We start from the raw sequence: 57,671 nt of genomic DNA, 5'->3' as shown, positions 1-57,671 counted from the left end.
CTTTTATCTTCCTGGTATGTACGATTCCACTTTATGGAGAAGCGGAAACGCCATAATTTATTCCTTTATTACATGGATAAAGGAGGAGGACATAGGACCTCCCCCTTTATTATTCATCTCTTATAGTCCTTGTTTTTTAAGATATGCAGCAAGGTCTACACAACGGCTGGAATAGCCATATTCGTTGTCATACCAGGAAACGACTTTCACCATGTTGCCTCCAAGGCTCAATGTGGAAAGACCATCGATGATGGAAGAATGAGCATCACCGTTGTAGTCGGAAGATACAAGCGGCTCGTCACTGTAATCCATGATGCCTTTCAATTCGTTTTCTGCTGCTTCTTTCAGTGCAGCGTTCACTTCGTCTACTGTTACGTCTTTATCAAGCTCCGCAACGAAGTCGACGATGGAAACGTTTTGGGATGGAACACGCATAGCCATACCAGTAAGTTTACCTTCAAGTGTAGGAAGTACTTTTGTAACAGCTTCTGCAGCACCAGTCGTTGTCGGGATGATGTTCTGCGCTGCCGCACGGGCACGACGATAGTCTTTGTGTGGCAGGTCAAGAATCTGCTGATCGTTCGTGTAAGAGTGAACTGTTGTCATCATACCACGATTGATTCCGAACTTGTCGTTAAGAACTTTAGCGTAAGGTGCCAGGCAGTTCGTAGTACAGGAAGCATTAGAAAGTACATCGTGGCTGTCTTTGTCATAGTCGCCTTCATTGACGCCCATAACTACAGAGAAATCTTCTCCTTTGGCAGGTGCAGAAATAATGACTTTCTTCGCTCCCGCTTCGATGTGTTTCCTTGCATCTTCCCCTTGAGTGAAACGGCCTGTGGATTCGATGACCACTTCTACTCCGAGGTCTCCCCATCCTAGCTGAGCAGGGTCTTTTTCGGATTTGACGATGATTTCTTTACCACCTACTACAAGGTTATCACCATTAACTTCGACTTTTTCTTCAAGTGTACCGTGTACTGTATCATATTGAAGAAGGTGAGCGAGCATATTTGCGTCGGTAAGGTCGTTTACTGCAACTACTTCAACTTCGTCGTTGTGCAGAGCAGCACGGAATACGTTACGTCCGATACGTCCAAAACCATTAATTCCTACTTTTACTGTCATGCTAAATTCCTCCTTAGATTATACAATCTTTTTTATTCAAAGGGACGAATCCCTTATGAGCTCTTTGGCTGCTCCTTCGTCCGTAATAAGGACGTTGCTTTTTCCTGGTCGGAAATAAGAAGCTATGGCATCCGCTTTGGAATGACCGCCGGCTACAGCGATCACCTGTTTATCTTTCTCAAGATCTTCAAGCTGTAGCCCTACCGTTCTTACTTTGTGCACCACTTCCCCGTTTTGGTTGAAGTAGTACCCGAACGCTTCCCCTACCGCCTGGTTCTCTTTGATCGTTGCCAGTTGGTCATCGGGTGTCTTTCTACGCTCCGCCATGGTTATCGCATCACCCAGACTGTGGATGACGATATCCGAAGTGCGGATGATACCGAGAATACTTTTGACAGAAGGCTCTTCGATGATGGTCTGATACGATTCCTCGCTGATCGGGTCCGGCACGTAAAGTAATCGATAGTTTCCCCTCACTTTACGGGCCATTTCCACACAAATCGTATTGGCCTGATGTTCTACACGCTCACCGAGGCCTCCGCGTGCCGGAACGAAAAGAGTATTTTCCATTCCGGAAAACGGAGTCATCCGCGCAGCAACGGCGGCCATTGTCGTACCACCGGTCACAGCAATCGTCTGAGCAGTCGTGGAAATGGACTGAAGGTAGCTTACGCAAGCCTTTCCCATTTCCTGCTTCACCCAATCATATTCATCACTGTCTCCCGGAACTACGATGACAGTCTTCAGTTTCAGTTTTTCCTTTAATTGAGCTTCTAAAACCTTTGCTCCGGATACTTCCTTCATATAATCCGCCATCTCATCCAGAACATTGTGACCTTCAGCCGTAAGCAGAAGACCTCTTGTGGTCACATGTACCATTCCCTGTTGCTGCAGAAAATTGATTTCAGAACGGATAGTGCGTTCGGCCAGGTTCATATTATCAGCAAGGGCCCTGCGGCCGATCGGTTCCATGAGCTGTACGTAATGAAGCAATCGGTAGCGGTTCTGTACAACCTCTAAAACATCCGGATATAACTTTTTCTGTAATTCAATCCATTCCCTCATCATCAGTGCTCCTTTTAGTTAAAAAGGGGGTTCGGGGCAATTGTGTCCCTCTATTACATATTGTGTCCCACTAGGAGCAAAAAAATATTTCTTTCACCAATTATATTATCAATAGTCGGTGAAAAGTGCAAGTCTATTTACTCTTGCAAGCGCTCTCTCATCTCATTTTCACTCAACTGCGGGAACACCAATTCCTTTCCATTTATAATGACGACAGGAATCTTCAGTGCATATGCTTCATGCAACCTGTCCTCTTCCTCTATATCCTTTTCCCGAAATTCCATTTCATAATCATCTTTAAGGAAATCGATCCACACTTTCACCTCTTCGCAAAGAGGGCAGTTTTTTCTCGTATATAAAGTCACTTCATTTTTCATTCTATCACCTTTTTCACACGACAATGGGTACCTTCATTATGGATGTCCGTTCTTCTATTCGGACTCTGCGGAACAAAAGACCGTGAAGATCGATCCATACATATAAAAAAAGAGCACCTATGAAGCATGCCCTTTCCCATCGTAATACCCACTGTCTATTTTTTTTTGTTTCGCTTTAAGAAAAGTTCTCAATTCTTTCTCGACGGACCATTGAGGCGCGCGAGCCATCAGTTCATAATTAAAGGAGATTCTGTTTTGGGTCTTCATGTCGAACATATGAATTCTTCGGCTTTCGATAAACTGGTCAGTCCACAATATTTTGAAGCGAATAATATTTGACATAGTACCTCCTTTTGGGGCGAAGCGCTACGTTTCTGTAAAATTCATTATAACAGAAAACTATTCGTTTTCCTAGATTTTTATAATTATTCACCAGGATGAGCCCTGTTCAAAAGGCATTCCCTATAATTTCAAGCTAACCTTCCATGTAAAGAATGGAAGGTTAGCTTGAAAAGGTTAGTGCGCCCGAGAGGACTTGAACCCCCGACCTATAGAACCGGAATCTATCGCTCTATCCAGCTGAGCTACGGGCGCATATCGACACAGAAACTATTATAACGGTTTGAGTATGAGAACGCAAGGATTGCAAAGATGTTTATTTACTCATTGTTAGGGAAAAGTGGTTGAAGGAATTATAGGAAGTTTTTCGTTTGACCTTTATTGACCATAGAGGTATGATGAAAATACAAAATCATTCTTAGTGAATGAAATGGGAGGAATACAGTATGAATCTTATACCAACAGTAATTGAACAAACCAATCGCGGGGAACGCGCGTATGACATTTATTCCCGTCTGCTGAAAGACCGGATCATCATGCTCGGCAGCCCGATCGACGACAACGTATCCAACTCGATCGTTGCACAGCTCCTGTTCCTGGCTGCGGATGACCCGGATAAAGACATTTCCCTATACATCAACTCCCCGGGTGGATCGATCACTGCCGGAATGGCGATTTTCGATACTATCCAGTTCATCAAACCGGATGTTTCCACAATCTGCACCGGAATGGCAGCATCCATGGGAGCATTCCTACTTAACGCTGGAGCGGAGGGCAAACGTTATGCTCTTCCTAACAGTGAAGTGATGATTCACCAGCCACTCGGCGGCACCCAGGGTCAGGCTTCCGATATTGAAATCCATGCGAAACGCATCATCCAGATGAGAGAGAAACTGAACAAAATCCTTGCTGATCGTACCGGGCAACCATATGAAGTGATCGAGCGCGATACAGACCGCGATAACTTCATGACTGCTCACGAAGCTGTCAATTACGGCCTGATCGATAAGGTTATGGAAAATAATAAGTAATCTTCGTAAAAGCGGTCTCTGATTGCGAGAGACTACTGAAAAAATTACGAAAGATAGCATTAAAAAAGCGGGTGATATGGAATTTTTTCCATATCACCCGCTTTTATTCTATTTTCATGAGGCTCGTCTTTTGAATTCATTGACCATGAACAAAGCGCTTGGAATAATACGAATAACATCAATCTATAATCGATGACCCCCGTCATCATTTGAAGAACAACACCGAGTATCCTTTGGAAACAGCACGAGTGGAAACTCCCTTTGATCAAGCGTTATCCTGAGCACGAGGGGATTGAGACCGTCTCTGAGCCCGCTACTTTCTAAGGTTCCATAAGTATAGGTCATCCTCGATTACCGACTATATGTTGTTCATATATTCACAAAAAATGCCCTACGATTCCTTCACGAAAGCCTCAAGTTCATTGATGGCTTCTTCTTCATCATGCCCATCAGTAATGAGAACGACTTCCTCATCACTGGCAATAGCCAGGCTCATCAGTCCCATTATGCTTTTTGCATTCACCCGTTTTTCATTCTTTTCGATGAATACTTCAGAATGAAAACGATTAGCCAGCTGGACAAACTGAGCTGCCGGTCTCGCCTGAAGACCTGTGGATAACTCTACTTCTACTTTTCGTTCTATCAACAGTCATTCTCCTTTCTGCCTTTTCATTTTGAAAGCGCATTCAGCACGATCGAAAAAACGCCCCCGTCTCCGGGGTGACGTTCTACTGTACTACATTATAGCACGAAACTTCCGAAAATACATCAGTTCCCCCCTGAGGATTGTGGCACTTCCCCATTCCTCACCTTCTCTGCGAATTCATCGATTTTCTTCAGTCGATGATTGATTCCGGATTTACTGATCTTTCCGCCCGGAAGCAATTCCCCGAGTTCTTTAAGAGAAACGTCCTGATTTTCAAGTCGCACAGCCGCGAGGTCTCTCAGTTTCTGGGGCATCGCGTCAAGACCGACGGTGCTTTTGATGAAACGGATGTTTTCCACCTGTCTGAAAGCTGCTCCGATCGTTTTATTCAGATTAGCCGTTTCACAATTCACGAGACGGTTCACCGAGTTCCTCATATCCCTGACGATACGCACATCTTCGAATTTGAACAGGGCCTGATGAGCGCCGATGTTACTGATGAACTCCGTTATTTTCTCCGCTTCCTTCAGGTAGGTGATGAATCCATTCCTCCGTTCGAGAGTACGGGCATGCAGATCAAACGAATTCATGAGCTTACAGAGAGCTTCGTTATGGAATTCGTCCGAAGAATAGATCTCCAGGTGATAAGATGAAGTCTCGGGGTTGTTGACGGATCCTCCTGCAAGAAAGGCGCCGCGAAGATAGGCTCTTTTCCCTTTCGTCGTCTGAACGTACTTTTCAGGGATTTTTTTGTTCACTGACAGGGGCCCTTCCAAAATTTCCAGTTCATCCAAAATCACTTCCGCGTTTTCCTTCATCCGTACAATATAGACATTGTTCTTCTTCAGACGCATCTTTTTCCTTACGAGAAGCTCTGCGGGATAAGGGAAAAGCTGTTTCATCAAAGTATAGATGCGCCGGGCGATGGCAGCATTCTCCGTCTGGACGTCCAATAGATACTTCCTGTTTCTAAGGGAAAACGTCCCGTTCATCCGGACTAATGCTGCCAGTTCCGCTTCATTCGCTTCCATGTCCTCTTTCATATTCGTCAGTTCTTTTTTGATTTCTGAGGCGAAAGACACCGCAATCCCTCCTTTCTAAACACTATGCTGCACAAGCATATGATATAACAGTCTTGATAGTTTTTCAGCATCATGTCGGATCACCGGCTGGGATCTATCGATAATGTCCTCTTCAATGATTTTTATATTCATCGACCGGAGACGATCAAGATCATAGGAGACCGGCTCGGCGTTTTCTTTGGCATACAGTTGACGGGTTTCCGACCTGATCGGCTGATTATGGACGATGATCGAATCGATGACATCGTCTCCGATGTGATCATAAATCGCCTGCAAATGATCCGCCGCCGAATAGTGGGAGGTTTCCCCTTCCTGCGTCATGACGTTGCACACATACGTCACCGTCGCTTCTGTATCTCTCAAAGCTTCCCTGACTTCCGGGATGATCAGATTCGGCAGTATACTCGTGTACAGGCTCCCCGGAGATATAACGATCAGCTCCGACTCCCTGATCGCCTCCACCGCTTCCGGTAAAGGCTGTGCAGGCATGGGACTCAGAAACACCCGTTTGATCCTTTTGTTCACTTCCGGAATTCTAGACTCCCCGGAAACCACTGTGCCGTCTTCCATTTCTGCGTGGAGGTACATGGAATATTTGGATAAAGGGTAGATATTCCCCTTTACGTTTAGCACCTGGGAGATCTGCTTGATCCCGTCGTAAAAGTCGCCCGAGAGGTTCGTGACAGCAGCAAGAAGCAGATTCCCCATCGAATGACCGGAGAGACCGTTCCCGTCCGGAAAACGATGCTGGAATAAATCGAGAAGCATCGGCTCCGCTTCCGATAAAGCTGCAATGACATTCCGTATATCGCCCGGAGCAGGCATTTCCATCTCCGAACGCAATTTCCCCGAACTCCCCCCGTCATCTGCAATCGTTACGAGCGCAGAAAGGGTGATCGGCTGTTTTTTCAATCCTCTAAGCAGGACGGGCATTCCGGTACCGCCACCGATGACGAGTACTCTGTTGTCTGTCTGTCTCATTGTGTTAAGCCCTTTCTCTTGTTGATATCTCTATGATTCACTTTCGTTACGTAATCATCTCCGAAGTAGTCGGCCAGAAACTCGGCAATCGCTACGGAGCGGTGTTGCCCACCGGTACAGCCGATTGCGATGATGATCTGGGACTTCCCTTCTTTTCGGTAACGTGGAAGCATGAATTCGAGTAGATCTTTCAATTTATCCAGAAACTGTTTCGTCTCCGCCCATTTGAACACGTAATTGAATACGTCCTGATCAAGGCCTGTCAGTGCACGCATATGCTCCACATAATGAGGATTAGGAAGGAAACGCACGTCAAACATCAGATCCGCATCGATCGGTACGCCGTGTTTGAAGCCGAAGGACACCATCTGTACCGAGAAGACCTGCTGCTCTTTTTCTTTGAACGTCTGCAGGATCTCATCGCGCAGAGCTCTCGGTTTCAGCTCTGTCGTATCGATGATCGTCTGGGCTCTCCCCCTCAGCTCATCCAGCATCTCTCGTTCCTTTTTGATCCCGTCGAGAGGAAGTCCATCCGGTGCTAAAGGATGGAATCGTCTCGTTTCTTTATAGCGGGAGACGAGCACCTGGTCTATGGCATCGAGAAAAAGAATGTGATCCTCAAGCCAGTCCTCCCGGCTCAAATGATCCAGAGCCTCGATTAGGGAATCGAAGAATTCTCTCCCCCTGAGATCCATGACGAGCGCAACGTTGGTGATATTATTATTCGGGTCCTTCATCAGCTCCAGAAACTTCGGTAACAGAGCCGGTGGCAAATTGTCCACACAAAAGTAGCCGAGGTCTTCAAAACTTTGCACGGCTACGGTTTTTCCTGCACCGGACATGCCGGTAATAATAACGAGTTTCGCATTGTTTGCTTGTGGATCCATAATTCTCCCCCTTACGAATACATGCCTTACACTTTCCCTTATTATACAACTTTCCGGGAAGGAAACACAAAAAAAGCACAGGTGAGGAACACCTGTGCCACAAAGGTATATCTTAAAAAAGGGGGTCTATCATTACTTCAATTGTAACGAAAAAGTGTGTCACGCGTGTTACACACGGGTTACTTTTAAATTACTTTTTACGATCCCACTTTTTCAAGTTCTTCCATCAGGTTCTCAATATAATGTTGAGCAGACTGAGCGGCGATGCTTCCATCCCCGGTAGCTGTCACGATCTGACGCAGTTCTTTGTCACGGATATCTCCCGCAGCAAAAACACCACGCACATTCGTTTCCATACGCTCATCCGTCTCGACATACCCTTCTTCATTCGTCACTCCGAGATTACGGAACGCGGAGTTCAGCGGGATAAGACCGATATAGATGAAGGTACCATCCGTTTTGTACTCATACTCTTCTTCTGCTTCTTTATCATAGAGCGTCACACTACCGACTTTGCCGTTCTCGTCATTGATAGAGCTGACGGTAGTATTCCAGATGAAATTGATTTTTTCGTTATCGAAGGCCCGGTCCTGCAGAATCTTCTGCGCCCGTAGTTCATCACGGCGGTGCACGACGGTCACCTTGCTGGCAAACCGTGTAAGGTAGACACCTTCTTCAACGGCTGAATCTCCCCCGCCGACGACGACGAGTTCCTTGTCCCGGAAGAAAGCTCCGTCACATACAGCGCAATAAGAGACGCCCCGGCCACCAAGTTCTTTTTCACCGGGTACACCGAGTTCTTTATACTCCGCTCCGGTTCCAAGAATGATCGAACGTGCTTTATACTCTTTTTTGCCTGCTTTGACGGTTTTATACTCTTTGCCGTCGATGATTTCTTTAATATCTCCATACGCATATTCAGCACCGAACTTCTTCGCATGTGAAAACATTTTATTGGATAAGTCAGGTCCAAGGATACTTTCATACCCCGGGTAGTTCTCCACGTCTTCCGTATTCGCCATCTGGCCACCCGGAATGCCGCGTTCGATCATCAGTGTGCTCAGATTCGCACGTGATGTGTAAACAGCTGCAGTCATACCGGCAGGCCCTGCACCTACAATAATAACGTCATAAATGTTCTCTTCACTCATGGCCATTCACTCCTTAGCTTTCGCAATCTGTCATTATCATAGTAAATCCATCATTGCTCGTCTATATTTCTGCTCATCCCGTAATCCATGGCCCATCAGAATCCGTCAGCTCAGGAAAACGCTGCGTTCCGCGCTTCCACAGCTCCTCCGACTTGAAGGGATCGCCACAATAGAAAGAAGCGATGCTGTACCATTTCAAATACTGATAACGATTTTTCACTGCTTTTTTTCCGAGCATTCTGAACCGATCGACGGCCTCTGTGTATTCTCCTGCTCTTGTAAGAGCCACTGCCACAGCAAGCTGCTGTTCTTCATGCATAGGGTAGACGTTCTTCAATTGGAATATATGATGCTTCATCAGCTCGAATTGATTCATCTCCACATAGAAAGTCACCAGGTTGATGTGACAAAGGATATCTTCAGGCGTCTCTTCCAGCCATTCACGTTCCATATCGACAGCGGCTTCGCGGTTCCCGGAATGGAACAAAGCGTAGGCGTATTGATGATTGGTCAGAGGGAAGGTCGGAAAGAGGTTCATCATTTCTTCGAGAAGCGCGAGTGCTTCTTCCCATTCATGATGTTCAAGATGATAATGTACCGTCTCCTGGTAAACGAGAAGTTCGTCCTCTTCATCGAACTGGAAATCCTCTTTCTCTTCAGGTTCGAGCGAATCGATCATTTCTTTCAACTGCTCAGCGGCTTCCTTGAACTCACCCTCCGGATCGCGCTCCATATAAGTATCGAGATACCTGCTTGCATCCTGAAACAGACCGAGATGAGCGTAATTGTTCGCCATAAGGTAATAACAGTCAGGGTACGTGTCCCCTTTTTCCCTCAACACTTCGTTAAGTAGCTGATTCGCTGCATGATAAGAACCAACTTCCGTATAAACGACGGAAAGCTGGCATTTATATAATGGTTCGTTTTCATTTATCTCTATCGCCTTTTTCAGCCATCGTACGGCGCGGTCAAATGACCTTTTCTGAAAGGCCTGCACACCGTAACTGAAATAAAAGCTGCTATTTGGGACGAAAGGAATGACGTTGCTTTCATCCTTCACCAATGTCGTCATAAATGGCCCCCTACTCCGATTCGTCAATCTAACAATTTCCAAGTATATCATAAAACGGAGCTTTAGATGAGAGGAGGGCCAAAATTTTTTACTTTTTGACTCTGTTATCGTTCCTAATTGATTTTTATCTCTACGGGTGGAAGCTTGCCGCGGGCATGACGTAAACTTCCGGAATCTCTCTACGTTCTATTCCGGTGATTTTTAAGTTCATGCTACTCCCGCAGGCGTCTCCACCCTTCGTTGTGAAATCAAAAACTGGCTTTAACAGAGCCTACTTTTTATGACGTTTTTCCAGAACCTCCAGGACTGCATCGAAAGAAACATTTCTGTCGGTAAGCAGCATGAGAAGGTGGAACAATAGATCCGCCGACTCGAGAGCAAGCTCTTCTTTGTCGTCATTTTTCGCTGCGATAACGACTTCTCCGGCCTCTTCGCCGATCTTTTTAGCGATTCTGTCGACTCCTTCCGCGAAGAGTTGCGACGTATACGAGCCTTCCGGAAGTTCCGCTTTTCTCTTTGCGAGTACTTCCTGGAGCTCGGTAAGCATCCGGTATCTGTCTTCGGGATGAGACGTCAGTGTTTCACCGAAGCAGCTGTAACTACCGGTGTGGCAAGCCGGACCTGAAGGGATGACCTGTACGAGAATCGCATCCTGATCACAGTCATATGCCATATGCTCTACCTGCTGGGTATTTCCGGAGGTCTCCCCTTTATGCCACAGTTCTCCGCGGGAACGGCTGTAAAAGACGGTCTCCCCTTTTTGGAGCGTCTGTTTCAGTGCTTCTTCATTCATATATGCAAGGGTCAGCACCGCTTTTGAACGTGCGTCCTGTACAATCGCCGGAACAAGACCCTTTTCATCGAAAACGACTTCTTCTATGTTCACCTTATCGCCACTCCTTTATTCCTCAAGTAATCTTTCACATTGCTGATGGATGTTTCTTTGTAATGGAAGATGGACGCGGCCAGAGCGGCGTCGGCATCCACTTCTGTGAACACTTCGTGGAAATGTTCTTTGTTTCCGGCACCACCGGAAGCGATGACCGGAATGGATACTACACTCTGAACGGCTTCAAGCATCGGGAGATCGAAGCCCGTTTTTTCCCCGTCCTGATTCATGGAGGTGAGTAGTATCTCTCCGGCTCCGAGCTTTTCAGCTTCTAGAGCCCAGTCCGTAACCCGGCGCTTTGTTTTGTGACGACCTCCGGCTGTATAGACATACCAATCCCCCGTCTCTTCCTCAAAACGGCCGTCGATCGCGACCACGATACACTGGGAACCGAAATAATCCGCTCCTTCCCTGATCAATTCGGGACGCTTGACGGCCGCCGAATTCACCGCCACTTTGTCCGCTCCGTTGCGGAGTGTTTCGCGCATGTCTTCGAGTGTGCGTATGCCTCCTCCGACAGTGAATGGAATCGCCAGTTCCGAGGCGACCTCACGAACAACATCGATCATCGTTTCCTTCCCTTCATGGGTAGCGGATATATCGAGAAACACGAGTTCGTCCGCGCCTTCTTCATCATACGCTTTCGCCAGTTCTACCGGGTCTCCTGCGTCCCGGATGTCTACGAACTGTATTCCTTTGACGACTCGGCCTTCTTTGACGTCCAGGCAAGGGATGATACGTTTCGCCAGCATTACACTTCCTCCTTCAGGGCATCCTTCAAGGTGAATCGACCTGTATAAAGAGCCTTTCCGATGATCGTCCCGCTTATATTCGGATGGTTCTTCAATTCTTTGATGTCTTCAAGTCCCTGAATACCGCCGGAAGCGATCACTTCCACTCCGGTTTCTCTGGCAAGGTCCGCGATTTCTTCCGTGTTCGGTCCTGAAAGCATCCCGTCTTTTGCGATATCCGTGTAAATGAAGGTGGAAGCCCCGGCATCACGGAGTTCTTTTCCGATATCCGCAGCCTTTATCTCTGAAGTCTCCAGCCACCCCTCTGTTGCGATGTATCCGTTCTTCGCATCGAGACCGATCACGATCCGTTCCCCGTACGTGCGGAGCAGTTCTTTCGTGAGTTCTACATTTTTTACAGCGAGCGATCCGATGATCACCCGGTCCACTCCCTGGTCAAGATAGAAGGCTGCGTCCTCTTTTGAACGGATACCTCCACCGATCTGCACCCGGCAGTCGAGTTCCTTAGCTACACGGATCACGTCTACCGCGTTTTTCTTCGAGCCTTCCTTCGCTCCATCCAGGTCGACCATATGTATCCAGGATGCGCCTTTTTCCACGAAATCACGGGCGACATCAAACGGACTGTCCCCGTAGACTGTTTCTTTATCGAAATCTCCCTGTTCCAATCGTACGCACTTTCCGTTACGCATATCGATGGCGGGATAAATAGTAAAACTCATCGATTCCCCCCGCTTTCCTCATAAGAATTCATGCATGCTTTCCGACTTTCTTACAGAAGTTTTCAAGAAGCTGTACACCTGCCCGTCCACTCTTTTCAGGATGGAACTGACTGGCCACGACGTTCTCTTTCCCTACAATCGCAGGTACCTGCTGGTGATAATCCGCTGTCGCCAGCAGAATCGATTCGTCACCGGTCTCCACCACGTAAGAATGGACGAAATATACGTACTCCTCCCCGACGTTCTCGAGCACGTAGTGGTCCGGACGGTGAAGCTCGAGCTGGTTCCATCCCATGTGAGGTACCTTGTACTTCTCCCCTTTTTCCGTCCTCCCGCTAAAACGGCGGATCGTTCCGGGAAACACGCCGAGACCTTTCGTATTTCCGCCCTCTTCACTGGATTCGAACAGAAGCTGCATTCCGAGACAGATCCCGTAAAAAGGGACACCGGCTTCGATCTTTTCATGGATGAATTCAATGAACCCGTGTTCTTCAAGAGCTTTCATCGCGTCCGGAAAAGCTCCGACACCGGGGAGGATCAGCCCTTCGACATCTTCTAGCTTCTCCGGCCGATCTCCGATACAGTAATCGACGTCCAGACGCTCCAATGCTTTCGACACACTGAAGAGGTTGCCCATGCCGTAATCGATGATACCGATCATGACAGGCTCCCTTTCGTGCTCGGCACGCCTTCGACTCTCGGATCGATTTCGGTCGCTTCATCGAGAGCGCGGCCGAATGCCTTGAACATCGCTTCTGTAATGTGATGGGAATTATGACCGTGATGAACGACGATGTGAAGGTTCATCCTTGCTTCAAGGGCCAGTTTCCAGAAAAATTCATGAACGTTTTCCGTATCGAAGGTGCCGATTTTTTCAGAAGGGATATCAGCATGCCATTCCAGGTGAGGACGATCGGACAAATCCAGCGCCACTGTGACGAGCGCTTCGTCCATAGGCAGAATCATCGAGCCGTACCGTTTCATCCCCTGTTTATCTCCGATAGCCTCACGCAGAGCCTGTCCGAGACAAATGCCTATATCTTCGGTGAGGTGATGATCATCGACCTCCACGTCTCCCTTTCCGCTCACTTTCAGGTTGAAAAGGCCGTGCTTCGTAAAAAGTTCCAGCATATGAGAGAGGAACGGAACCTGCACTTCAAGCTCCGCTTTCCCTTTCCCGTCCACATCGAACTGCAGGTCGATATCCGTCTCCCGTGTTTTCCTCATAATACTTCCCGATCTAGTCATCGTAACGCTCCTTCCTCTTTTCGACGGCACGAGCATGCCCCTCCAGGTCTTCCAGACGGGCGAAACTCGCAATTTTATCCGCATGTTCTTTCCAGGCCGCTTCACTGTAGGAAATGATACTTGATTTCTTCATGAAGTCATGGACGTTCAACGGACTCGAAAACCTTGCCGTTCCGCTCGTAGGCAGAACATGATTCGGACCTGCAAAGTAATCGCCGACCGGCTCAGAACTGAACGGGCCGAGGAAGATCGCTCCGGCGTGTCTGATGCTCCCGAGCTGATCATAAGGGTTGGCCGTCATCACTTCCAGATGCTCCGGAGCAAGATCGTTCACGGCTGCCACCGCTTCTTCCATCGTTTCCGTGACAATGATACCTCCGTAGGTGTCCATACTCGCGGTTGCGATCGTTGTTCTCGGAAGATCAGCAAGCTGGCTTTTCACTTCCTTTTCCACTTTTCCGGCGAGCTCTTCGGAGGTGGTGACACAGATGGCCGAAGATCGTTCGTCATGTTCGGCCTGGGAAAGAAGATCTGCAGCCACTTCCCCTGGACGGGCGGTCTCATCACATAAAACGACGATCTCACTGGGACCGGCGATCATATCAATGTCCACTTCACCGTACACTTCCTTTTTCGCAAGGGCCACGAAAATGTTCCCGGGACCGGTTATTTTATCGACGAACGGAACCGTTTCCGTACCATAGGCGAGAGCCGCGATGGCCTGCGCTCCACCTATTTTATAAATTTCCTTAACACCGAGGATCTGTGCTGTGGCCAGCACTCCGATCGGCACCTGATTGTTCGGACCAGGTGGGGTGACCATAGCTATCCGCTTCACTCCTGCCACCTGCGCAGGAATGATGTTCATCATCACAGAGGAAGGATAGGCTGCCGTCCCCCCGGGTACGTAAACCCCTACCCTGTCGAGGGAAGTGTATTTCTGACCCAGCAACGTCCCGTCCAGAGACGTATCGAACCAGGACGAGGGCACTTGTTTTTCATGAAAACGACGGATGTTCCGTGCCGCTTCCTGGATGATGTCGAGGTATTTCCCACTCAAAGATTCGTATGCGTCACTTATCTCTTCTGAGCTTACCCTGAATTCGGACAGAGAGACCCCATCGAATTTATCCGTATATTTTCGAACCGCACTATCTCCGTGTGTCCGTACATCCTTCACGATTTCCTCTACAGAAGCCGCAGCTTCCGAAGTATCTCCCTGACGTTTCGCCTTCCATTCTTTTATATCTTCCCGTGTCAGCCTGTTCATGAAGACACCCCTATCTGTTCACCCATTTTTTCGACGAGAGGATCGATCCGGTCACTCTTCGTGCGGTAGCTGACCGGGTTCACGATCAGACGCGACGTGATATCCGTAATCTTTTCATATTCGACAAGACCATTCTCCTTCAGCGTACGGCCGGTGGATACGATATCGACGATCCGGTCACTCAACCCGATCAGGGGAGCGAGTTCAATCGAACCGTTCAGAGGGATGATTTCAATCTGTTCCCCCTGTTCCCGATAGTAATCAGAGGCGACTTTCGGGTATTTCGTTGCAATCTTCGGCGCAATCCGACTGAGCGGCTGACCTGGGAGTCCGGCAACTGCGATGTAACAAGGGCTGATCTTCAGATCGAGCACTTCGTATACATCTCTATCCTGTTCAAGGAGAACATCTTTGCCGGCGATGCCGATATCCGCCGCTCCATATTCGACATATGTCACTACGTCCATCGGCTTGGCCATCATCACGTTGATGTTCTGTTCCGGGAACTCTAAAATCAGCTTACGGGACTCCTCCGCACCCGTACCGATGTCATAACCCGCATTTTTCAGCAGTTCGGCCGCCTCTTCGAAAATCCGTCCTTTCGGCATAGCGATCGTCAAAGGCTTACTCATCGGTTTTCACTCCTTCCTTATCCACATCTATCACTGTTTTGAATTTCCGCGAGAATCCTTCTATGTTCGCTACCTGGTCTCTGTGCTGGATGACGACCCGCTCTCCGTCGTTCCGAAGACGCTCCGCTTCCTGCAAACCTTGCTTTAGGGTGCGGTCATCGACGAGAAGACAGATCGCTATCTTTTCAACCTCGGAAGACCCGTTCAATGCTTCTAAGAGACGTTCTACGTGTACCGCGAAACCTGTCGCAGAAGCATTCAGTTCAAAAGAAGGCAGCAGCGCGTCATACCTTCCTCCGTTGCAGAGAAGGGCTCCGACGTTCGGGGCATATCCTTCGAAAAGGATGCCTGTGTAGTAATCCATATGACTGATCAGATTCAGGTCGAACTGTACGTAGGAAGCCACTCCATACTGCTCCAGCGTCCGGTACAATTGCTTCAGGTCGTTCATCGCTTTCAGTCCGGCCTGACCTTTCGAAAGGGCTCTCGCTTCTTCAAACACTTCTTCCCCTCCACGAAGTCGAAGCAGTACGTTCAGATTATCCTTCGCCTCTTCCGGTACAGAAAGCGAGCTTACGTAGGATCTGTAACCGACATAATTTTTACGGTAGAGATAGGAAAGCAACGTTTCCACCGCCTCTTCATCATTCGGCATCACTTCTTCGAACAGGGAGCGGACGTAACCGATATGCCCGATTGTAATGACGAACTCCTGAAGACCTGTCTGTTTCAGCGAATCGATCAATAGAGCGATCACTTCCGCATCTCCATAAGACGAATGGTCTCCGATCAGCTCTGTCCCTACCTGTTCGAATTGGGCCGGTTTTCCGGCTTCCGATTGCTGGGCCCGGAAGACGGAACCGTCGTAGGCAAGTCTCAGCGGAAACGCTTCGTTCTTCAATTGCGAAGCAGCTACACGTGCAATAGGAGCTGTCATATCCGGTCTGAGCACAAGGGTGTGTCCCTGCTGATCCAGCAGTTTGAATAGTTGCTGGTCCTGAGTGGCGCTCATTTTCCCGACCGTTTCATGATACTCCACGAGCGGTGTATCCATGAACTGATAGCCGTGCGCTTCGATTACGCCTGTCAGTTTCTTTCTTACATGTTCTTTTTTGTTATAAAAAAAAGGAAGCGTGTCGCGCATTCCCAGTGGTTTTTCGAACATCAGTTTCTTCGCCATCGTGTCATCCCTTCCGTAAATCCTTTAGTATGCTAATATGCTAACAAAATAAAGAAACTCCGTCAATCCGAAATCATTGTTCCCGGTGTTCGAGGAAAAAAAGGAATATCAGCAGCGTATAAGGGATATCCTCCCGTTGCTCCCATTCCAGGACAGAACCGTTCATCCGTTGCAGGGAATCAGCTGCTCCTACAGGCACAGCACCCTTTTTCAAAGTGACCAGGGTCTGTCCGTCGTTATCTTTGATAGAATATTTTCCTATGTAGGGATCTCCTGAGGTCTGATAGAGTACATCCTCTTTTTGCCGGTATGTAAATACTGTCTGTTTATTCTTCTTATCTTTCTTTTCTTCCATGACGGCTACGTATATTCCGTCTCCCCGCTTCACGTAAGCTTTAGAACGAAGTGCGAACCCTTTCTTTTCTATTTCATACAGGGTTTCTCCGCTTTCTTGCACCTGATAGACAGAAGGGAGTGGAAAGTGGGCTAAATGGAGGGACAACGCACTCCCGGCCATTTTTTTCATCACCGTCGTTTTTTCCAAGATATCCCCCATCGGTGTACCGGACATGTTGAAAAAGCGCGCCCCTTGATCTTCGCCGCGACCGAGATACATCTCGTGCGGTACACTCGTAAAAGCGACGGGATCATCATCGGTGTCCATCGTCATATCAGCTGTACTTCCTGCTTTCACGAGGTCCTTCCACCCGGACTGGATGAAATAAAGCCCGCCGCCCAGTGCAGGTGCGCCGTAGATCAGCATCAGCCATGTTCCTCCGTCACTCGCAAGGAAGAACATGAGACTCCCTGCCCCGAACAGAAACAGAATCGCTCCGGTGATACACTGGTTCCGCCCATCTTTTTTAATAAACTGTTCTACCGAATCCATTCCGACACTCCTTTCCTATCTACTTATTATAAAGAAAATTCAATAAAAAAGCGATGGTCGATGCCTCCCATGTGTACGACCGAAAAAAGAAAAAACCTGCAGAAAGAATATTATCTCTGCAGGTCAGTTGATTTTTATACATATTCGACCGGTGTCACTGCTTCTTCCAGCAACTGGTCCAGTTCTTCCGTATAAGTCCGCTTTTCTTCTTCGGTCCATCCGAGCTCTTTCGCCATGTAGCGGATGACTTCCTCTTTATGCTCATGAACGAATCTGATATTGAAAAACAGAGCTCCGGTACGGCGAATGAAGAAATCCACCGGCTTATACGTCTGCTCTTCGGTGAGGCTGTAAACGAGCTGGGCGAATAGGGCCGGGTCGATATTTTCTTCCCCAGCTTTAGTTTTATTCTCTTCATATATACGATAAAGCTTGTCGATATTCGAACCATAGAAGTTTACGAATTTCTCCGCAACTTCCTTTTTCAATCCGGTTTCGACGCCCTGAATCACTTTTTCGTATTTGAATTTTTCAAAGCCTTTCGATCCTCCGACATCGCCTCCGGAGATAGGGGTGTCAATCGTATCGGTATCACCGAAGTAGATTTGATAATCGTCGGCCAACTGATCGCGCACGAGGTCGATGACGTGTTCCGCCATTTTACGATATCCGGTGAGTTTCCCACCGGCGATGGAGATGAGTCCCGACTCCGAAACGAAAATTTCATCTTTTCTCGAAATTTCGGATGGATCCTTCCCTTCTTCATGAACGAGCGGACGTAAACCGGCCCAACTCGATTCCACATCGTCCTTGGTTACATGGACATCCGGGAACATGCTCTTGATGGCTCTTAATAGATAATCACGATCTTCGAGTGTCACCGTAGGGTGAGAAATATCCCCTTCATATACGGTGTCTGTCGTACCGATATAAACTTTTCCGTCTCTCGGAATAGCGAAAATCATGCGGCCGTCCGGACTATCGAAATAAATCGCCTGCTGCAATGGAAAATCACTCTGATCAAAAACGAGGTGTGTTCCTTTCGTCAACTGCAACGTTTTCCCTTGTTTGGAGCCGTCTTCTTCTCTTAACGTGTCGACCCACGGGCCGGCAGCATTGATGATCCTTTTCGCTTTCACCTGATACGTGTCCCCGGTAATCGTATCTTCGATGACTGCTCCGGTAACTACGCCGTTTTCATAAATGAATTCTGTCACCTTCGCGTAATTCGTAGCTGTCGCCCCAAACTGTACCGCTTTTTTCATGACGTCGAGTGTCAGTCTGGCGTCATCCGTTTTATATTCTACGTAGAAGCCGGCGCCTTTAAGGTTTTCCCCGTTGACGAGCGGTTCGCGTTCCATCGCTTCTTTCGGTGAAAACATGCGGCGACGCTCCCCGCGTTTGACGCCTGCAAGATAATCGTACACCATCAGTCCGAGGTTCGTAGAGTAAGGTCCGAAATTCCCTTCTTTGTAAAACGGGAGCATCATCCACTCCGGCGTCGTTACGTGAGGACCGTTTTCATATACGATTTCACGTTCTTTCCCTACTTCGGCAACCATTTTCACCTCAAATTGTTTCAGGTAGCGTAGGCCTCCGTGCACAAGTTTGGTTGAACGTGAAGAAGTTCCTGCCGCGTAATCCTGCATCTCGACGACTGCTGTATTCATACCCCGGTTCGATGCATCAAGAGCGATTCCCGCTCCGGTGATGCCTCCTCCGATAACGAGTACATCCCACTGTTCTTCTGTCAATTTACGAAATTGTTCTTTGCGATCATAACTGGAAAAACTCATAGTCTCTTGCCCCTTCCTGTCGATTTCGTTTCTTTGATAGGTATTCCCCAAAGGGACGGAAATTATGCAAAAGCAAAAAAAGAGACCACAGATATCTTTACGTGGAACGTAAAGTTCTGTGGTCTCTCCTAATCTCCGACCTGTTATTAACTTAGCTTCAGTATAACAGACCCTCTCATCTGAAAGCAAGCCGACTCACGAAAAGCGCCACAAATCAGAGCGGGAGGTCGTAACTGCTACAGCTCCCGCCTGGAGCGCTTCGTCCACCTCTTCCTGTGTGCGTATGAGCCCACCGGCGATGATCGGAATATTGAGATCCTGGGTGATTTCACGGATCATACCGGGAAGAACGCCCGGAAGCAGCTCGATGTAATCGGGATTGGTCCGTTCTACCTGCTTTTTGTTCTGCTCGAGTGCCTGGCTGTCGATCAGAAACAAGCGCTGTACCGATGTAATACCGTAGCGCTTGGCCTGCTGGATGACGCCGGATCTGGTGGAGATGATTCCGTCCGGCTTCACCTCCCGTCCCAGGTACTCCATACCATAATCATCCGTCTTCAATCCCTGGACGAGGTCAGCGTGGATGAATACTGTTTTCCCGCGTTTCTTGGCTTCTCTTACCATACTTTTCAACAGTCCGATTCTCGTTTCGAGAAGGATGAGATAGTCCGTCTCCATCTCCAGCAACGTTTCGAAGTCTTTCATACGGCGTACAGCCGGCAACACCTTCTGTTCTATCATGAGTTCTCCCCCTTCCCGAGCTCGCGGAGTGGATTTCCTCCGACCACACTACCGGGTGCGATGTCTTTATGGACGACGGACCCAGCTCCCACTGTCGCTCCATCACCGATATGGACACCGGGAAGAATCGTACAGTTCGCTCCGATCATGACATCGGATCCGATGATTACGTCTCCGAGCCGATATTCCTTCGTCAAATATTCATGGGTAAGTATCGTTGTGTTGTAACCGATGATCGAATTTTCACCGACACTGATTTTCTCAGGAAACATCACGTCCGGCATAGCCATCAGTGCAAAAGCCGTTTTTTTCCCGATTTTCATTCCGAGAAAACGACGATAAAGCCGGTTCTTGAGAGGAATGAAAGGGGTATATCTTGCCAGTTGCAGGATGAGGAAATTTTTGACCACTTTCGTAAATGGAACTGTATGATACAGCTGCCACAGAGAATTCGGCCCTTTCACAACATATCGATCTGTCCGACGCATAAGTTACCCTCCCTGATAGGAATGCCGAGCCGATGTTCTTTTCTCGAGTCTCCGGTTCCATATAAAACCGATACCGGCCGTCAAAACGATAGCCGTAACCAGTCGTATCACGAGCAGCGGCCAGATAGGGATACCGAGAGCAATGAACACAAGGGTATCCTCCACGACTGCGTGACAGGAAACGAGAAAAATCATCGTCAGGTACATATCTTTTTTGGAAACCCCATCTTCCTCCACAGCCTGGATCATGACCCCGGCTCCATACGCAAGTCCGATCGTCAAACCGGCAGCGACAGTAGTGGAAGTGTTCGATTTCATCCCGAGAACCTTCATAAACGGGGCCATCCAGTTGGAGAATCGGAGCAGCCACCCTTTTTCACGGAAATACTGCATCGCGACCATCAGCGGAATGACGATGAGAGCCAGTTGCACAATGCTACCAGCAGCTGTCGTCACCCCGTGCCAGATGATGCTGAACATACCGGAGGGATCACTCTCCCCGGGTTGTGCGAATCCGTATGAAGCGAGCTGCTGACCACCACTCCAGAATGCATTGATGAGCCAGGCTGAGAAAATGGCAAGAGACAGTCTAAGTCCGACCACGAACCACCAGCTCACTCCGACCTTCTTCGCTACGGCCGACTCTAAAATAAGATTATGGGAAAAGGAGAGCATCACCGCCATGATGAAGACTTCCTTCACCGCAAAATCGAACGAAATGATCGCGGCGATTCCCGCATATAAATTGAGGAAATTCCCGATGACGAGCGGCACTGCCGCCTCCGCAGAAAGTCCGAGAGCACTCATTAGCGGAGAAATCTTATCCATCATCCAGGGGAAAATCGGGGTGTACTGAAGAATCGTCATGATCAGTGTAATCGGGAAAATGATCTTCCCGAGCGACCATGTCAAGGTCGCTCCCTGCTTCAGCCCCCGCTGTAAAATTCCGAACATGTCTTTTCGCCTCACTTCTTCACTTTCTTCCCGTCATAGTAACGGTCCGCCCGCTTCGTCCTGCGTCTGTACCAGATCAGGATAACCGCGACGATGATGAGTACAATAGAAATCACCTGAGCTGTTCGCAACTGTCCTACGATGTACAGACTGTCCGTACGCATTCCTTCGATGAAGAAACGTCCGAACGAATACCAGATGACATAACTCAGGAATACTTCCCCGCGACGAGGATTGATTTTTCTGGCAAGCAAGAGGAGCATGACGAATCCGAGGATATTCCATATAGATTCATAAAGGAACGTCGGATGGTACATAGTTCCATCGATACACATCTGCTGTGTGATGAAACCCGGAAGGTATTGCATGAAATTCTGATAAAAAGCCTCGGATACCGGTCCTCCGTGGGCTTCCTGATTCATGAAGTTCCCCCACCGGCCGATAGCCTGACCGAGGATGATACTTGGTGCGGCGATGTCCGCCATCATCCAGAAGGACAGCTTCCGCACTCTCGTATAAATGATACCCGTAATGACGGAGCCGATCAGCGCCCCGTGGATGGCGATGCCGCCTTCCCAGACAGCGAATACTTTCCAGAACGGTCCTCCGGCATACTGATCCCATTCGAAAATGACGTAATAAATTCGTGCCGATAAGATAGCGATCGGAATCGCATACACGAGCAGATCGACCATGTAATCCTTTTTCAGCCCGAGCCGTTCGGATTCATGAGTCGCAAGCCAAAGCCCGAGAAGAGCTCCGGTAGCGATGATCAGCCCGTACCAGTAAATATTGAGAGCTCCCAATTCGAGAAATACCGGATCGAGAGGGTCTGTCGTACAAGCCATTGGTCTCCCTCCTTAATCTTCTGACCGGTCTTCCGGTGCTGATGGTTGATCTTCCCCGGTTTCGATCACTTTGGTGAGGCGCTCCGAGAATTCTTCGGCCGCGTTGATGCCCATCCGTTTCAACCGGAAATTCATCGCCGCCACTTCGATGATGACAGCCAGGTTACGTCCGGGACGTACCGGGATCGTCGATTTCGGAATCTCGACATCCATGATCTTCATCGTCTCTTCTTCGAGACCTACGCGGTCGTACTGTTTCTTTTCATCCCATAATTCCAGATTGATGACCATCGTGATGCGTTTATGGCTCCTCACAGAACCGGCTCCAAACAGCGTCATCACGTTGATGATCCCGAGACCACGGATTTCAAGCAGGTGCTCGATCAGTGAAGGGCTGTTCCCGATTAACGTATCGTAGTCTTCCTGTCTGATTTCCACGCTGTCATCCGCTACGAGTCGATGACCCCGCTTCACCAGTTCAAGCGCCGTCTCACTTTTCCCGACACCACTGTTACCGGTGATCAGCACCCCGATACCGTAAAGGTCGACAAGGACGCCGTGGATCGCTGTAAATGGAGCGAATTTCGTTTCGAGATAATTCGTCAGTCGGCTGATGACCCGCGTCGTCTTATACGGAGAACTCATCAGCGGAACTCCACCGGCTTCGGCAGCATCCATCAGTTCTTGCGGAATATCGAGCCCCCGTGTGATCACGATACCCGGAGTCACGTCTGTGCAGAGTTTATCCATCCGTTCTTTCAACTGTTCGTTCGACAGTTCATTCAGATACGAGACTTCCGTTTTCCCGAGAACCTGCAGGCGTTCTTTCGGGTAAAACTTGAAGTATCCCGTCATCTCTACGCCTGGTCTTGAAATGTCACTCGTATGTATCTCCCTGTGGACCCCCGACTCGCCCGTCAAAAGTTCGAGTTCGAACCGGTCCAGTAATTCCTGGGTTATCACCTTCGCCACGCTATCTCCTCCTATGATGAATAATCACTGCCTCTCATTGTAGCATGATTTACAATAAAAGCGGAAGTTTCCGTTTAGAAGCACTGGCATAAGCATGAGGCTCTTTCTTTGGGTGGTCTTCCCCGAAGAAGAGACTTATGCTTATGACATGAGCTTCTGGAAACTGCAGCTGGATACAATAAAAGCGGAAGTTTCCGTTTAGAAGCGACAAACGAAACTGTAACATACCTGCATAAGGACCGAATATTCAAGTTATGGTGCTTTCAGCGATGATAAAAGAAGACGAGCGCGGTAAAAAGCTTAGAAATGACGTACTCGGCTCCCTGATATGTTTACGAACACAACAAAACATTGTTTTATAAGGTGCTCGGAAGATTCAGCGATGGCCGAGCACCTTATAAAGATTTCTCCCAATATATCAGCCTCCCCAAAGGCCCTTCACACTAAAAAAACTCCCTCCCCGACATTCGGGAAAGGAGTACTTCTTCAGACATCCTCGATCAATTTATTCAGAATCAGGTTCACAATCGCAATCAGTACAGCCGCTACAATAGCGATACCGAAGCTGCCGATTTCGAACATACTTCCGAGAATCGCATCCGTCAACAGCAGCGTAATAGCGTTGATGACGAACAGGAAAAGTCCGAGGGAAAGAATTGTAATCGGCAACGTCAGCACGACAAGGATCGGTCTGATGACCGCGTTCAAAATAGAGAGGATCAAAGCTGCGAATAGCGCCCCTGTAAATCCGTCCACCTGAATCGAATCAAAGAGCACACTTACGACCAGCAGTGCTACTGCGTTTACAATGACGTGAAGCAGTGCATTTTTCATTCCGGTCACCCACCTTTTTTTATCGTGCAGTCACAGATCCCGATTTTGTATCGGCATCAATGTAGTAAACCGCTTCGTGATTTTCGTTAGCTTCGAATTTAAGTTCTTTCACAAGCCAGTCATTTTTGTCGGAAAGCATTTTATAATTTTCCAGTTTGCAGTCGATTTTTCCGAAGGCCGTAGCAAGTCTTCCTTCAATACGTTTTTCTGCCGGAAGCTGTACGTCAATGGAACCGGTGGACGTTTTGAAAAATCCGCGTTCCGCACGCTGATCCTGACCGGAGACAACGATTCCTCCGGAGACGGTGGAAAGGTCCAGCTTCACGAATGAACCGTCCGCCTTGATTTTTCCATTCACCGTTTTCGCATCACAGCGGGAGAATGAGCAATTTTTGAAATCTACGGTTCCGTTACCGGTTTCGATGTTCGCTTTTTCCCCGCGCACATTTTCAAAATTTACGGCGCCATTGGTCGTTTTCGTTTCTACATGTTCGGCCTGGAGATTTGTCAGATCGATGCGCCCGTTGAAGACCTTCGATTTCACGAAAGCGTAGGAACGTTCCGGAACATAAAGCCTTACCATCACTTTGATTTTACTGGACGGGCTGGATAGACGTAACAGATCAGCAGAGCTATCCAGGCGCACTTCTTCTTTGAAGCGCTGCTTGGCTTCCTCTTCCGTTTTCGCCTGATACATCTTCACGCCATACTCCGCCTTCACTGTTTCCTCTTCATGCGTAAGAATCTGGAGGGATCCGTTATTGATGTGGATGTCCATATCCTCAAAAGCAGTGGCCGCTTCTTCCGTCGTTTCCTCGAAATCGACGGTCGTACCGAAACTCAGATCGAAATCCCCTTTTTTGACCCGGTCTACAGCATCTCCGAGAAACGTTTTCCAACTGTAGCTCTGAGACTGGTCATTCATGGATTCGAGTAATTTCGAACCTTCTTCCGCAGTGATATCCCCGTTTTCAATCATCTTAAGTATCTTCATCCGTTCTTCTGACATTTTATCTCCTCCTTTGTAGCTCATTTTATCAGCGGAGCTGATCCCCTGTATAGAAACGCTCCGTCTTCAATCGTTCCAGCTGATCTTCCCTGTTCAACAGGTCCACCATTCCGTCAGCCTGCGACAGATGCGTGCGGAGCGCTTTCCATTTCGTGTCCCAATACTCACTGACATCTCTCACGATAGCCGGTTCGCCTAGGTCGGTGGCTGCCTGGTTCGAAATTGCATGAAGCCATAATTCAGGACGTTCTTCTTCCTTCATTTCTTTCACAGCCTCAACCGCAGCACGACCAAGCGCATCGTGATCCGGGTGTACAGCATAGCCGGGGAAGTGAGTGATTACAAGATCAGGCTTTTCCTGTTCAAGTTTCGTCCTTAAGTGAGTGACTATTTCTTCGAGCGGTTCGAATTCGATCGTTTTGTCCCTGTATCCGAGGTGCACGTAATCGATGCCAAGGACTTCAGTCGCTTCCTGAAGCTCTTTCCTTCTGTGCGTCGAAAGCGTCTCTCTGTTGGCGAACACTGGATTGCCCATATTACGTCCCATATCTCCGAGGGTGCCACACCAATACGTAACGTTTGCACCCTTTTCGATGAAATCGGCGATAGTGCCCCCCGTACCGAACGTTTCGTCATCCGGATGAGGAAAAATGATGATTACACGTTGTTTACTCATGGCTATCCGCCTCATGCGCAAAAGGTGTTTGGCTGATCTCAAGCGCTACCATCAATCTTCCCTGCTCGTCGTGACCTGCCATCAGCAAACGATTCTGTTCATCCACTTCATAGTCCGTGAGACCTTCTGCGTAAACCCAGCCGAGTTCAAGCTTCAATCCGACACGATAACCACCGCCGGTACTGATGATTTTGCCGTGACTATACGTCACGTTCGCATTGCGGATAAAAGCGCCGACGTTGTGTGCCTTTTCATTGAAATGACTGGCATAAGCCCCGTTCGTAGTCTCGAGATGTACGTATACCGGTTTTCCGGCAAACGCATCGATCTCTTTCTGTACGTCTTCTCTCACTATCGCTTCCATGTTCCTCATCCTCCTTGCTGCAGTCGTTCTTCCATACGTTTACGATCTCTCTCCAAGATCGGTTTCAAAAACTTACCTGTATAAGAATCTTTTTCTTCTGCCACTTCTTCCGGGGTACCGGTCGCGACAATCGTGCCGCCGCCATCGCCCCCTTCAGGACCGAGATCGATGACGTAATCCGCTTCCTTGATGACATCAAGATTATGTTCGATGATCAGCACGGAATCCCCGTTTTCCACAAGCCGCTGAATCACTTGCAACAGTCTGAAGATATCATCGACATGGAGACCGGTCGTCGGCTCATCCAGAATATAGAATGACTTCCCGGTCGAGCGGCGATGAAGCTCACTTGCAAGCTTCACCCGTTGCGCTTCCCCGCCGGAGAGAGTGGTGGCCGGTTGCCCCAGCCTTACATAACCCAGTCCGACATCAGCGATCGTCTGCATCTTCCGTTTGATTTTCGGAAGGTTCGAGAAGAAGTCCAACGCTTCGTTGATCGTCATCTCGAGGACGTCCGCGATATTCTTACCCTTATATGTCACTTCGAGTGTCTCTCTATTATAACGTTTTCCATCGCATACTTCGCAGGGAACATATACATCCGGTAGGAAATGCATTTCAATCTTGATGATCCCATCGCCGCGGCAGGCTTCACATCGTCCGCCTTTCACGTTGAAACTGAAACGACCTTTCTTGTAACCCCGGATTTTCGCTTCATTCGTATCGGCGAAAATATCACGGATGTTGTCGAATACACCGGTATAGGTAGCCGGGTTCGATCTCGGCGTCCGTCCGATCGGTGACTGATCGATTTCGATCACTTTCTCCAGGTTTTCGATGCCTTCGATCATTCCGTGGGTGCCGGGCTTCTGTTTTCCGTTATGAAGTTTCATAGACAGCGATTTGTATAAGATTTCATTGATCAGCGTACTTTTCCCTGAACCGGAGACGCCAGTCACCGCTGTGAACACACCGAGCGGTATATCTGCATCGACGTTTTTCAAATTGTTCTCCGTCGCACCTTTGATCCGTAGAGCACGATCATCCCGTTCCCTGCGTTTTGCCGGAAGGGGAATGAATTGTTTGCCGGATAGATATTGCCCGGTCAGTGATTTTTTGCTTTTCATCACCTGTTTCGGCGTTCCCATCGTCACTACTTCTCCCCCGTGTTCTCCGGCGCCCGGGCCGATATCAATGAGGTAATCCGCTTCCAGCATCGTGTCCTCATCATGCTCGACGACGATAAGCGTGTTGTCCAAATCACGCATACGTTTCAACGTCTGGATCAACCGGTTGTTGTCACGTTGATGCAACCCGATCGACGGCTCATCCAGTACATAAAGGACACCGGTGAGGGCTGAACCGATTTGTGTGGCAAGTCTGATCCGCTGCGCCTCCCCGCCGGATAGGGTCCCTGCTGAACGGGAAAGGGTGAGGTAATCAAGACCCACATTCGCCAGGAAGTCCAACCGTTCACTGATTTCTTTCAGTATCATATTGGCAATCGTCCGCTCTTTTTCCGTGAGGGGGACGTTTTCGAAAAACTCGTAGGCTTCCGTCACGGAATAATCCGTCACCTCTGCGATATGCTGGCCGTTCACTTTGACCGAAAGCGCTTCTTCACCGAGACGATACCCTTCACATTTCGGGCACGGTTTCTGGGACATGTGCTGTTCCATCTGTTCGCGGATGAAGTCCGAGGAAGTCTCCCGGTAGCGGCGTGAAACGTTCGGAATGACTCCTTCGAAATAAATGTCATTATCGCGCACTTTCCCGAAGTCATTTTCATAACGGAAATGAATCGTCTCTTCTCCACTTCCATAAAGTATGCGTTCAAGCTGGGGTTTCGGAATATCCTTGATCGGAATATCCATATCGATGCCGTAATGCGTACACACACTTTTCAAAAGTTGAGGATAATACTGGGAACTCGTCGGTCTCCAGGCGGCAATCGCTCCTGCGTTCAGAGAAAGGTCCCAATTCGGGATGACGAGATCGATATCCACTTCGAGCTGGACACCGAGGCCGTCACAGCGATCGCACGCGCCAAACGGACTGTTAAAGGAAAATTTCCGAGGCTCCAGTTCACTGACTGAGAATCCACAGATCGGACACGCATGGTGCTCGCTGAACTTCACTTCCTCCTGGTCGATTACGTCCACAGTGACATGACCCCCCCCAAGCTCGAGAGCGGTCTCCAGAGAATCGGCGATACGTCCCTCCGCCCCTTCTTTGATGACGACTCGGTCGACGACGACATCGATGGAATGTTTCTTGTTCTTTTCGAGTTCTATATCGTCGGAGACTTCTCTCATTTCCCCGTCGATGCGCAGACGGACGTACCCTTCTTTACGCAACCGCTCGAGCGTCTTTTTATGCTCTCCCTTACGCCCCGAGACGATCGGCGAGAGCAGCTGCATCTTCGTACGGTCCTCGTAGGAGGTGAGCTGATCGACCATCTGCTGGATCGTCTGCGAGTCGATTTCGATGCCATGGGTCGGACATACCGGACGACCGATCCTCGCATAGAGGAGACGGAGGTAATCATAAATCTCCGTGACCGTCCCGACAGTGGAACGAGGGTTACGGCTCGTCGTTTTCTGATCGATGGAAATAGCCGGAGACAGTCCTTCGATCGAATCCACATCCGGTTTGTCCATCTGACCAAGGAACTGTCTGGCATAAGCGCTCAACGATTCGACGTAGCGTCGCTGCCCTTCGGCGTAAATGGTGTCGAAGGCCAGGGAGGATTTCCCTGAGCCCGACAGACCGGTCATAACGACCATTTTGTTTTTAGGAATATCGATATCGATGCCTTTAAGATTGTGTTCTCTTGCACCTTTGACGCTTATATATTTACTTGGCATGTTCTGGTCATCCTTCCGCTTTTAGTTCAAGCAAGATATCCCGCAGTTCGGCTGCCCGTTCGAAATCGAGGTCTCTCGCCGCCTGCTTCATTTCTGTTTCCATGTTGTCGATGAACTCCTGACGTTCCTGCTTCGTCATTTCAGAAGGCTTCTTATCGAAAGCGGTGCTTTCTTCCTCTTCCGCTTCACTCGTAGCCTGGATGACGTCACGAATGGCTTTGTTGATCGTCTTCGGTGTAATCCCGTGTTTTTCGTTGTAAGCTGTCTGTCTCTCCCGGCGTCGCTCCGTCTCGTCCATAGCGACACGCATGGAGTCGGTGATTTTATCCGCGTACATGATGACGGTGCCGTCCACGTTACGCGCTGCACGGCCGATGGTCTGAATGAGAGCACGCTGGGAGCGTAGAAACCCTTCTTTATCCGCGTCGAGAATCGTCACCAGGGATACTTCCGGTATATCGATCCCTTCACGAAGCAGGTTGATACCCACGAGTACGTCATATTTGCCGCGCCTCAGATCCCGTATGACTTCTATACGTTCGAGCGTCTTGATTTCCGAGTGGAGATAGGCGACTTTGATCCCCAGTTCTTTCAGGTACGCCGTCAGATCCTCCGACATTTTCTTCGTAAGAGTCGTTACAAGCACACGTTCATCTTTCTCTTGCCGTTTGTGAATCTCCCCGATGAGATCGTCGATTTGTCCATGGATCGGCCGTACATCGATTTTCGGATCGATCAACCCGGTAGGACGGATGATCTGCTCGGTCACCTTATCGGTATGTTCAAGCTCATAAGGGCCTGGTGTGGCAGATACATAAGTGATTTCATTGATGTGTTTCTCGAATTCGCTGAACATGAGAGGACGGTTGTCGAGAGCGGATGGAAGGCGGAAACCATGATCGACGAGCACCTGCTTCCTCGCTTTGTCCCCGTTGAACATTCCGCGTATCTGAGGAATCGTCACGTGCGACTCGTCCACCATAATAAGGGAATCATCCGGAAAATAATCCAGAAGTGTATACGGAGTGGCACCCTTCTCCCTGAAGGTAAGATGACGGGAATAGTTCTCGATTCCCGAACAGAAACCCATTTCCCGCATCATTTCCAGATCGTAATTCGTACGCTGCTCCAAGCGCTGGGCTTCGAGGAGCTTATCCTCTTTCCGGAACACTTCCAGCTGTTCTTCAAGTTCTTTTTCGATATTTTCAATGGCTTTTTTCATCTTCTCTTCTCTTGTTACGAAGTGGGAAGCCGGGAAAATAGCTACGTGCTCACGGTCGCCGATCACATCTCCTGTAAGTACATCGACTTCCCGTATCCTATCTATTTCATCTCCGAAAAATTCGACTCGGATCGCGTGTTCTTCCCGGGACGCAGGGATGATCTCCACGGAATCTCCGCGCACACGAAATGTACCACGCTGAAAATCGATATCATTGCGGGCATACTGGATATCCACGAGATTTCTAAGCAATTCATCACGATCCTTTTCCATCCCCATTCGGATGGAGAGCACCATGTTTTTATATTCTTCCGGAGAACCTAGGCCGTAGATACAGGACACACTGGAAACGATGATGACATCATCACGTTCAAATAAGGCGGACGTCGCCGAGTGACGGAGTTTATCGATTTCATCATTGATATTGGCATCTTTCTCGATGAACGTGTCCGTTTGCGGGACGTAGGCCTCGGGCTGATAATAATCGTAATAACTGACGAAGTATTCCACCGCATTATTAGGGAAGAATTCCTTGAACTCACTGTATAACTGCCCTGCCAGCGTTTTATTATGGGCGATGATGAGCGTCGGTTTTTTCACTTCCTGAATGACGTTCGACATGGTGAACGTTTTCCCGGTTCCTGTCGCACCGAGAAGGGTATGGTGTTTCTTTTTTTGATTGATTCTCTCTACTAATTCCTTGATGGCCTGGGGCTGATCCCCTTCCGGAGAAAAGTCCGAGTACAGTTCAAATGTATGTGACACGAAGAAAACCTCCGTTCTTATCTATTCTTCTTTAGTTTACCACAATAGTTTATCATTCTAACCTCCAGCGAACAAACATTCGCACTTGAATAGAGGCTCTGTAAAGGTCCGTGACTGATGTTTCCCTACGGGGGTCCCGTGCTTTTGTCTCTGTATCGTTCATCAAACGATTAGGGGGGTTCCTGTTATTCTTTTTTCAAGCTTCAACGAACCCAGATAAAAAAACCCGAACAGAATTCTGCTCGGATTTTCATGACTACGATTAACTTTTGCTCGGGACTCATTCATTCGTCTGCGTATACTGATTGACCTCGAACAAGTCGATGAGATCCATATCGGGATGCTTATCGACGAACCAGCGGAGGGAGAACTCATTTTTAAAGAGAGCGACTTTGTTCCCTTCCCGGTCCTCTACAAGCATATTCCGGTCATCAAAGAGAGACGTATCGACCTGGTCCTCTTTCAACCAGCGTGGAATCCGTTCTCCGTACGGAGTAAGTTCGATATCGACGTTGTATTCATACTTCATCCGGTATTCGAACACTTCAAACTGAAGTTCTCCGACCGCTCCGATGATGTAGTCTTCGAAGTACGGACGTTTGAACAGCTGAATCGCACCTTCCTGCACGAGCTGCTCGATTCCTTTGTAAAACTGCTTCGACTTCATGACGTTCTTCGCGGTAACCTTCTTGAACTGCTCCGGCGGGAATTGCGGCAGCTCGTCGTATTCGAACGTTTCTTTACCGGTCAGGAGCGTGTCGCCGATCCGGTAGACGTTCGGGTCGTAGATACCGATAATGTCTCCGGCATAGCCTTCTTCCACTGTATTACTCGAGGAAGCGACGAACTGCTGGGATTGGGCCAGCTTGAATTCCTTACCGGTCCGGCCGAGCGTTACGCTCATGCCACGCTCGAATTTTCCGGAACAGACACGGACAAAAGCGACACGGTCCCGGTGTTTCGGATTCATGTTCGCCTGGATTTTGAAGATGAACCCGGAAAATTGCTCGTTCTCAGGAGAGACAAGCCCCTTCGTCGACTTACGCGGTGTCGGCGCAGGTGCCATATCGATGAACGTCTCGAAGAATGTTTCCACACCAAAAGGAGCGAGCGCACTACCGAAGAAGACAGGCGTCTGTTCCCCGCGGAGCACTTTCTCTATTTCAAATGTATCCCCCGCCTCATCGACGAGCGATAGCTCTTCTTCCGCTTCCTGATACGCGACCTCTTCCGTTATTTCCGGGTGCTGGTCCAATTCGCTGTAAGGGATGTATTCTTCCTGTTCATCCCCCGAGTAGCGGACGAAGCGCTCGTTGTGGCGGTCGAAAACACCCTGGAATCTTTTGCCCATGCCTACCGGCCACGTCATAGGATACGTTTCGATCTCGAGTTCCGATTCGATTTCCTGCAGAAGATCAAAAGGTTCGCGACCTTCGCGGTCCAATTTGTTCATAAAAGTGAAAATCGGAATTCCGCGCATCCGACAAACTTTGAAGAGTTTCAGCGTCTGCGCCTCGATACCCTTCGTCGCATCAATGATCATGACGACGGCGTCGACAGCGGTCAGCGTCCGGTACGTGTCCTCACTGAAATCTTCGTGTCCCGGCGTGTCGAGAATATTCACTTCATAGCCGCGATACGGAAAATTCATCACACTCGAGGTGACGGAGATACCACGTTGCTTCTCGATTTCCATCCAGTCGGACGTCGCGAACTTCCCTGTTTTCTTACCTTTTACAGTACCTGCGGAGCGGATCATATTCCCGAACAGCAGCATTTTTTCTGTCATGGTCGTTTTTCCGGCGTCCGGGTGCGAAATGATCGCAAACGTACGTCGTTTCCCGACTTCTTCCTGTATTGACATTTCTATCCCTCCACTCTGCATAATTCCCTCACAAAAAACTAGCATATAACAGCTCTGAAATCAATCGACGGGACTGATCATTACGCCGGCTGTCGTCAAGTCTTCACTACGGTTGAGAACGAGTCTGATGGAGGTCTCTGCAACCCAGCCGGCAGAGCGGACGCCGGACTCGGAATATGATTCATCTATAAATGCAGCATCCCCGAATTGTCCGGAAAGCTCCTCCGTCATATAATCGAAAAATCGGGACTGATCCGCTTCTGAGTACTGCGAGAAATCCGGAAAAGCGATGACCGTACGTGTCACTTTTCCTTCATTAAATTGATAATCGAAACTGGCCATCTCTCCGGCAAACACTCCGTTCGCATACACAAGACCAACTTCTTCCGTCTCTTCCGTAATAGTAGGTCTGTACTGATGCATCTCTTCCACAAACTCCCGTGATTCTCCGACCCATCCAGGTGAGACGTCACCCGGTACCGTGATTTCCTGAACCTCACTCAAAGAAGACTCCCTACCGTCCTTCACACTTTTCGCTCCGTATCTCCAGGTTTCTCCTTCGTAAACGAACGAATCCCGGAATGGAGGTAGGATAGTTTCAGGCGTACCGTCCATATTCCTGAATGTCTCCATAGCTTCCCCGTCTCCGTAATAAAAATGATAACCGTCTGCACCGGGCACGGGGCTCCAATCAACAAGCACCTCTGGTTTCCCGTAATGATTGTAGGAAATCTCAGCCGTCACTCCTTCTGGCGCTTGGACCGGAGCATGTTCAGTACGGAAATCCTCAGTTTCTCCGGAGAGGAGAGCTTCCCCTTGAACCGAGCTGACCCGTTTTTCTACATGAAGCGTGTAAACTGTGTCATAATTGTAGGTTGAAGGATTGGAAACATAAACGAAACGCCCCTCTGTCTTTGTCTCTACAGAGGCTACTTTTTCACCATTTTCCGTTGTGACATACACCGTGTCCTCTGTAACCGATACAGGATCGATATCGACAGAAAACTCGACCGTCCACCGCTTATCAACCGGCACCCTTTCTTCTTCACCGAATACCGGGGCTCCGTTCAGAAAAATAATAAAAAAGATAAGTGCTGCAGCGTATCTCACCAAACCACCTGCTTCCCAGTTTCTTTCAAGTATAGCACAGCAAAAACCGAAAAAAATTGTTATAATGAATAAATGCGGAGCTACCCGGTTAGAAGTTCTGGCGTAAGCAGGGGTTTCTCTTTTCAGGGGCTTTTAAATCACTGCTTAGGACATGGACTTCTGGGTAGCGCAGCTGGATATGAATAAATGCGGAAGCTTCCGTTTAGAAGCACTGCCATAAGCAGAAGACTCTCTCTTCGGGTGACCTTTCCCGGAGCAAGTGCAGATTCATCTATAAACTAATTCCTATATATCACGTATTGGACCAAAATAACGAAACAGTTAGGATGCCAGCGATGCAAGCGAACCTATTACAACCGAAAAAAATCAAACAGCATACCGGAGATACGTTTTTCGACCGTGGAAAGACGTATTTCGAACGAGGGAAAGTATATGGTCTTACTTACAATGAAGCCATTCAGTCGTGGCGGGCCGTCGTGACAGGCACTGGTGATTACGAAGTGCGTGTCTTCTTTTTTGATGACGAAGATTTCGACAGTACGTGCGAATGCAAAGCCTATGAAACCTACTACACGTGTAAACATATCGCGGCTGTCCTTCTGGCCATCCGGGAAGAAATGATGGAGAAGCTTGCACCGGCGCTCGTCCGGAACGACCTTCCGACATCCACACCCATCTCCTACTCCGGGCCTCTTGCTGAGGTGTTCCGAAAAGAGACGGTCCTGCCTGAAGAGAAGACGACGCTCATGTTCCGTTATTACCTCCATGTAACCCCGAGGGACATCAGCCTGGAGTTGAAAATGGGAGAATACCAGCCGTATGTCATCAAGGATATCAGAGAGACGATCCGCTATATCACAGAAGAGAAGACGTTGCCCGTAACGAAAAAATTCACCTATAACCCGGCTGTCCATCAACTGACGGAAACAGATGAAAAAATCATGGACCTCCTCTCTATGATCATCGGCGAAGAACGTTTCTTCGACCAGTTTTCCATGCCGAGAGAGAAAAGATATCTACCGGTACCACCGGCTCATTCCCACACATTACTCTCCTTACTTGCCGAAGGGCACACGGAAGTGATGGAACGAAAAGAAAGGACAGGGAGCCTTCATTTCGAAGACCTCGCCCCCCTTTCTTTTCGGGTGAACCGGGACGAGGAAAACTTCACCCTTTCCTTTCAGCAGCTGGAGAACTACCGCCACTTATCCGAATATCGACTGATGCAACAGAACAGCACCTTTTATGCGCTTGATAAGAACCAGCATGCCGTTCTCCGTAAATGGAAGGAAGCGATACCGTTCTCTGCGTCGAGGACACAGGTCATTCCTGCGAGTGATATGGAGGATGTCGTTTCTCACGTACTGCCGGCCCTTGAAGAGGCGGGAGAAGTCCATTACAGTGAAGCTGCCAAACAGTCGATCATCGAAGAGGACTTGAAAAGCGTAATCACGATCGACCAGCGTGAATGGCTGCTCACGATAGATATAGAGTTCCGTTACGGGGAACGCACCATCGACCCGTTCCGAAGTCCTACCGAGCAAAATACAATCATCAAAAGAGACTATGTGGAAGAAAATAAGATCATGCAGCTGATCGAACAGGCCGATTTCAAATTCGACGGCTCGTTCATCTATATCGATGATGAGGAGAAAATCGACACTTTCCTGAAATCGACGTTGCCACGACTCCAGGCGGAAGCGGAAGTCTATCTATCCGCCGGCATGAAACACCTGCTCCAGAGCGCTCCAGTGCTGAAGCCCACTATTGATGTCAATGAATCGACGGACTGGCTCGACATCTCGTTCGAAATAGACGGCATCGGAGAAGAGGACATTACGAACGTCATGCAGGCCGCCATGGAACGGAAAAAATATTTCCGACTCCAGGACGGCACCCTCCTTTCCCTGCAGAACGAATCGTTCGACAGATTCCGGGAATTCACGGACGAACTCGACGTACACTCACTTGATGATTCGACCATCTCCGTCTCGCAGATGCGCAGCATGCAAGTGGATGAAGTGCTCGAGCTGAGCGAGGAAGAAAGGAAGAAACGCTTCCAGACACTCATCACGCATCTCCGGAACCCGGAAACGAGTGAGCACCCACTCCCGGCGGATCTTCATGCTACCCTGCGCCCCTATCAGGTGACAGGATTCCGTTGGATGAAGACACTTGCCGATTATTCTCTCGGCGGGATTCTCGCCGACGACATGGGGCTCGGAAAAACGGTCCAGACGATTACATTCCTTTTGTCCGAAGCGAAAGAGAAGCAGAATCTTCCCCGCTCCCTGATCGTCGCTCCCGCCTCTCTCGTCTTCAACTGGAAAAAAGAATTCGAAACGTTCGCTCCCGGTCTGAAAGCGGACGTGATCACCGGTTCCAAAGAAGAAAGGGAGAATAAACGACAGGCCTCCGATGCGGATGTATGGGTCACTTCCTATCCGCTTCTGAGAAGAGATGAAGACATTTATGAAAAGGAAACCTTCCATGCCTTCATTCTCGATGAAGCGCAGGCGATCAAAAACGAAGCGACCAAAGTCTCGAAAGCGACGAGGCTGATCAGCGCCAAACACCGCTTCGCTCTTAGCGGAACGCCGATCGAGAACGCCCTCACCGAACTGTGGGCTATTTTCCAGACGATCATGCCAGGGTTCTATACGAATAAAAAAGAATTCCTGAATCTCCCGCATGCCCAGATCTCGCGCATGACCCGCCCCTTCATTCTGCGACGTATGAAGACGGAAGTGCTCGACGATCTGCCGGATAAGCTGGAGTCGGTACAATATTCCGAACTGACGAGGAATCAAAAGGAAGTGTATCTCGCTTATCTCGAACGGATCCAACAGGATGTGAAAGCTACGATACAGACGAAGGGGCTCCAAAAAGGGAAAATCGAAATATTGGCAGGGCTGACACGACTTCGTCAGATCTGCTGTCACCCTTCCCTTTTCCTTGAAAATTACGAGGGCACCTCCGGAAAGCTCGATCAGCTGAAAGAATTACTCGATGAGCTGAAACAGAACAACCACCGCGTTCTTCTGTTCTCCCAGTTCTCCAGTATGCTGACCCTGCTCCACAAAGAACTGACGGAGCTCGGCTACAATTGCTTTTATCTCGACGGAAGTACGAAAACGGATAAGCGGATGGAGTACGTGGAACGGTTCAACAGTGGGGAAAAGGATATCTTCCTGATTTCGTTGAAAGCCGGGGGAACCGGGCTCAACCTGACCGGAGCGGACACCGTCATCCTTTACGACCTCTGGTGGAACCCCGCGGTCGAAGAACAGGCCGCAGGACGGGCCCACCGTATCGGTCAGAAGAAAAGCGTCCAGGTCATCCGTATGATTTCCGAAGGCACGATTGAAGAAAGGATCTATGAACTGCAGCAGAAAAAGCGGGACCTCGTCGATCAGATCATCCAGCCTGGAGAATCCATGCTCCAGTCCCTGAGTGAGGACGATATTCGTGAGCTGTTTCAGCTGAAGGCTTAAAATGACCATAACAAAAGCGGCTTGCCTCTCTACCAGGCAAGCCGCTTTTGTTACGTACGGAATCGGCGCTGATGCAATTTGAACCAGTAGCCACCAAGAATCGCTCCGCCCACCATCATCGTCAACGTGGAAAGAATCATGTGTATCGATGAAGCCAGCACCACATTTCCGGTAATCACGATGACAAGACCTACGGCGCCATTCAGCAGAATCGTCAAGAAATAAAGCCATGACAAAAAGATGTGATAGCGGAATTTGGACGCATAAATGATGAACCACGCCGAGCTCACCAGAACGATCACGGTCGCTACCCAGTGCAGAGAAAACAGAGCATCCGCAAGTGCTTCCGAGCGGATCAGGTACTCCTCCGCGCCGATATCAAGCATGACATTACTCGCCCTGCTATGTTTGAAGAAGGCACCGAAGATGACCTGGACTATGTAAAACAGAAAACCGAGCACGAACGCGCGATAGCTCATCTTCACTGTGCCCGCGTGCTTTTTCCCGAGACTCACTTTCTTTTCATGCAAACTGTAACTGAGCAATACATTATTGAGAAGAAGCAGCTGGCTGAACGTCACATCCAGCGTCGTGAATCCGGGAGGAGTGCCCAGCAGCACGTTGAAACCACCGATCATAGACTGGACCACGAGAAGTATCAGACTCAGAGCTGCAAAAATGAGGACCGAGCGTTTTTTCCTTTGAAAATATATAGCTCCTGCCGCGTTGATGAATGTGACAACAGCGAGAAGCGGAATGAATAAACGATGGGAGTATTCGACTAATATATGAAAATCCGTGAGATCCGGAATGACCTGCCCATTACAGAATGGCCACGAGGTTCCACAGGCATCCCCTGAATCCGTCGCAACGACAAGGTTGCCAAGGATCAGAGAAAGGAACGTTACCCCCACCGTTATTATAGAAAATTTCTTCATCGATATCCTTCCTTATCTTTAACGCTTTCCAAAAAGAATCCAATCTATATCATACCACGAAATACTCAGGTTCGATATCGACCATACCTAATTTAGTTATGAACTTTTTTTGAAAGAATAAAAAAGCAGAAACTTCCGTTTAGAAGCTCTGGAATAAGCAGGAAGCTTACTTTACAGGCGAATTTACCTGAAAATAAGTTTTCTGCTTAGGACACGGGCTTCTGGAAGTTGGAGCTGGCCATAGAAAAGCGGAAACTTTCGTTTAGAAGCACTGGCTTAGGCAGGGAGGTCCTTTCCTGAAACCTTTACATCATTCAGAAAAAAGAACGAGTCCTTTTCCCCGACTCTTACTCTGATATAACGCCACATCCGCTTTACGCAATAGTTCCGAAAACGAGGAAGCTTGTTCAGGGTAAAAAGCGACACCCACAGAAAAAGAAGTGACGATACGCCGACCCGAGATATCATAAGGAAGCTCCAATTTATCCTGGATGCGTCTTGCCACTTTCCGGGCCACCTCCTCAGAGGACAGATGCCTGGCCATGATCGCGAACTCATCACCACCAAGGCGACCGACTGCGTCATGGCCGCGGATGATCCGTTTCAGCCTTGTACCTATTTCCTGCAAAAATTCATCTCCTATATCATGACCGTAGAGATCGTTCACTTCTTTGAACCCGTCCCCATCCAAATAGAAGAGAGCGATAGAACCTCCCTCGTCATCGATATCTTCCATCGCTTCTGTGACCTGGTCTTCAAAAAGTCGACGATTCGGCAATTCAGTCAGATAATCGTAATACGCGTATTCTTTCAATTTTTCCACATAATCCACCTCAGAAGTCACATCACGGGAAATAAGCACGAAATGAGCTTTGAATTTACCGGAAGGTACAGGGTGACCCCGGCATTCGAACCAGCGCCACAAACCGGATTCCATCAAAAGACGGACGCGGAACTGGAAGGACTCTTCGTAGTCACGACAACGCAAAAAAGTATGCAACGCAAGATCCCGGTCTTCCGGGTGAATATAGGAAGCGACATCATCTGCCATCCACCCTTCTACATGGTAACCGAGCCATTCCAGGTGAGACGGAGAACTATAAATCACTTTCGCTTTTTCATTGAAGACAGTGATCAAATCGTCCGAGTTATCCGCGATCACCTGAAACTTCTCTTCACTCTGGCGGATTCTTTTCGCTGCTTCGACTCTCTCCGAAATATCCCTGACTATGAAACTCACGGCTAGGACTTCATCACGCCGGTTCAGCATCGGAGCCATCGTGATTGAAACATCGATTTCGCGGCCGTTCTTGTGAAGACGCACGGTCTCAAAACCAGATACGGTATGACCTTTTTCCGCTTCCTTGAATAGATGGACGGTTTCTTCCTTTCTCGTCGAAGGCACGAACTGGAAGTCATTCGAGGACAACTCGTTGATACTATAACCATAAAGATCTTCAAAAGCTTCATTGACTTCCGCGATTTTCCCGTCCAGCGTAGTCACCAGCACAGCATCGGGGGTGCTCCGGAGAAGAGAGCGGAAACTGGCATCGGCGTCCATGATCTTTTCATTCTGTTCCACAATTTTGGTCTCATTCTTCGTGACCCCCATAATATGTGTCACCGTTCCATTCTCGTCAGGCAAAGGAGTAAGTATCGTGTTCCCATAAAAATATTCTCCGTCCATGGAGAGCACATCTTCGTAGGAATTCTCCTCCTTTTGATAGAGGACTTCCTTATATTTCTTTTCGACTTCAGCAGCTACAGGTTCGCTGAGAAGGGCAGTGATCGGCTGACCGTACAAATCTTCCCGGTTCACATGATGGTACAACTCCACAGCACGATTAACATATGTATAAGAAAAGGAATCCTCGTTGACCTCCATAATGAATAAGAGCTCAGACACCTGCTCCATCAAGGTTTTCAATAACTTTTCGTTGGTTGCAGTATGGTACGGCAAAAAAGACAAACGTTCCTCCGTGTTATTCTTCATAATGACTCCCCTACCTTCGACTTATCATACAAGACTTTTGTCGCAGAATATAATAACATTATACCGAATTTAGGAATAATAAAAAAGATACCTCCTGAAAAGGAGATATCTCACGTAACGGAATACACCCGCTGCTCTTTCGCTTCTTCCTGAGCCTGTTTGATCAGACAACGTCCTTTGCCGTGCGGAATGCACATCGGTGTTCCGAACAAAGGATCTTCCCTTACATCACAGATCATATCAAAGACATTATGCATCATGTCACAGGAGATGACTTCTTCCGGCTTCCCTTGAGTGTATACCGTCTGATCACGAACAGCCACAATGTGGTCAGCATAACGGCAGGCAAGATTGATGTCGTGCAGAACCATGACGATCGTCCGTCCGTGGTCCTTGTTCAAATCAAAGAGAAGGTCGAGCACTTCAATCTGATGTGTCATATCGAGATATGTCGTAGGTTCATCAAGAAGAAGGGTATCCGTGTCCTGAGCCAGTGTCATCGCAATCCACGCCCGTTGACGCTGACCGCCTGACAATGAATCCACGGTCCGCTCCCTCAGTTCTTCCAGATTCGTATCCACCAGTGCTTTGTTTACAGCTTCTTCGTCTTCCCCGGACCAGCGTTTAGCAAAGCTCTGATAAGGATGACGCCCCTGCTTCACCAGTTGATACACGGTCAGCCCCTCCGGAGTGGAAGGACCCTGCGGCAAAATCGCCATTTTTTTCGCTACATCTTTCGTCTTCATTTGGGAAATATCTTTCTGATCGAGAATCACTTCTCCATCTTTGGGCTTCAGCAGTCGCGCCAGTGAACGGAGGAGCGTCGACTTCCCGCACCCGTTACTCCCGATAAGTACGGTTATTTCGCCTTTAGGTATCTCTATATCAAGAGAATCGATGATAATCGACTCCCCGTAGCCCAGAGTAAGATTGTTGGTTCTTAGTGTATCCATATGGTATCTCTCCCTTATTCGCATAGGGTCACATTCGAATATTCAGACAATTTCACACGATTCATTTCTCTATTGAAATTGTACGTGGTCGTATATCTGTTGTCAATGAATTTGAGAATCATTTTCACTGAATAAAGCGGACCATCCAAGCAAACAGAGGTGAGATTCATCATTTTTCTTCCAGTTCCTTCATTCTTTCTTCCAGTTCTTTGACTTTGTTACTACTGTTCAACGCGGTCGTAAAAGCAGTAATGCCGAAGGTGAATCCCACCATTCCGAAAATGAAACCCATGATTCCGAAAGTCTTCATAATGACCCCCCACCCCTCTTTTTTACTTCTGTTTTGTCATCTTTCGTGATCGATCTCCATCCCTACAAGAGGAAGGATTGCCGCAAAGCTGAGCTTCTGTCCTCCGGAGGAGCCGGTCTTTAGCTGTACGAAGTAAAACCTATGTCCTCTGTCCACGCCTCTGATGTCCTTACAAAAATCACTCCGAGTTCGTGATGATCCCCTTCGTACAGACCGTGACCGGCATGGCGGATTTCACCCTGGAGGTCCCTTACTTCGAGCTTTGTGAAGGCCCCCCTGAAGTGAAGCTGTTCATAGAATTCCTTCTCTGTATGGACCGGCACACCGTTCACTTTGGAAATGATTTCGCCGGGCTCTATACCGATCTTCACTGCGGGAGTGCCGGTCACGACAGCGAGGACCCTGAGCCCCCGGGAGCTGTCCTGGAAAAGAGAAGTACCGCTTCTCTTTCCTCTCACATACACAGCAACGCGTCCAAGGATAGCAACGGCTATACTTATGTAGACGAGAGGGTCATACCAATAGCCTGCAATGGCCAGAACAAGGACGGAGCTGCCGAGAATCCTCATATGTCCAGCCAGCCGTTCAGCTGTAATCACAGGAAGTTCAGCTCTTGCCGTCCATTCGAAGGCACTGAAGAGCGGAAGAACTATGAGTCCATACCCGTCCCCTATCTCGAGTAAAGGAAACCAGAACAGATCCTGCAGAGGACCTGTCGGAAAGATTGCGACGACCGGCAGCCAGTGCAGGCGGCGGACACGGTGCTGCCCAAGCGTTTTTCCTCTCGGGCTGTTCAGCCGTTCCGGAAAAGACTCGTTCCTCCGCAATTGCTTTAAATGATGGGATTCGAAAAAAGCGAGTCCGGCAATCAGCAGAGCTACACTGATCAGGGAAACGGGCACGTCCCAGGGCAGGAATCGTTCGACAGGTGCGACAGCAAAAGCGGCGAGCCCACCGATGTATATGAATGAATACCATTTGAAACCTTTTGTAAAAGCGAGGAGTATAGCTATAGCCCCCATGAGGAGAAGAAATTCAGACGAGACCCACACACCCGCCAGAATGAATAACAAAGAAAAAAGGAGACTGTACACTACCGACGATTTCCGTTGGGTCCATTCTGCAAGTACAGGACGGATCCGTACGCCGAACATGCGTCTTTCTTTTTTGATACGCGCATACGTCAGAATCAGTGAAAACGCGCACGTGATATAAAACAGCGGCTGCAGAAACAGGCGTATGACTGCCTGCAGAGCTTCGTTCACAACTTCCATTCCAGGAACTCCCTTTCTTTGATCGTATGTAGAAAAAATCCCGTAGCCACGAAGACTACGGAATAGATATGCTTAAGCGGAAGTCTCTCCTCAGGAGGAGAAGAGAACCTCCAGCGCTTTTTGCATCTGCTTATCGTTTTCTTCTTTCTGGACTTCTTCCACCACTTTCTTCTCAAGTTCGCCCGCGGTCTCTTCGTTGATTTTACCGGTCACTTCAAGACCGTTTTCACTTTGAAAGGCTTCGACTGCGGCCTGGGTGCCTTCCCCGAAAGAACCATCCGTTTCCGCCTGTTCATAACCGAGCCCTGTCAGCATCTGCTGGGCGTTCTTCACATGGTCCCCGGAAGAAGCGACGCCGAATGTCTCCTCGACACTGACCGGGTGCGTGTAGAAGAATTCAGGCTGGCGTACTTCTACAGTAGGGGCTACCCCTTCTTCGTGAATCCAATTCCCGTCCGGGGAGAGCCATTTGAACATGGTAAGCTTCAATGTACTTCCATCTCCCATCGGTACAGCCTGCTGCACCGTTCCTTTCCCGAAGCTGGTAGTACCGACGACTGGATGATCCCCGATTTCTTTCATGGCAACGGCGAGGATCTCTGATGCGGAAGCACTGCCTTCATCGATCAGTACAGATATCGGATACTCTTTGCCTGACTCGCGCTCGGAGAAATATTTCGAATTCTCTCCGTTTCTGCTTTCGATCTGGACGATCGGTTTATCATTCGGAACGAGCTGCTTCAGGATATCCTGAACATCCGTGAACAGACCGCCCGGATTCCCGCGTACATCGATGACCAGACCCTTGATTCCAGCTTCTTCGAGTTCAGTCAGCGCCGTCTTGAATTCCTTCGACGTTTCTTCGGAGAAGGAGCTTATTTCAAGGACGCCCACTTTCTTCCCATCGACTTGCTTCGTATCTTTATAGACCGACTGTTTCGGAATCTCATCCCGGGTAATCGTTATGTAGATAAGGTCCGGCGCGCCGGGACGTTCCACAGTAAGTGTGACGTCTGTCCCTTTTTCCCCCCGGATTTTATTGACGGCTTCCTGAAGGTCGAGACCCTCGGTCGATTCTCCGTCTATCTTCATCACCTGATCATTCGGTTTCAGTCCAGCTTCTTCTGCTGGTGCCCCTTTGATAGGAGCAACGATCGTGACCGTATCCTCGACCATGCTGACTTCCGCACCGATGCCCTGGAAAGAAGATTCAATCGACTGATCGAATTGTTTCATCGTCTCCTGATCCATATATGTGCTGTACGGGTCGTCGAGCTTTTCAATCATCCCTTCGATCGCACCTTCCACCAGTTTATTCTTATCTACATCCTGGACGTAGCGTTCATTGATGATGGAATATGCTTTCTCCACCTTCTGCAGATTCGAGGAACCCTGCATATCTTCTATGAAAGATTTCTGCTCTTCTTCGGACAAATCTCCAAAACTTTCCTCACTCGTGGAGGAAGAATTATTCGTGGATGTCGCTGTCTGTTGCGGAGCGAACCACTGCATGCCGGCATACGAGCCGGCCGCTCCGACGAGAAGCGCTACAACCACGAGTACGATGATGTGACGACCTTTCCAGTTCATAGCTAGGACACCTTTCTCTTAAAAACTTAAATCCTTTTCTAATCTTAACACAGAAGAGGAAGATTGCTCGATGATTTTCTCCTCCCGTCAAAAATCCGTTTCCCCTACGTAAGAGAAACGGATTACGGCTATCATAGATCTCCCATTAGCGCTGTCTGTCCTTCCTTGCCGTAAAGTCTTCTAAAGAGGTCTATACGTCAAAACAGGAGCAATTCCCCTTCTTCATCAAGCCTGGCTCTTACATCATGCATCGTTTTCATGAAAACATGACGCTTCGTGCCGACGAGGACAATCGTATCTTCATAAACGGTATCTATTTTCACTTCTCCGGTTTCAGATGTGCCGAGGACGACACTCACTCCTCCACCTTCGAGCCCGGCTTCAAAGAGATGGAGCCCTTCTTCGGCAAACAGATAGCCACCCCTCACCACACCCGTGACCTCGATGTTTCTCCCGGCATGAAGCTTCGAGTTATAACATCCCTGCCCTTTGATCATGATATCCCCACTCGAATAAATTTGACTTTTGAGAGCGTACGGGATGACGATTCTATTGCCACTCTCCGTGACTTCTCCGTCCGTCGCTTCGAGCCATTCACGGATGTATTCCTCGAATTCCTGGATCGCCGTGATCGATTTGAACGAATCAGGATGATACAGCACAAACCCTTTCTCGATCCTTTCCTGGATGACGATCCATTCTTCATCGAGTGTGTCCCTGTGTTTTTTCACCTTGGCCACATAACGCAACATCGCCTGTCGCACCCAGGAAAGCTTCTTCTCCATAAGCAGACGGATGAGTGAACTGAGCCCTTTTTCCGACAGATCTTTATTCGAAAAAGCAGAAACCCCCGCAAGCTGCTCCGCTGCGGCTATACACTTCCCGAGACCGGAAAGCACCGTTTCCAGGTCATCCGTCAGCTCCTGGACGGTGAAGGTGCGCTCCCCGGAACTCAAGTTGCTCTGGATCACATTCCTTCCGCAATAGATGGAGCGCGCCGTGTTAATTTTGGAGAAATGGACAGAGCCGTGCACCTGCACTTCCCCTTTGGCTTTCACTTCCATAAACTCGAGCACGCTACCCCGGACCTCGACATCCCCGTAGTAATCGACATTTCCGTATTTCACGTCCACATTCCGGTTCACGTAAAGTTTCGGAACTACCTTCACTTTACAAAGCACGCCCCTGCGCTCCACGTCCAAACGACCTTCCGCGAGCGAGACGAGCTGGTCGGGTTCTACCAACTGTACACTTTTATCCAGTCGCAGTTTAGCTTCATGGACCGGCGGGGGCGGAATCTTTTCTCCATGAATATTGACCCCGGGCTCTCCGGGCACGGCATCGATGACTTTCCCGATCATTTCTCCGCGCGAGACGTTGGAAAACCGACGCGCATTTTTGAAATCGACCGTTCCGTTTTCTTTTTCCCTGTACTCCACTTTTTCTGCTGTCGTGTCTATATAGAACTCCACGTTTCCATTTGCACCTCGCGTCGGTGCTACCCCTTCAGCGATCATGAACTCCTGATCGGTTTCCGCATTGATAGCTTCTTCAATCGTATAATGAAGAATTCCGTCCGTAACGATATTCTCTTCAAGCCATTGATAAACGTCTTTTTTCGTAAGTGCATTTTCAATGAGTTCGATCTGTTTTGCAGTCACTTCCAGATTCCGGACAGGTTTCTGATCGATCACTTCATATTTCCATATCCTACCTACCTGAAGCTTCAAGTGGGCCTTCATCTTTTTCGCATCGATCTTCACTTTCCAAAATGTTTCTTCCTTATGCTCCTCGACCCGGGTTGTGAACACATCCCCCGGTTCGACGAGTGCGGTCCCCTTCACTTCTTCTCCGTTCCTGATAATCGCCACGTGATCGCCGGGAGTCACGGTCGGAAAATCCTTTTCTCCGCTGTGGTTATAAAATATTTTGCCATCTGTTATCCAGGCTTCACTTGACACTTCCGTTTCCACCGGAGGTGCAGGGGCTTTCTGGGAGGGTTGGTACTGCCGCATCTGTTCCATGTTATCGAGCCAGTCTTCTTCTGAGGGACTGATCGATTTTCCCTTTTTCTCCTCTGTGCTGTAGGTGACTTTCACCACAGCAGGCCTGGACCAGAGCATACGTTTTTTCCCGGAGTCGATCACTTCGATGTCCACCTGTTTCCGGTCTTTCTCCATTACCGTCAAAGCGGATTCAATCGCTTCTTCGATATCCTTCCCTTTGGAAACCATGCTTTGTACCACCGCACTCACCTCCCCCTGTCAATTTTTGAGCATTATCATCGTAATATCATCGTTTTGCGGCTTATTATTCGTGAACTGAGCGAGAGAATAAAGAATTTTACTGACAATCTCCCGGGAAGAGAAAGCTTTGATATCATGAAGCAAGGAATGGAGACGTTCTTTTGAAAACTGCTCTCCGGCCTGATTTTCCGCTTCCGTAATGCCGTCCGTGTAAAAGAGCACGCCTTCTCCGCACGCAAGCGTCAAAGACCCCTGTTCATAAGACTGATGCGGCAAGGCCCCTACCATTACCCCCTTCGCTTTCAGATTGGAAATTCCATTCTCTGTTATGTATAGCGGAGGGTTGTGACCGGCATTTGCGAACGAGAGCTCGTTTGTCCTTACATTCCAGTCCGCACAGAAGAGGGTAGCGAATGAACGGAGAGCCTTTAGATCGTCACATAGCGCTTCGTTCATCTTCCGGAGCGTCTCTCCCGGTCCTCCTGCATAAGAAGCCGTGGTACGAAAAGACCCCCTCAGCATCGTCATCAGCATCGCCGCAGGGATCCCTTTTCCCATCACGTCCCCTACCACTATCCTTATCCTTTCCTCATCAATCATCAGATAATCGAAATAGTCTCCCCCGATCAACCGGGCAGGTAGTGACATTCCACTCAGCGATCCGCGGAACAGTTCCGGCGGCTCTCCACTCAGGAGAGACATCTGGATACGTCTGGCGTCATCCATCTCTTTGTTCAGTTGACTCGTGGTGAAATGATTCATCAGATTACCCGCGAATGCCACTACGATACCCCTTTCAATACGGTGTCTTTTATTTCGAATATCCCCACGATGTCCAGAACTTCGTGGATCTCTTCGGACATATTTTCAAATTCCAGAGCGAACTCATTCTTTTCGGCAAGATAAATGAAATCGAGCAGTACTCCGATTCCCGTCGAATCGATGAACGATAAATAAGTGAAGTCGATCGTGCATAGATGGATACAAGAGAAGTCCTCGATATTTTCCAGTTCTTTATTCCAGTCGGGCACGGTGCTGATATCCAGCGTCCCGTCCAGGTATAGCGTCAGTTTATCTTCCTTACTCTGGGGAGTTATGGAAAACATCATTTTCCTCCTTCTGTTCATAGCTTTTATTTCCAGGAGGACCAGAATCCTGTTCTGATTGATCATCCAGCTTTTTCTCTATGATCAACACTGTCCCGTCCCCGTCCGTACTTAACAGCACACGGTCGGCAAACGTAAGCAACAGATGATACCCCTGGCCCAGGGACTCACTGGAAGAGTAACCGGCGTAAAGCGCGGCTTTCGGAATATCTTCTAAAGGGATACCGGCACCGTTGTCACTGACGACGATCCTTATCCTTCCATCCTCTTTGAAGGCGCGGGCCCGTCCGTTCTCCGCGTGTTTCAGAACATTCGTCGTTCCTTCAGACAAACACAGTTTCAGGAAGTATACTTCTTTCTTCGTGAAAAAAGATGCGATCGTCTCTGCCAATATTTCTCTCGCCCTCTTCACATCTTCGCTTTTCTGAATAGGGAGGTCGAACAGCTCCTCCCCCTTTCCGTAAACGAGTTCATGAGGCTCCTGAATCATCAGTTTCCCCTCGGTCACCGAAAAAACAACGTCACGATACAGTTTCCGGATTATTTCTTCCTGTTTTCTTTCATAGTCGAGCAGGGGAGTAACGTCACACATCACGATAGAGATGCCATCCTGTACGCTCTTCAAATGTACATCATATACATTTTTGGTATATTCATCCTCCAGGTACTGCTGATAATTCTCCATAGAAAAACGGTATCCCTCCAGGATGCTCCGTAAGCTTTCCTCCATAGGGACAACCGTTTCCTGTTCCCATTCGTCCAGGAACCTACCATTTTTGTAATTTACGGTCAGACACGTGCTGGATGTACGAAGAAGTTCATAATCCTCTCTGTTTTCAAGCACCCGGCTTGTCAAAGAAGGCACAGAGGCGCCCTCTATTCTTTTTTCGTATCCCCTGATTCTCTTCATCGTTTCGAAATCGAAGGTCTTCAGAAAATGTGCAGCCAATCCGGGATCGATGACCGTAGAGCATAGATTTTGAAATTCCTGTTTCTTTGTTGCACCGGATTCCACCTGGGTAATGCGTACATATTCTTCGGCCAAACGAAGGATCCGCGCCCCGAGAGGTATCTCTTTTTTTTGTAGACCTTCGGGGAAGCCGGAACCGTCCCAATGTTCCTGACGATAATATACATACTCCTGAGCTTTCGAATCTCCGATGTTTTCCGTTTCTCCCGCTTTTCTCTTTTTATCAAGGGGGTAAGAAACGGGCCCTTCAGCTGGAGTTCCGCCTGTTTCAAAAATCAAAGCGGCATCGTAGATCTCATCTATTTCTTCCTGGGAAAGGTTGAGTGAGGTTGCAATTTCCCGGGAAATAAATCCGATAAGAAGGGAATTACTGCTATCTCTGCCCCTGTGTGAATCTTTCATTTTCATCACCCCCTCCAGGATATGGTTATATTTTTCTAAGCTGGAGAAACTTTTTCACATCGATGACATACGATGATAAGCAGGACATCTACAAGTCTCAGAAAACATAGAGGTGAAGCGGACATATTAAAAAACATAAACGTTCATAGTCAAACTTATGGGAGAGTCTGAAATTTCCAATGGTTTCAAGGGGTCCTGCATAATTAAGCAACCAAAGAACATTCAAGGGTTAATAGTAGTTGTAAATTAGTAATTTCGATGCTGATCGATAGAGTGGGATGGTTTTCGGAAGAACAGGTGGGTAGCGCTCAGGAATTTATGAAGTTCTTTCAAAATTCCGGACGTCCTACCGGTTCACTCCAGGAAATGGTCTTGAAATGGGTAGAATCATGAGGTCTTCCGCTTTAGCGAATGACTTATATAGATGCAGAGAATGAGACATATCCAACCTTTTCCTTCCAATCAGATCAACAACCGAGCAATGAAAAATTGGCCGTGCTGTAACCCTTATGAAGGTTAAGGGGATTTGAACTTCGGATGATTCAGAAGCTGTTCAATGTTTGTCTCAATCCAATAATTACTTTTCACTGAGCATCACCACCTTTATTCGATAACCGGCTACCATAGAGGATTTCCCCGTTAGGCCCCTGGCTTTGCGCCCCCCGCTTTCACAAGGTTTGCCATTGTCGTAAAGAAGGACATATATAGTCTTTCATTGCCCGCGGCTGAGAAAATAAAGCGAAGTAAAGTCTTAAGAAGTAGTAACTCATTGGGTATGACAATCAGAAGATGCTCCGAAGGAAGGTGATATTCGTTAAGAGAATCATCGAATCAGGCAAAGCCTCGTTCAAGCCGGCCACTCGCCATTTCTCATCTCTCTGGAAGAGCCCTTCTGATTTGTGTTATTACTGTTCATTATAATAAAACATTTGTAGAAGTCAATGGATTATTACAAAAATGTGACAATTCTGAAGAATGTTTTTTATAAGACATTTCATGATCTTTCGATGTTGAAATCCTCCCTGCAGATGGGAAGTTCCCCGCATGCATGAATGCGGGCTTTCCGGAAATTTCATATGAGCGCTTCCGGTGATCGGTTTTGGGTCCTGTGAGTCAAGACGAAGTTTCATTCTCCACCTCTGAACTTGAACACTTCCTATGAAAAAAACCTCCCTGCAAGAAGATTTTCCTTACAGAGAGGTTTTTTCATTATTTTTGAATATATCAGAAACCGATGTAATTTCTCGGGTTAACAGCATTGCGTTTATCCAGTGTCCAGGAGCCGCGGTGGACTTCAAAGTGAAGGTGCGGACCTGTCGATCTTCCTGTGTTACCCATAAGACCGAGCTGCTGTCCCTGGTCGACCCACTGGCCTTCAGAGACCTGTCTGTTCTGCATGTGTGCATATACCGTCGTGTACACTTGGCCGTTGATGGAATGGGTGATCATAACAACATTTCCATAGGTACTCGACTGATAAGATCGGAACACCTGTCCTGCGGCAGAGGCGACGATCGGTACACCATTACCGCCGACATCAATACCGGAGTGCTGCTTTCCTCCACGAGGACCCATTTCAGATGTGACCGGGCCTCTTGCCGGGCGGATGAAGTCACTGCCGGTAGCTACAGGCGCAGAGCTAGTCGACTCAGAAGAACTTGAAGCACTGCTGCTTGAATTGCTGCTCGATGCGGACGAGCTACTGTTTGATGAGGATTCAGAGGCAGCTTTCTTTTCAGCTGCAGCAGCCGCTGCCGCTTCTTCTCTTCTCTGTCTCTCCCGCTCTTTCCGTTTTCTTTCCGCTTCGCGCTTTTGACGTTCAATTTCAGCGGCGCGGGCTTCAGCTTCCTGAATTGCGGACTGAAGGGAGGATTCCTGCTTCTCGAGAATTTCCTGCTCTTCTTCAAGAGCAAGCTTCGTTTCGTGGAGCTCGCCGTGCTCGACTTCGAGTTCAGCCATCAGTTCTTCTTTTTCTTTCATCTGACTGTCGAGGTCAGCTTTCAGCTGTTCCAGTTCCGCTTTCTGATCTTCGAGGGAAGCCTTTTTCTCTTCGACTTCCTTCTTCTTGTTTTCGAGCATACGCTTTTCTTCGACATGGGTGTCGAGGATATTCTTATCCTGATCCATGATCGTCGTTACCGCTGAAGCACGTTCTAAAAAGTCGCCAAAACTTTGGGATCCAAGGAGCACTTCTAAGTATTTGACGTCGCCGCCGTTTTGCTGCAAGGAGCGGAGACGATCAGATAAGAGTTCTTCACGTTTGGCTATACTGTCTTCGAGCTCAGTAATTTCCTGTTTCAGCGTTTCGATCTCTTCTTTCGTCTGAGCGATCTCTTCTTCTTTTTGTGTCAACTTTTCCTGTGTGTTAGAGAGCTTCGTGTCTATCTCTTTGATCGCTTCTTCTGTTTTAGCCTGTTCCTGTTCGTTTTTAGAGAGTTCGGATTCTTTCTGTCGTTTCTTTTCCGAAACGTCTCCCTGTTCTTCGTCGACGTTATTACGTTTCTCACGAAGATCGTTAATTTCATCATTCACACTGTCGAGGTTGGCGAAGGCCGTACCCGGAACAGCTGTGAACATGAGGGCGGCTGTAAGGACCGCCGCCATAAATGTTGAAGTATTTCTATTCATTTCTCCTATTCCCCCTAAACATGAACTATACTTTCAGGAATTTGCGTACGCTCATCACACTTCCCCAAATGCCGATGAACACGCCTATCGCTAAGATCAACGCCGACAGCTGCCAAATGAATGGATTGAACGGCAGTAACTGTACGAAATCGAAATTGATGGAATCTCTCAAATAGTAATAGAGGTAATAATACCCTCCGGCTAAAGCTGCAATCGGAATCACTGATCCCAATAGCCCGAGAAGCATGCCCTCTATAAAGAACGGCCAGCGAATGAAAGAATTCGTCGCACCTACAAGCTTCATGATTCCGATCTCTTTCTTTCTGGCGAGTATCGTAATACGCACCGTATTCGAGATGAGGAAAATTGCCGTGAATACGAGACCGATAATGAGTGCAAGTCCTATCGTCCGGGCATAATCGTTGAAGGTGAAAATCCGCTGAACGATCTCCTCGCCGTAATCCACCTCGTACACGTGATTAAGATTATTCACTTCGGATGCGATGGAATCAGCTGCAGTCGGCCGCGTCGGGTCGATGATGTAAACATCATTGAGCGGGTTCGTCTGTTCGAACAGTTCAAATGCCTGTCCCTGGTCTCCGAGACTGTCCACCAGTCCTTCGAGTTCCTCTTCCTTCGATGAATACTCTACGGATGCCACATTGTCGATCGACTCCATTTTTTCCCCGAGCTGATCCACCTGCTGTTCATTGGCCGTATTCTCGATGAAGACCCGTACCTCGATATCTTCTTCAATCGAACTTGCGAATTCATTGAGGTTCAGCATCACAGCGAGGAATACCCCTACAAGCAACAGGGTCGTCGTCGTCGCACCGATTGCTGAGACGGTCATCCATCCGTTCCGGAAAACACTTTTACTACCTTCTTTGACGTGACGGCCGGTGGTCCTAAATTTCATAACCGTAGTCCCCCCGGTTTTCGTCACGGACGATCATCCCGTCTTCGATAGCGATGACCCGTTTCTTGACTGTATTGACGATTTCCCGGTTGTGGGTCGCCATAAGAATCGTGGTTCCGGTAGCGTTTATCTCTTCTAAGATGTGCATGATCTCCCATGACGTCTCCGGGTCGAGGTTCCCTGTAGGCTCATCCGCTATCAGGATACGCGGACGGTTGGCAATCGCTCGTGCGATGGATACCCGCTGCTGTTCGCCTCCTGAGAGTTCGTCAGGGATGAATCTCGCTTTATTTTTCAGCCGGACCTGGTCCAGCACGTCCATGACTCTTGTTCGGATGTTCGCCGGATGTTCTTCGATCACTTCCAGCGCGAACGCCACATTTTCGTATACCGTCATTCTCGGCAGAAGGCGGAAGTCCTGATAGACGACTCCGACTTTCCTTCTCAACTTAGGGATGCGCTTCTCTTTCATCGACGCTAAATCGATATCGTTGATGAAAATGCTTCCCTTCGACGGTTTTTCTTCACGGAAAATCAGTTTGATGAATGTCGATTTCCCCGCGCCACTCGGCCCGACCACATATACGAACTCCCCCTGATCGATGTGTGTATCGAGACCATTCAATGCAGTGACGCCGTTTGGGTACGTCTTGTAAACACCCTGCATTTCTATCATTTTGTTAACCACCTATGCTTTTAATAATGTAGACTTCCTCGTTTTTTTCTCTTTTTCTCTCTCTAAAAGTCCTTCATCATTATAACATCACTTTCAGCGGTTTTCTTTAAACAAAACATTACAATTTTATTTCAGCTCTGAAACAGTTCGTTCTTAATAATAAACATTTTCCTAATCATACTACACCTTTTATATCCTCAGCAACTCTTTTCATAAAGTTCTGTTATCACTTCATTGTTGATTTTCGTTCTACGGGTGGAAGCTTGCCGGGGGCATGACGTAAACTTCCGGAATCTTCCTATTGTCGATTCCGGGGATTTTCCGTTCATGCTCATCCCGCAGGTGTCTCCACCCTTCGTTCCTAAAATCAACTACAGGCTTTAATAGAGCCTTCATTAAAAAAACCCCCACTAAAACAAGTGTGGGGGGGATGAATATAAGTATTATTGTTTTTGTGCCAACCAGCCTGCGATCTGCTGGGCTGTTTCATCATCTACATCCTGAGCTGGCATATCTCCGTTACCATTCTGGATGATGTCGACGATTTCGTCTTCGGAGTAGTCTGCCCCTACACTATCAAGAGCCGGGCCTACACCACCGCCGAGGTCGCCTCCGTGACAGCTGGAACAATTCGTCTGGTACGCTTCTTCCGCTGCTGCAGAATCCATTTCACCACCGCTGTCTCCGCTGTCGCCATTTCCTTCATCCATGCCTTCCTGTTCTTCGGTCGTCGTGTCGTCGCCGCCGGAATCGTCGGAGCTTTCATCGCCGCCTCCGCCTCCGCAGGCTGCAAGGACGAGCATCGCAACAAACAGGACCGATAATAATTTCCACTTCATGTAACCCCTCCTTTAGTTTTCTTCTATAGTGTTTAACCGATTCAGGACGTTTTGAAACCTTCCCCGAGGACTTCCGTCGCATTCATTGTGACAATGAACGCACCCGGGTCGATTCCCTTGATCGTCCTGGTGAGCTTCGTGAATTCATTCTGCTGAACGACACACATGATTACGGGCCTGTCCTCTTCCGTATAACCGCCGGAGCCTTTCAGCACGGTGACACCTCGGTCGATATCTTCAAGCAGGGCCCGTCTGACTTCCTCTTCCCGGTTGGAAATGATCATCACATTTTTCGAAGTGTTGAATCCCACCTGAACGAGGTCGATCGTCCGGCTCGTGATGAACAGCGAAATGAGGGCGTAAAGCCCTTCTTCCACGGAGAAAACGATGGCGGATGTGAATACGATCATACCGTCGAGGAGTGCAATACAGATGCCGAGCGGCAGTTTCGTGAACTTATGTACCACCTGCGCTCCGAGGTCTACTCCTCCTGTTGAGGCCCTTCCGCGGAAGACGATACCAAGACCGAGACCTACGCCCATTCCGCCAAAGATCGCACCTAACAGCGAATCGTTCGTCGGTACCGTGACATCACTCGTAACTAGTACGAAAAATGGCAACACCAGGGTACCGACAAGTGATTTGATCCCGAAATTCTTCCCGAGGATGAACAGCCCCATCGAGAAGAACCCTATATTCAGCACCCATTGGACGATTCCCGGTTCCCACCCGAATACATCTTTGGTGATGGTACTTATCCCTGCAACACCTCCGGAAGCGATGTTATTCGGAAGAAGGAACAGGTTGAACGCCAGGGCGACGAACAACGATCCGATAATGACATACATGAATTCTATCGTCAGCCGAATATGTTTCGGCATAGGCTCTCTTCGATATTTATCTAAAGTGACCAATGATATACCTCCCATCTGTTACCGTAACGGAGTATATCACCCGGGCTTTTCTGTGTAAACGACACTTGAATAACGCGCTACTTCGTTAAAGAAGAATCCTTCTGGACGAATTCCTTCATCATACGGAGCACATCGTCACGCATATCGTCACGCTCTAGCGCAAGCGCAATCGTCGTCTCGATGAAACCGAGCTGATCGCCGACGTCGTAACGCTCTCCTTCGAACTCATACCCATAGACCGGTTCGGACTGGTTGAGGCGCTCGATCGCATCCGTCAGCTGGACTTCCCCGCCGCGTCCGGTCTCCTGGTTCTCCAGAAGTTTCATGATCTGAGGTGTGAAAATGTAGCGGCCGATGATCGCAAGGTTCGACGGTGCGTCTTCGATCTTCGGTTTTTCAACGAAATGTTCCACTTCAAACATACGCCCGTGATGGGATTTAGGAGCGATGATTCCGTAACGATCCGTATGATCCTCCGGTACCTGTTTCACTCCGATAATGGAAGATTCCTTCTCTTCATACTGCTCCATCATCTGTTTCAGACACGGTTTGTCAGAACGTACGATATCGTCCCCGAGAAGTACCGCGAACGGTTCGTCCCCGATGAATTTACGGGCGCACCAGACGGCATGACCGAGACCGAGCGGCTCCTTCTGGCGGATGTAGTGGATATCGACTCTGGCCGACTGTTTCACTTTTTCCAGCTGCTCGAGCTTCCCCTTTTGAAGCAGATTGTTTTCGAGTTCAACGGCATGATCGAAATGGTCTTCGATGGCCCTTTTCCCTTTCCCGGTTACGATGATGATGTCCTCGATGCCGGAGTCGATCGCTTCTTCGACGATATATTGGATCGTCGGGGTATCTACGATCGGAAGCATCTCTTTCGGCATCGCCTTCGTGGCCGGAAGAAACCTTGTGCCGAGTCCCGCTGCCGGGATGATCGCCTTTTTCACTTGCATGACCTTCACCCTTTCTATGTAATATCCATTTCAGGGACAGTACCCTGTTTTCAGAAAAACTATGCGTCATTCCCCGCTTGATCCGGGTATAAAAGGGAAGAGCACCTGCTTAAGATGCTCTTCCTATTCATCTGAGTCTTTCTTACGCATGGCGGCTGACGTTTCACTTTTCCCGTCGCTATACCGCAGCTGTTTCTCAATTATCCATTTTGTACCTGAGGTAGGCGTTAATGAACATGTCGATCTGACCGTCCATGACTCCCTGCGTGTTTCCACTCTCCGCGTTGGTACGGTGGTCTTTCACCATGTTGTACGGGTGGAAGACGTAGGAGCGGATCTGGCTTCCCCAGCCGATTTCTTTCTGTTCGCCGCGGATTTCGTCCATCTCGCGCTGCTGGCGTTCGATTTCCTGCTGGTACAGTTTCGACTTCAGCATCTTCATCGCCTGCTCCCGGTTCTTGAGCTGGGACCGTTCATTCTGACAGGTCACGATCGTATTCGTCGGCAAGTGGGTCATACGTACGGCCGAGTCCGTCGTATTGACGTGCTGACCGCCGGCCCCGCTCGCCCGGTACGTGTCGACTTTCAGATCTTCGTTCTTCACTTCGATTTCGATCTGATCGTTATCGAACTCAGGCATCACTTCACATGAAGCGAACGACGTATGGCGACGACCGGACGAGTCGAATGGGGAAATACGGACGAGACGGTGGACGCCCTTTTCGGCTTTCAGGTAACCGTAGGCGTTGTGACCTTTGATCAAAAGGGTCACACTCTTCACCCCGGCTTCATCCCCGGGCAGGTAATCAAGGTATTCCACAGAGAAACCGCGGCTCTCCGCCCAGCGTTTGTACATACGAAGCAGCATGCTCGTCCAGTCCTGGGATTCGGTTCCGCCTGCACCCGGGTGGAGCTCAAGGATCGCATTGTTCTTATCATAGGATTCGCTCAACAGCATATTGAGCTCGAACTGATCGAGGTCCTTGTGAAGCTGAAGTACGTCGCTCTCAAGATCGGCGCGCATCTCTTCGTCCTGTTCTTCCTTGATCAGCTCATAGGAGACTTCCAGGTTCTCGAGCGTTTCTTCATGATCCTCGAGAGTGTTCACGATCTCTTTCAGACCGTTCACTTCCTGGATGACTGCCTGCGCCCTCTCCTGTTCGTTCCAGAAGTTCGGCTCGGTCATCTCCTCTTCCAATTCGGCGATGCGGGTTTTGCGCTGATCTACGTCAAAGAGACCCCCTGAAGTTCTTTAGTTGCTGGCTCGCATCATCCAGCTTGTGCTTGATTTCCGACATTTCCATTTCCTGATCACTCCTGTTTAATGATACTTCTTACCTGGGGGTGGCCCCTCCAGTCACGATCACTGACCGTGACAGTTCTTATATTTCTTGCCGCTTCCGCATGGACAAGGGTCATTACGCCCTACCGTGTCTTTCTTCACATACGGCTGCGGCTTCTTCTTCTCTTTCGATTCTCCGCCGCCGGAGACGGCTGTCGCTCCTTCCGCCACTTCCTGACGCTGCAGGTTGTTGCGGATTTCGGCCTTCATGACGTAACGGGACGATTCTTCGTCGATGGCCTGGACCATCTCTTCGAACATGCGGAA

53 protein-coding genes, 1 tRNA gene and 1 riboswitch (1 of these 55 running past the window's edge) are annotated in these 57,671 nt (G+C 48.7%); of the genes, 2 read left to right on the top strand and 52 right to left on the bottom strand.

What is annotated here, in order from left to right:
- Nucleotides 1-120: 120 nt before the first annotated feature.
- The 5 genes from gap to BW944_RS06140 form a co-directional block, all read right to left on the bottom strand.
- Entirely contained in the window at nucleotides 121-1,128 is a 1,008-nt protein-coding gene (gene gap, locus BW944_RS06160; RefSeq protein ID WP_076557783.1) for a type I glyceraldehyde-3-phosphate dehydrogenase, read from the bottom strand.
- Between the two features lie 36 nt (nucleotides 1,129-1,164).
- Complete coding sequence (locus BW944_RS06155) at nucleotides 1,165-2,193, bottom strand: sugar-binding transcriptional regulator (protein WP_076557781.1); 1,029 nt, start codon at nucleotides 2,191-2,193, stop codon at nucleotides 1,165-1,167.
- A 137-nt stretch (nucleotides 2,194-2,330) separates the two neighbouring features.
- Nucleotides 2,331-2,570: a glutaredoxin family protein gene (locus BW944_RS06150; RefSeq protein WP_076557779.1), complete on the bottom strand. Its 240-nt coding sequence runs from the start codon at nucleotides 2,568-2,570 to the stop codon at nucleotides 2,331-2,333.
- Nucleotides 2,571-2,687: 117 nt separating this feature from the next.
- Nucleotides 2,688-2,912: a hypothetical protein gene (locus BW944_RS06145; RefSeq protein ID WP_076557777.1), complete on the bottom strand. Its 225-nt coding sequence runs from the start codon at nucleotides 2,910-2,912 to the stop codon at nucleotides 2,688-2,690.
- A gap of 178 nt (nucleotides 2,913-3,090) precedes the next feature.
- Nucleotides 3,091-3,164, bottom strand: a tRNA-Arg gene (locus tag BW944_RS06140).
- A gap of 191 nt (nucleotides 3,165-3,355) precedes the next feature.
- On the opposite strand from BW944_RS06140, the gene clpP reads away from it, so the two are divergent.
- Entirely contained in the window at nucleotides 3,356-3,940 is a 585-nt protein-coding gene (gene clpP, locus BW944_RS06135; protein WP_076557775.1) for an ATP-dependent Clp endopeptidase proteolytic subunit ClpP, read from the top strand.
- Between the two features lie 391 nt (nucleotides 3,941-4,331).
- Here clpP and BW944_RS06130 read toward each other — a convergent pair whose 3' ends face one another.
- The 29 genes from BW944_RS06130 to BW944_RS05990 form a co-directional block, all read right to left on the bottom strand.
- On the bottom strand, nucleotides 4,332-4,586 hold the full coding sequence (locus tag BW944_RS06130; RefSeq protein ID WP_076557773.1) for an HPr family phosphocarrier protein: 255 nt from the start codon (nucleotides 4,584-4,586) through the stop codon (nucleotides 4,332-4,334).
- A 122-nt stretch (nucleotides 4,587-4,708) separates the two neighbouring features.
- Complete coding sequence (gene whiA / locus BW944_RS06125) at nucleotides 4,709-5,668, bottom strand: DNA-binding protein WhiA (protein ID WP_076557771.1); 960 nt, start codon at nucleotides 5,666-5,668, stop codon at nucleotides 4,709-4,711.
- A 15-nt stretch (nucleotides 5,669-5,683) separates the two neighbouring features.
- Nucleotides 5,684-6,649 (bottom strand): gluconeogenesis factor YvcK family protein, encoded by a 966-nt coding sequence (locus BW944_RS06120; RefSeq protein WP_076557769.1) that lies wholly within the window; start codon nucleotides 6,647-6,649, stop codon nucleotides 5,684-5,686.
- A complete protein-coding gene (gene rapZ / locus BW944_RS06115) occupies nucleotides 6,646-7,536 on the bottom strand; it encodes an RNase adapter RapZ (RefSeq protein WP_076557767.1) in 891 nt (296 codons plus the stop codon). Before rapZ ends, BW944_RS06120 begins: the two co-directional genes overlap by 4 nt.
- 197 nt (nucleotides 7,537-7,733) lie before the next feature.
- On the bottom strand, nucleotides 7,734-8,687 hold the full coding sequence (gene trxB / locus BW944_RS06110; RefSeq protein ID WP_076557765.1) for a thioredoxin-disulfide reductase: 954 nt from the start codon (nucleotides 8,685-8,687) through the stop codon (nucleotides 7,734-7,736).
- A 73-nt stretch (nucleotides 8,688-8,760) separates the two neighbouring features.
- Nucleotides 8,761-9,759: a tetratricopeptide repeat protein gene (locus BW944_RS06105; protein WP_076557764.1), complete on the bottom strand. Its 999-nt coding sequence runs from the start codon at nucleotides 9,757-9,759 to the stop codon at nucleotides 8,761-8,763.
- 271 nt (nucleotides 9,760-10,030) lie between these two features.
- A complete protein-coding gene (gene hisIE, locus BW944_RS06100; protein WP_076557762.1) occupies nucleotides 10,031-10,645 on the bottom strand; it encodes a bifunctional phosphoribosyl-AMP cyclohydrolase/phosphoribosyl-ATP diphosphatase HisIE in 615 nt (204 codons plus the stop codon).
- Nucleotides 10,642-11,400, bottom strand: coding sequence for an imidazole glycerol phosphate synthase subunit HisF (gene hisF, locus BW944_RS06095; protein ID WP_076557758.1), 759 nt, complete (start codon nucleotides 11,398-11,400; stop codon nucleotides 10,642-10,644). Before hisF ends, hisIE begins: the two co-directional genes overlap by 4 nt.
- The gene (gene hisA / locus BW944_RS06090) at nucleotides 11,400-12,122 is read right to left on the bottom strand and encodes a 1-(5-phosphoribosyl)-5-[(5-phosphoribosylamino)methylideneamino]imidazole-4-carboxamide isomerase (protein ID WP_076557756.1); all 723 of its coding nucleotides are present in this window, start codon (nucleotides 12,120-12,122) and stop codon (nucleotides 11,400-11,402) included. Before hisA ends, hisF begins: the two co-directional genes overlap by 1 nt.
- A 28-nt stretch (nucleotides 12,123-12,150) precedes the next feature.
- On the bottom strand, nucleotides 12,151-12,783 hold the full coding sequence (hisH, locus tag BW944_RS06085; protein WP_076557755.1) for an imidazole glycerol phosphate synthase subunit HisH: 633 nt from the start codon (nucleotides 12,781-12,783) through the stop codon (nucleotides 12,151-12,153).
- Nucleotides 12,780-13,370, bottom strand: coding sequence for an imidazoleglycerol-phosphate dehydratase HisB (gene hisB / locus BW944_RS06080; protein WP_076557753.1), 591 nt, complete (start codon nucleotides 13,368-13,370; stop codon nucleotides 12,780-12,782). The genes hisH and hisB overlap by 4 nt, the downstream gene beginning before the upstream one ends.
- Complete coding sequence (gene hisD / locus BW944_RS06075) at nucleotides 13,363-14,640, bottom strand: histidinol dehydrogenase (protein WP_076557751.1); 1,278 nt, start codon at nucleotides 14,638-14,640, stop codon at nucleotides 13,363-13,365. The genes hisB and hisD overlap by 8 nt, the downstream gene beginning before the upstream one ends.
- Nucleotides 14,637-15,272 (bottom strand): ATP phosphoribosyltransferase, encoded by a 636-nt coding sequence (hisG, locus tag BW944_RS06070; RefSeq protein WP_076557750.1) that lies wholly within the window; start codon nucleotides 15,270-15,272, stop codon nucleotides 14,637-14,639. The genes hisD and hisG overlap by 4 nt, the downstream gene beginning before the upstream one ends.
- Nucleotides 15,265-16,452, bottom strand: coding sequence for an ATP phosphoribosyltransferase regulatory subunit (locus BW944_RS06065; RefSeq protein WP_076557748.1), 1,188 nt, complete (start codon nucleotides 16,450-16,452; stop codon nucleotides 15,265-15,267). The genes hisG and BW944_RS06065 overlap by 8 nt, the downstream gene beginning before the upstream one ends.
- Nucleotides 16,453-16,525: 73 nt before the next feature.
- Nucleotides 16,526-17,341, bottom strand: coding sequence for a hypothetical protein (locus BW944_RS06060; protein WP_076557747.1), 816 nt, complete (start codon nucleotides 17,339-17,341; stop codon nucleotides 16,526-16,528).
- A gap of 134 nt (nucleotides 17,342-17,475) precedes the next feature.
- A complete protein-coding gene (locus BW944_RS06055) occupies nucleotides 17,476-19,137 on the bottom strand; it encodes a glycerol-3-phosphate dehydrogenase/oxidase (protein WP_076557745.1) in 1,662 nt (553 codons plus the stop codon).
- Nucleotides 19,138-19,332: 195 nt separating this feature from the next.
- Nucleotides 19,333-19,878: a glycerol-3-phosphate responsive antiterminator gene (locus BW944_RS06050; RefSeq protein WP_076557744.1), complete on the bottom strand. Its 546-nt coding sequence runs from the start codon at nucleotides 19,876-19,878 to the stop codon at nucleotides 19,333-19,335.
- Nucleotides 19,875-20,366 carry an acyltransferase gene (locus BW944_RS06045; RefSeq protein ID WP_076557742.1) on the bottom strand — a complete coding sequence of 164 codons (492 nt, stop codon included), beginning with the start codon at nucleotides 20,364-20,366 and terminating at the stop codon, nucleotides 19,875-19,877. The genes BW944_RS06050 and BW944_RS06045 overlap by 4 nt, the downstream gene beginning before the upstream one ends.
- A 3-nt stretch (nucleotides 20,367-20,369) precedes the next feature.
- Nucleotides 20,370-21,320, bottom strand: a complete 951-nt coding sequence (locus tag BW944_RS06040; protein ID WP_076558089.1) for a nucleoside recognition domain-containing protein — start codon at nucleotides 21,318-21,320, stop codon at nucleotides 20,370-20,372.
- An 11-nt stretch (nucleotides 21,321-21,331) separates the two neighbouring features.
- Complete coding sequence (lgt, locus tag BW944_RS06035) at nucleotides 21,332-22,168, bottom strand: prolipoprotein diacylglyceryl transferase (RefSeq protein ID WP_076557741.1); 837 nt, start codon at nucleotides 22,166-22,168, stop codon at nucleotides 21,332-21,334.
- A gap of 12 nt (nucleotides 22,169-22,180) precedes the next feature.
- Nucleotides 22,181-23,140 (bottom strand): HPr(Ser) kinase/phosphatase, encoded by a 960-nt coding sequence (hprK, locus tag BW944_RS06030; RefSeq protein ID WP_076557739.1) that lies wholly within the window; start codon nucleotides 23,138-23,140, stop codon nucleotides 22,181-22,183.
- 486 nt (nucleotides 23,141-23,626) lie between these two features.
- Nucleotides 23,627-23,974 (bottom strand): phage holin family protein, encoded by a 348-nt coding sequence (locus tag BW944_RS06025; RefSeq protein ID WP_076557738.1) that lies wholly within the window; start codon nucleotides 23,972-23,974, stop codon nucleotides 23,627-23,629.
- Between the two features lie 19 nt (nucleotides 23,975-23,993).
- Nucleotides 23,994-24,983 (bottom strand): DUF4097 family beta strand repeat-containing protein, encoded by a 990-nt coding sequence (locus BW944_RS06020; protein WP_076557736.1) that lies wholly within the window; start codon nucleotides 24,981-24,983, stop codon nucleotides 23,994-23,996.
- Nucleotides 24,984-25,011: 28 nt separating this feature from the next.
- A complete protein-coding gene (gene bshB2 / locus BW944_RS06015) occupies nucleotides 25,012-25,659 on the bottom strand; it encodes a bacillithiol biosynthesis deacetylase BshB2 (protein ID WP_076557735.1) in 648 nt (215 codons plus the stop codon).
- Nucleotides 25,652-26,023 (bottom strand): YojF family protein, encoded by a 372-nt coding sequence (locus tag BW944_RS06010; protein ID WP_076557733.1) that lies wholly within the window; start codon nucleotides 26,021-26,023, stop codon nucleotides 25,652-25,654. The genes bshB2 and BW944_RS06010 overlap by 8 nt, the downstream gene beginning before the upstream one ends.
- Before the next feature lie 5 nt (nucleotides 26,024-26,028).
- The gene (uvrA, locus tag BW944_RS06005; protein WP_076557731.1) at nucleotides 26,029-28,890 is read right to left on the bottom strand and encodes an excinuclease ABC subunit UvrA; all 2,862 of its coding nucleotides are present in this window, start codon (nucleotides 28,888-28,890) and stop codon (nucleotides 26,029-26,031) included.
- A gap of 7 nt (nucleotides 28,891-28,897) precedes the next feature.
- Nucleotides 28,898-30,877 carry an excinuclease ABC subunit UvrB gene (gene uvrB, locus BW944_RS06000; protein WP_076557730.1) on the bottom strand — a complete coding sequence of 660 codons (1,980 nt, stop codon included), beginning with the start codon at nucleotides 30,875-30,877 and terminating at the stop codon, nucleotides 28,898-28,900.
- Between the two features lie 280 nt (nucleotides 30,878-31,157).
- Nucleotides 31,158-32,741 (bottom strand): peptide chain release factor 3, encoded by a 1,584-nt coding sequence (locus BW944_RS05995; RefSeq protein ID WP_076557728.1) that lies wholly within the window; start codon nucleotides 32,739-32,741, stop codon nucleotides 31,158-31,160.
- A 60-nt stretch (nucleotides 32,742-32,801) separates the two neighbouring features.
- Nucleotides 32,802-33,851 (bottom strand): Ig-like domain-containing domain, encoded by a 1,050-nt coding sequence (locus BW944_RS05990; RefSeq protein ID WP_076557726.1) that lies wholly within the window; start codon nucleotides 33,849-33,851, stop codon nucleotides 32,802-32,804.
- Nucleotides 33,852-34,186: 335 nt separating this feature from the next.
- Between BW944_RS05990 and BW944_RS05985 the strand changes: the two genes are divergently transcribed.
- Nucleotides 34,187-37,345 carry a DEAD/DEAH box helicase gene (locus BW944_RS05985; RefSeq protein WP_076557724.1) on the top strand — a complete coding sequence of 1,053 codons (3,159 nt, stop codon included), beginning with the start codon at nucleotides 34,187-34,189 and terminating at the stop codon, nucleotides 37,343-37,345.
- Between the two features lie 50 nt (nucleotides 37,346-37,395).
- Here the strand turns inward: BW944_RS05985 and BW944_RS05980 are convergent, their stop codons facing one another.
- The 18 genes from BW944_RS05980 to secA form a co-directional block, all read right to left on the bottom strand.
- Nucleotides 37,396-38,283, bottom strand: coding sequence for a COX15/CtaA family protein (locus BW944_RS05980; protein WP_076557722.1), 888 nt, complete (start codon nucleotides 38,281-38,283; stop codon nucleotides 37,396-37,398).
- Nucleotides 38,284-38,593: 310 nt separating this feature from the next.
- Nucleotides 38,594-40,276: a sensor domain-containing protein gene (locus BW944_RS05975; protein ID WP_076557720.1), complete on the bottom strand. Its 1,683-nt coding sequence runs from the start codon at nucleotides 40,274-40,276 to the stop codon at nucleotides 38,594-38,596.
- 110 nt (nucleotides 40,277-40,386) lie between these two features.
- The gene (locus BW944_RS05970; RefSeq protein ID WP_076557717.1) at nucleotides 40,387-41,229 is read right to left on the bottom strand and encodes an ABC transporter ATP-binding protein; all 843 of its coding nucleotides are present in this window, start codon (nucleotides 41,227-41,229) and stop codon (nucleotides 40,387-40,389) included.
- A gap of 169 nt (nucleotides 41,230-41,398) precedes the next feature.
- Nucleotides 41,399-41,539 carry a hypothetical protein gene (locus tag BW944_RS15135; RefSeq protein WP_200806499.1) on the bottom strand — a complete coding sequence of 47 codons (141 nt, stop codon included), beginning with the start codon at nucleotides 41,537-41,539 and terminating at the stop codon, nucleotides 41,399-41,401.
- A 119-nt stretch (nucleotides 41,540-41,658) separates the two neighbouring features.
- Entirely contained in the window at nucleotides 41,659-42,813 is a 1,155-nt protein-coding gene (locus tag BW944_RS05965) for a PDZ domain-containing protein (RefSeq protein ID WP_076557715.1), read from the bottom strand.
- Nucleotides 42,814-42,903: 90 nt separating this feature from the next.
- Nucleotides 42,904-44,403, bottom strand: coding sequence for a S41 family peptidase (locus tag BW944_RS05960; protein ID WP_076557713.1), 1,500 nt, complete (start codon nucleotides 44,401-44,403; stop codon nucleotides 42,904-42,906).
- Between the two features lie 197 nt (nucleotides 44,404-44,600).
- Entirely contained in the window at nucleotides 44,601-46,649 is a 2,049-nt protein-coding gene (locus BW944_RS05955; RefSeq protein WP_076557711.1) for a FapA family protein, read from the bottom strand.
- 18 nt (nucleotides 46,650-46,667) lie between these two features.
- Nucleotides 46,668-47,432, bottom strand: coding sequence for a PP2C family protein-serine/threonine phosphatase (locus tag BW944_RS05950; protein ID WP_084193652.1), 765 nt, complete (start codon nucleotides 47,430-47,432; stop codon nucleotides 46,668-46,670).
- A complete protein-coding gene (locus tag BW944_RS05945; protein ID WP_076557710.1) occupies nucleotides 47,432-47,755 on the bottom strand; it encodes an STAS domain-containing protein in 324 nt (107 codons plus the stop codon). Before BW944_RS05945 ends, BW944_RS05950 begins: the two co-directional genes overlap by 1 nt.
- Nucleotides 47,730-49,127: an HD domain-containing phosphohydrolase gene (locus BW944_RS05940; RefSeq protein ID WP_076557708.1), complete on the bottom strand. Its 1,398-nt coding sequence runs from the start codon at nucleotides 49,125-49,127 to the stop codon at nucleotides 47,730-47,732. Before BW944_RS05940 ends, BW944_RS05945 begins: the two co-directional genes overlap by 26 nt.
- A gap of 606 nt (nucleotides 49,128-49,733) precedes the next feature.
- A riboswitch (cyclic di-GMP riboswitch) is annotated at nucleotides 49,734-49,819 on the bottom strand.
- A 532-nt stretch (nucleotides 49,820-50,351) separates the two neighbouring features.
- The gene (locus tag BW944_RS15400) at nucleotides 50,352-51,755 is read right to left on the bottom strand and encodes a murein hydrolase activator EnvC family protein (RefSeq protein ID WP_084193649.1); all 1,404 of its coding nucleotides are present in this window, start codon (nucleotides 51,753-51,755) and stop codon (nucleotides 50,352-50,354) included.
- A 25-nt stretch (nucleotides 51,756-51,780) separates the two neighbouring features.
- Nucleotides 51,781-52,674, bottom strand: a complete 894-nt coding sequence (gene ftsX / locus BW944_RS05930) for a permease-like cell division protein FtsX (RefSeq protein WP_076557707.1) — start codon at nucleotides 52,672-52,674, stop codon at nucleotides 51,781-51,783.
- Nucleotides 52,664-53,350: a cell division ATP-binding protein FtsE gene (gene ftsE, locus BW944_RS05925; RefSeq protein ID WP_076557703.1), complete on the bottom strand. Its 687-nt coding sequence runs from the start codon at nucleotides 53,348-53,350 to the stop codon at nucleotides 52,664-52,666. The genes ftsX and ftsE overlap by 11 nt, the downstream gene beginning before the upstream one ends.
- 443 nt (nucleotides 53,351-53,793) lie before the next feature.
- Entirely contained in the window at nucleotides 53,794-54,189 is a 396-nt protein-coding gene (gene cccB, locus BW944_RS05920; RefSeq protein WP_076557701.1) for a cytochrome c551, read from the bottom strand.
- Nucleotides 54,190-54,230: 41 nt separating this feature from the next.
- Entirely contained in the window at nucleotides 54,231-55,070 is an 840-nt protein-coding gene (locus tag BW944_RS05915) for a YitT family protein (RefSeq protein WP_076558072.1), read from the bottom strand.
- 110 nt (nucleotides 55,071-55,180) lie between these two features.
- A complete protein-coding gene (gene galU, locus BW944_RS05910; protein ID WP_076557699.1) occupies nucleotides 55,181-56,062 on the bottom strand; it encodes a UTP--glucose-1-phosphate uridylyltransferase GalU in 882 nt (293 codons plus the stop codon).
- 196 nt (nucleotides 56,063-56,258) lie between these two features.
- A protein-coding gene (gene prfB / locus BW944_RS05905) for a peptide chain release factor 2 (RefSeq protein ID WP_143525662.1) occupies nucleotides 56,259-57,366 on the bottom strand; the annotation gives its coding sequence in 2 pieces (ribosomal slippage) (nucleotides 56,259-57,293 and nucleotides 57,295-57,366; 1,107 coding nt in all).
- A 59-nt stretch (nucleotides 57,367-57,425) separates the two neighbouring features.
- Nucleotides 57,426-57,671, bottom strand: the final stretch of a protein-coding gene (gene secA / locus BW944_RS05900; protein ID WP_076557697.1) for a preprotein translocase subunit SecA. Its footprint extends 2,268 nt past the window's final position; only the last 246 of its 2,514 coding nucleotides appear in the window; its start codon lies off the right edge, out of view; the stop codon is at nucleotides 57,426-57,428.

This window comes from Salimicrobium flavidum (genome assembly GCF_900156645.1).
In the GTDB taxonomy this organism is placed as follows: domain Bacteria; phylum Bacillota; class Bacilli; order Bacillales; family Halobacillaceae; genus Salimicrobium; species Salimicrobium flavidum.
The sequence above is the reverse complement of the archived record's forward strand: the minus strand, read 5'-3'. Positions and strand labels throughout refer to the sequence as shown.

Excerpts from the sequence above, each read along its gene's own strand:
- gap (WP_076557783.1), bottom strand. The coding sequence starts at position 1,128 with ATGACAGTAAAAGTAGGAATTAATGGTTTTGGACGTATCGGACGTAAC.
- BW944_RS06155 (WP_076557781.1), bottom strand. The coding sequence starts at position 2,193 with ATGAGGGAATGGATTGAATTACAGAAAAAGTTATATCCGGATGTTTTA.
- BW944_RS06150 (WP_076557779.1), bottom strand. The coding sequence starts at position 2,570 with ATGAAAAATGAAGTGACTTTATATACGAGAAAAAACTGCCCTCTTTGC.
- BW944_RS06145 (WP_076557777.1), bottom strand. The coding sequence starts at position 2,912 with ATGTCAAATATTATTCGCTTCAAAATATTGTGGACTGACCAGTTTATC.
- clpP (WP_076557775.1), top strand. The coding sequence starts at position 3,356 with ATGAATCTTATACCAACAGTAATTGAACAAACCAATCGCGGGGAACGC.
- BW944_RS06120 (WP_076557769.1), bottom strand. The coding sequence starts at position 6,649 with ATGAGACAGACAGACAACAGAGTACTCGTCATCGGTGGCGGTACCGGA.
- rapZ (WP_076557767.1), bottom strand. The coding sequence starts at position 7,536 with ATGGATCCACAAGCAAACAATGCGAAACTCGTTATTATTACCGGCATG.
- trxB (WP_076557765.1), bottom strand. The coding sequence starts at position 8,687 with ATGAGTGAAGAGAACATTTATGACGTTATTATTGTAGGTGCAGGGCCT.
- BW944_RS06105 (WP_076557764.1), bottom strand. The coding sequence starts at position 9,759 with ATGACGACATTGGTGAAGGATGAAAGCAACGTCATTCCTTTCGTCCCA.
- hisF (WP_076557758.1), bottom strand. The coding sequence starts at position 11,400 with ATGCTGGCGAAACGTATCATCCCTTGCCTGGACGTCAAAGAAGGCCGA.
- hisA (WP_076557756.1), bottom strand. The coding sequence starts at position 12,122 with ATGAGTTTTACTATTTATCCCGCCATCGATATGCGTAACGGAAAGTGC.
- hisH (WP_076557755.1), bottom strand. The coding sequence starts at position 12,783 with ATGATCGGTATCATCGATTACGGCATGGGCAACCTCTTCAGTGTGTCG.
- hisB (WP_076557753.1), bottom strand. The coding sequence starts at position 13,370 with ATGACTAGATCGGGAAGTATTATGAGGAAAACACGGGAGACGGATATC.
- hisD (WP_076557751.1), bottom strand. The coding sequence starts at position 14,640 with ATGAACAGGCTGACACGGGAAGATATAAAAGAATGGAAGGCGAAACGT.
- hisG (WP_076557750.1), bottom strand. The coding sequence starts at position 15,272 with ATGAGTAAGCCTTTGACGATCGCTATGCCGAAAGGACGGATTTTCGAA.
- BW944_RS06065 (WP_076557748.1), bottom strand. The coding sequence starts at position 16,452 with ATGGCGAAGAAACTGATGTTCGAAAAACCACTGGGAATGCGCGACACG.
- BW944_RS06060 (WP_076557747.1), bottom strand. The coding sequence starts at position 17,341 with ATGGATTCGGTAGAACAGTTTATTAAAAAAGATGGGCGGAACCAGTGT.
- BW944_RS06055 (WP_076557745.1), bottom strand. The coding sequence starts at position 19,137 with ATGAGTTTTTCCAGTTATGATCGCAAAGAACAATTTCGTAAATTGACA.
- BW944_RS06050 (WP_076557744.1), bottom strand. The coding sequence starts at position 19,878 with ATGATAGAACAGAAGGTGTTGCCGGCTGTACGCCGTATGAAAGACTTC.
- BW944_RS06045 (WP_076557742.1), bottom strand. The coding sequence starts at position 20,366 with ATGCGTCGGACAGATCGATATGTTGTGAAAGGGCCGAATTCTCTGTGG.
- BW944_RS06040 (WP_076558089.1), bottom strand. The coding sequence starts at position 21,320 with ATGTTCGGAATTTTACAGCGGGGGCTGAAGCAGGGAGCGACCTTGACA.
- lgt (WP_076557741.1), bottom strand. The coding sequence starts at position 22,168 with ATGGCTTGTACGACAGACCCTCTCGATCCGGTATTTCTCGAATTGGGA.
- BW944_RS06025 (WP_076557738.1), bottom strand. The coding sequence starts at position 23,974 with ATGAAAAATGCACTGCTTCACGTCATTGTAAACGCAGTAGCACTGCTG.
- BW944_RS06020 (WP_076557736.1), bottom strand. The coding sequence starts at position 24,983 with ATGTCAGAAGAACGGATGAAGATACTTAAGATGATTGAAAACGGGGAT.
- bshB2 (WP_076557735.1), bottom strand. The coding sequence starts at position 25,659 with ATGAGTAAACAACGTGTAATCATCATTTTTCCTCATCCGGATGACGAA.
- BW944_RS06010 (WP_076557733.1), bottom strand. The coding sequence starts at position 26,023 with ATGGAAGCGATAGTGAGAGAAGACGTACAGAAAGAGATCGATGCGTTT.
- uvrA (WP_076557731.1), bottom strand. The coding sequence starts at position 28,890 with ATGCCAAGTAAATATATAAGCGTCAAAGGTGCAAGAGAACACAATCTT.
- BW944_RS05995 (WP_076557728.1), bottom strand. The coding sequence starts at position 32,741 with ATGTCAATACAGGAAGAAGTCGGGAAACGACGTACGTTTGCGATCATT.
- BW944_RS05985 (WP_076557724.1), top strand. The coding sequence starts at position 34,187 with ATGCAAGCGAACCTATTACAACCGAAAAAAATCAAACAGCATACCGGA.
- BW944_RS05980 (WP_076557722.1), bottom strand. The coding sequence starts at position 38,283 with ATGAAGAAATTTTCTATAATAACGGTGGGGGTAACGTTCCTTTCTCTG.
- BW944_RS05975 (WP_076557720.1), bottom strand. The coding sequence starts at position 40,276 with ATGAAGAATAACACGGAGGAACGTTTGTCTTTTTTGCCGTACCATACT.
- BW944_RS05970 (WP_076557717.1), bottom strand. The coding sequence starts at position 41,229 with ATGGATACACTAAGAACCAACAATCTTACTCTGGGCTACGGGGAGTCG.
- BW944_RS15135 (WP_200806499.1), bottom strand. The coding sequence starts at position 41,539 with ATGAAGACTTTCGGAATCATGGGTTTCATTTTCGGAATGGTGGGATTC.
- BW944_RS05965 (WP_076557715.1), bottom strand. The coding sequence starts at position 42,813 with ATGGAAGTTGTGAACGAAGCTCTGCAGGCAGTCATACGCCTGTTTCTG.
- BW944_RS05960 (WP_076557713.1), bottom strand. The coding sequence starts at position 44,403 with ATGAACTGGAAAGGTCGTCACATCATCGTACTCGTGGTTGTAGCGCTT.
- BW944_RS05945 (WP_076557710.1), bottom strand. The coding sequence starts at position 47,755 with ATGTTTTCCATAACTCCCCAGAGTAAGGAAGATAAACTGACGCTATAC.
- BW944_RS05940 (WP_076557708.1), bottom strand. The coding sequence starts at position 49,127 with ATGAAAGATTCACACAGGGGCAGAGATAGCAGTAATTCCCTTCTTATC.
- BW944_RS15400 (WP_084193649.1), bottom strand. The coding sequence starts at position 51,755 with ATGAATAGAAATACTTCAACATTTATGGCGGCGGTCCTTACAGCCGCC.
- ftsX (WP_076557707.1), bottom strand. The coding sequence starts at position 52,674 with ATGAAATTTAGGACCACCGGCCGTCACGTCAAAGAAGGTAGTAAAAGT.
- ftsE (WP_076557703.1), bottom strand. The coding sequence starts at position 53,350 with ATGATAGAAATGCAGGGTGTTTACAAGACGTACCCAAACGGCGTCACT.
- cccB (WP_076557701.1), bottom strand. The coding sequence starts at position 54,189 with ATGAAGTGGAAATTATTATCGGTCCTGTTTGTTGCGATGCTCGTCCTT.
- BW944_RS05915 (WP_076558072.1), bottom strand. The coding sequence starts at position 55,070 with ATGCCGAAACATATTCGGCTGACGATAGAATTCATGTATGTCATTATC.
- galU (WP_076557699.1), bottom strand. The coding sequence starts at position 56,062 with ATGCAAGTGAAAAAGGCGATCATCCCGGCAGCGGGACTCGGCACAAGG.